44 protein-coding genes and 1 pseudogene are annotated in these 53,076 nt (G+C 72.6%); 16 read left to right on the top strand and 29 right to left on the bottom strand.

Annotation, left to right across the window (positions count from 1 at the left end):
* Both ACFUK0_RS19815 and ACFUK0_RS19810 read left to right on the top strand, forming a co-directional pair.
* A partial coding sequence (locus ACFUK0_RS19815; protein ID WP_380251890.1) for a sigma-70 family RNA polymerase sigma factor occupies positions 1-341 on the top strand: 341 nt, incomplete at its 5' end.
* 50 nt (positions 342-391) lie between these two features.
* Positions 392-1,564, top strand: coding sequence for an LCP family protein (locus ACFUK0_RS19810; protein ID WP_380251888.1), 1,173 nt, complete (start codon positions 392-394; stop codon positions 1,562-1,564).
* Positions 1,565-1,928: 364 nt separating this feature from the next.
* Here the strand turns inward: ACFUK0_RS19810 and ACFUK0_RS19805 are convergent, their stop codons facing one another.
* The 3 genes from ACFUK0_RS19805 to ACFUK0_RS19795 all read right to left on the bottom strand — a co-directional run bounded on the left by ACFUK0_RS19805 (position 1,929) and on the right by ACFUK0_RS19795 (position 9,849).
* Entirely contained in the window at positions 1,929-2,660 is a 732-nt protein-coding gene (locus ACFUK0_RS19805) for a hypothetical protein (RefSeq protein WP_380251886.1), read from the bottom strand.
* A gap of 413 nt (positions 2,661-3,073) precedes the next feature.
* Complete coding sequence (locus tag ACFUK0_RS19800; protein ID WP_380251884.1) at positions 3,074-4,447, bottom strand: MFS transporter; 1,374 nt, start codon at positions 4,445-4,447, stop codon at positions 3,074-3,076.
* Positions 4,444-9,849 (bottom strand): amino acid adenylation domain-containing protein, encoded by a 5,406-nt coding sequence (locus tag ACFUK0_RS19795; RefSeq protein ID WP_380251882.1) that lies wholly within the window; start codon positions 9,847-9,849, stop codon positions 4,444-4,446. Before ACFUK0_RS19795 ends, ACFUK0_RS19800 begins: the two co-directional genes overlap by 4 nt.
* A 350-nt stretch (positions 9,850-10,199) precedes the next feature.
* Between ACFUK0_RS19795 and ACFUK0_RS19790 the strand changes: the two genes are divergently transcribed.
* Genes ACFUK0_RS19790 through ACFUK0_RS19780 form a run of 3 tightly spaced genes read left to right on the top strand, consistent with a single transcriptional unit; the run spans position 10,200 to position 16,951 of the window.
* Positions 10,200-13,481 carry an amino acid adenylation domain-containing protein gene (locus ACFUK0_RS19790; RefSeq protein WP_380251880.1) on the top strand — a complete coding sequence of 1,094 codons (3,282 nt, stop codon included), beginning with the start codon at positions 10,200-10,202 and terminating at the stop codon, positions 13,479-13,481.
* Positions 13,478-15,700 (top strand): acyl-CoA dehydrogenase family protein, encoded by a 2,223-nt coding sequence (locus ACFUK0_RS19785; protein WP_380251878.1) that lies wholly within the window; start codon positions 13,478-13,480, stop codon positions 15,698-15,700. The genes ACFUK0_RS19790 and ACFUK0_RS19785 overlap by 4 nt, the downstream gene beginning before the upstream one ends.
* A 15-nt stretch (positions 15,701-15,715) precedes the next feature.
* Complete coding sequence (locus ACFUK0_RS19780; protein WP_380251876.1) at positions 15,716-16,951, top strand: cytochrome P450; 1,236 nt, start codon at positions 15,716-15,718, stop codon at positions 16,949-16,951.
* Here the strand turns inward: ACFUK0_RS19780 and ACFUK0_RS19775 are convergent.
* The 3 genes from ACFUK0_RS19775 to ACFUK0_RS19765 are packed head-to-tail and all read right to left on the bottom strand — an operon-like array spanning position 16,935 to position 20,591.
* Positions 16,935-18,185 (bottom strand): ATP-grasp domain-containing protein, encoded by a 1,251-nt coding sequence (locus tag ACFUK0_RS19775; protein ID WP_380251874.1) that lies wholly within the window; start codon positions 18,183-18,185, stop codon positions 16,935-16,937. The two genes, ACFUK0_RS19780 and ACFUK0_RS19775, sit on opposite strands and share 17 nt — an antisense overlap.
* A 19-nt stretch (positions 18,186-18,204) precedes the next feature.
* Complete coding sequence (locus ACFUK0_RS19770) at positions 18,205-19,710, bottom strand: argininosuccinate lyase (RefSeq protein WP_380251872.1); 1,506 nt, start codon at positions 19,708-19,710, stop codon at positions 18,205-18,207.
* Complete coding sequence (locus tag ACFUK0_RS19765; protein WP_380251870.1) at positions 19,707-20,591, bottom strand: kinase; 885 nt, start codon at positions 20,589-20,591, stop codon at positions 19,707-19,709. The genes ACFUK0_RS19770 and ACFUK0_RS19765 overlap by 4 nt, the downstream gene beginning before the upstream one ends.
* Positions 20,592-20,865: 274 nt before the next feature.
* On the opposite strand from ACFUK0_RS19765, the gene ACFUK0_RS19760 reads away from it, so the two are divergent.
* Together ACFUK0_RS19760 and ACFUK0_RS19755 are read left to right on the top strand one after the other, a co-directional pair.
* Entirely contained in the window at positions 20,866-21,918 is a 1,053-nt protein-coding gene (locus tag ACFUK0_RS19760) for a cysteine synthase family protein (protein ID WP_380251868.1), read from the top strand.
* 47 nt (positions 21,919-21,965) lie between these two features.
* Positions 21,966-22,883, top strand: coding sequence for an ornithine carbamoyltransferase (locus ACFUK0_RS19755; RefSeq protein WP_380251866.1), 918 nt, complete (start codon positions 21,966-21,968; stop codon positions 22,881-22,883).
* Positions 22,884-22,898: 15 nt separating this feature from the next.
* On the opposite strand, the gene ACFUK0_RS19750 is transcribed toward ACFUK0_RS19755, so the two are convergent.
* The 16 genes and pseudogenes from ACFUK0_RS19750 to ACFUK0_RS19675 form a co-directional block, all read right to left on the bottom strand.
* Complete coding sequence (locus ACFUK0_RS19750) at positions 22,899-23,702, bottom strand: BTAD domain-containing putative transcriptional regulator (RefSeq protein WP_380251864.1); 804 nt, start codon at positions 23,700-23,702, stop codon at positions 22,899-22,901.
* Between the two features lie 164 nt (positions 23,703-23,866).
* Complete coding sequence (locus tag ACFUK0_RS19745) at positions 23,867-24,850, bottom strand: thioesterase domain-containing protein (protein WP_380251862.1); 984 nt, start codon at positions 24,848-24,850, stop codon at positions 23,867-23,869.
* Positions 24,847-28,119: an amino acid adenylation domain-containing protein gene (locus tag ACFUK0_RS19740; RefSeq protein WP_380251860.1), complete on the bottom strand. Its 3,273-nt coding sequence runs from the start codon at positions 28,117-28,119 to the stop codon at positions 24,847-24,849. The genes ACFUK0_RS19745 and ACFUK0_RS19740 overlap by 4 nt, the downstream gene beginning before the upstream one ends.
* On the bottom strand, positions 28,112-28,297 hold the full coding sequence (locus ACFUK0_RS19735; RefSeq protein WP_380251858.1) for a hypothetical protein: 186 nt from the start codon (positions 28,295-28,297) through the stop codon (positions 28,112-28,114). Before ACFUK0_RS19735 ends, ACFUK0_RS19740 begins: the two co-directional genes overlap by 8 nt.
* 13 nt (positions 28,298-28,310) lie before the next feature.
* Positions 28,311-28,640: a hypothetical protein gene (locus tag ACFUK0_RS19730; RefSeq protein WP_380251856.1), complete on the bottom strand. Its 330-nt coding sequence runs from the start codon at positions 28,638-28,640 to the stop codon at positions 28,311-28,313.
* Positions 28,641-29,325: 685 nt separating this feature from the next.
* Positions 29,326-29,550, bottom strand: a pseudogene (locus ACFUK0_RS19725) (hypothetical protein); the annotation flags it as partial.
* Positions 29,551-29,596: 46 nt separating this feature from the next.
* Positions 29,597-30,781, bottom strand: coding sequence for a M20/M25/M40 family metallo-hydrolase (locus ACFUK0_RS19720; RefSeq protein WP_380251854.1), 1,185 nt, complete (start codon positions 30,779-30,781; stop codon positions 29,597-29,599).
* On the bottom strand, positions 30,778-31,641 hold the full coding sequence (locus tag ACFUK0_RS19715; protein WP_380251852.1) for a [LysW]-aminoadipate kinase: 864 nt from the start codon (positions 31,639-31,641) through the stop codon (positions 30,778-30,780). The genes ACFUK0_RS19720 and ACFUK0_RS19715 overlap by 4 nt, the downstream gene beginning before the upstream one ends.
* 85 nt (positions 31,642-31,726) lie before the next feature.
* Positions 31,727-32,755: an N-acetyl-gamma-glutamyl-phosphate reductase gene (gene argC / locus ACFUK0_RS19710; RefSeq protein WP_380251850.1), complete on the bottom strand. Its 1,029-nt coding sequence runs from the start codon at positions 32,753-32,755 to the stop codon at positions 31,727-31,729.
* Positions 32,752-33,612, bottom strand: coding sequence for a RimK family alpha-L-glutamate ligase (locus ACFUK0_RS19705; protein WP_380251848.1), 861 nt, complete (start codon positions 33,610-33,612; stop codon positions 32,752-32,754). Before ACFUK0_RS19705 ends, argC begins: the two co-directional genes overlap by 4 nt.
* Positions 33,609-33,773, bottom strand: a complete 165-nt coding sequence (locus ACFUK0_RS19700; protein WP_380251846.1) for a lysine biosynthesis protein LysW — start codon at positions 33,771-33,773, stop codon at positions 33,609-33,611. The genes ACFUK0_RS19705 and ACFUK0_RS19700 overlap by 4 nt, the downstream gene beginning before the upstream one ends.
* A 28-nt stretch (positions 33,774-33,801) precedes the next feature.
* Positions 33,802-34,749 (bottom strand): transketolase family protein, encoded by a 948-nt coding sequence (locus ACFUK0_RS19695; protein ID WP_380251844.1) that lies wholly within the window; start codon positions 34,747-34,749, stop codon positions 33,802-33,804.
* The gene (locus ACFUK0_RS19690; protein ID WP_380251896.1) at positions 34,746-35,666 is read right to left on the bottom strand and encodes a transketolase; all 921 of its coding nucleotides are present in this window, start codon (positions 35,664-35,666) and stop codon (positions 34,746-34,748) included. The genes ACFUK0_RS19695 and ACFUK0_RS19690 overlap by 4 nt, the downstream gene beginning before the upstream one ends.
* A 62-nt stretch (positions 35,667-35,728) precedes the next feature.
* On the bottom strand, positions 35,729-37,066 hold the full coding sequence (locus ACFUK0_RS19685; RefSeq protein WP_380251842.1) for a DegT/DnrJ/EryC1/StrS family aminotransferase: 1,338 nt from the start codon (positions 37,064-37,066) through the stop codon (positions 35,729-35,731).
* A 58-nt stretch (positions 37,067-37,124) separates the two neighbouring features.
* Complete coding sequence (locus tag ACFUK0_RS19680; protein ID WP_380251840.1) at positions 37,125-38,165, bottom strand: BtrH N-terminal domain-containing protein; 1,041 nt, start codon at positions 38,163-38,165, stop codon at positions 37,125-37,127.
* Entirely contained in the window at positions 38,162-38,794 is a 633-nt protein-coding gene (locus tag ACFUK0_RS19675) for a hypothetical protein (protein WP_380251838.1), read from the bottom strand. The genes ACFUK0_RS19680 and ACFUK0_RS19675 overlap by 4 nt, the downstream gene beginning before the upstream one ends.
* A 466-nt stretch (positions 38,795-39,260) precedes the next feature.
* Between ACFUK0_RS19675 and ACFUK0_RS19670 the strand changes: the two genes are divergently transcribed.
* Positions 39,261-39,827 (top strand): hypothetical protein, encoded by a 567-nt coding sequence (locus ACFUK0_RS19670; protein ID WP_380251836.1) that lies wholly within the window; start codon positions 39,261-39,263, stop codon positions 39,825-39,827.
* A 156-nt stretch (positions 39,828-39,983) separates the two neighbouring features.
* Here ACFUK0_RS19670 and ACFUK0_RS19665 read toward each other — a convergent pair whose 3' ends face one another.
* Both ACFUK0_RS19665 and ACFUK0_RS19660 read right to left on the bottom strand, forming a co-directional pair.
* Positions 39,984-40,319, bottom strand: coding sequence for a group II intron maturase-specific domain-containing protein (locus ACFUK0_RS19665; protein ID WP_380251894.1), 336 nt, complete (start codon positions 40,317-40,319; stop codon positions 39,984-39,986).
* Between the two features lie 319 nt (positions 40,320-40,638).
* Positions 40,639-40,800: a hypothetical protein gene (locus tag ACFUK0_RS19660; RefSeq protein ID WP_380251834.1), complete on the bottom strand. Its 162-nt coding sequence runs from the start codon at positions 40,798-40,800 to the stop codon at positions 40,639-40,641.
* 448 nt (positions 40,801-41,248) lie between these two features.
* On the opposite strand from ACFUK0_RS19660, the gene ACFUK0_RS19655 reads away from it, so the two are divergent.
* The 3 genes from ACFUK0_RS19655 to ACFUK0_RS19645 all read left to right on the top strand — a co-directional run bounded on the left by ACFUK0_RS19655 (position 41,249) and on the right by ACFUK0_RS19645 (position 43,923).
* Positions 41,249-41,920 carry a LuxR C-terminal-related transcriptional regulator gene (locus ACFUK0_RS19655; protein ID WP_380251832.1) on the top strand — a complete coding sequence of 224 codons (672 nt, stop codon included), beginning with the start codon at positions 41,249-41,251 and terminating at the stop codon, positions 41,918-41,920.
* 114 nt (positions 41,921-42,034) lie between these two features.
* Entirely contained in the window at positions 42,035-42,829 is a 795-nt protein-coding gene (locus ACFUK0_RS19650; RefSeq protein ID WP_380251830.1) for a sulfotransferase family protein, read from the top strand.
* 479 nt (positions 42,830-43,308) lie between these two features.
* Positions 43,309-43,923, top strand: a complete 615-nt coding sequence (locus ACFUK0_RS19645; RefSeq protein ID WP_380251828.1) for an SMI1/KNR4 family protein — start codon at positions 43,309-43,311, stop codon at positions 43,921-43,923.
* 95 nt (positions 43,924-44,018) lie between these two features.
* Here the strand turns inward: ACFUK0_RS19645 and ACFUK0_RS19640 are convergent, their stop codons facing one another.
* Together ACFUK0_RS19640 and ACFUK0_RS19635 are read right to left on the bottom strand one after the other, a co-directional pair.
* Positions 44,019-44,678, bottom strand: a complete 660-nt coding sequence (locus tag ACFUK0_RS19640) for a ferredoxin (RefSeq protein WP_380251826.1) — start codon at positions 44,676-44,678, stop codon at positions 44,019-44,021.
* 169 nt (positions 44,679-44,847) lie between these two features.
* Positions 44,848-45,444 carry an HD domain-containing protein gene (locus ACFUK0_RS19635; protein ID WP_380251824.1) on the bottom strand — a complete coding sequence of 199 codons (597 nt, stop codon included), beginning with the start codon at positions 45,442-45,444 and terminating at the stop codon, positions 44,848-44,850.
* A gap of 525 nt (positions 45,445-45,969) precedes the next feature.
* Between ACFUK0_RS19635 and ACFUK0_RS19630 the strand changes: the two genes are divergently transcribed.
* Positions 45,970-46,557 carry a barstar family protein gene (locus ACFUK0_RS19630; protein WP_380251822.1) on the top strand — a complete coding sequence of 196 codons (588 nt, stop codon included), beginning with the start codon at positions 45,970-45,972 and terminating at the stop codon, positions 46,555-46,557.
* A gap of 615 nt (positions 46,558-47,172) precedes the next feature.
* Positions 47,173-48,099: a hypothetical protein gene (locus ACFUK0_RS19625; protein ID WP_380251820.1), complete on the top strand. Its 927-nt coding sequence runs from the start codon at positions 47,173-47,175 to the stop codon at positions 48,097-48,099.
* Positions 48,100-48,897: 798 nt separating this feature from the next.
* Here ACFUK0_RS19625 and ACFUK0_RS19620 read toward each other — a convergent pair.
* Positions 48,898-49,029: a hypothetical protein gene (locus tag ACFUK0_RS19620; protein ID WP_380251818.1), complete on the bottom strand. Its 132-nt coding sequence runs from the start codon at positions 49,027-49,029 to the stop codon at positions 48,898-48,900.
* Entirely contained in the window at positions 49,026-49,445 is a 420-nt protein-coding gene (locus ACFUK0_RS19615; RefSeq protein WP_380251816.1) for a YciI family protein, read from the bottom strand. The genes ACFUK0_RS19620 and ACFUK0_RS19615 overlap by 4 nt, the downstream gene beginning before the upstream one ends.
* A 334-nt stretch (positions 49,446-49,779) precedes the next feature.
* Here ACFUK0_RS19615 and ACFUK0_RS19610 point away from each other — a divergent pair, with 334 nt between their 5' ends.
* Both ACFUK0_RS19610 and ACFUK0_RS19605 read left to right on the top strand, forming a co-directional pair.
* Positions 49,780-50,232 carry a DUF6069 family protein gene (locus tag ACFUK0_RS19610; RefSeq protein ID WP_380251814.1) on the top strand — a complete coding sequence of 151 codons (453 nt, stop codon included), beginning with the start codon at positions 49,780-49,782 and terminating at the stop codon, positions 50,230-50,232.
* A 65-nt stretch (positions 50,233-50,297) separates the two neighbouring features.
* Positions 50,298-50,666, top strand: coding sequence for a transposase family protein (locus ACFUK0_RS19605; protein ID WP_380251812.1), 369 nt, complete (start codon positions 50,298-50,300; stop codon positions 50,664-50,666).
* Between the two features lie 77 nt (positions 50,667-50,743).
* Here ACFUK0_RS19605 and ACFUK0_RS19600 read toward each other — a convergent pair whose 3' ends face one another.
* Complete coding sequence (locus ACFUK0_RS19600; RefSeq protein WP_380251892.1) at positions 50,744-51,391, bottom strand: TetR/AcrR family transcriptional regulator; 648 nt, start codon at positions 51,389-51,391, stop codon at positions 50,744-50,746.
* A 163-nt stretch (positions 51,392-51,554) separates the two neighbouring features.
* Between ACFUK0_RS19600 and ACFUK0_RS19595 the strand changes: the two genes are divergently transcribed.
* Positions 51,555-53,012 carry an MFS transporter gene (locus ACFUK0_RS19595; protein ID WP_380251810.1) on the top strand — a complete coding sequence of 486 codons (1,458 nt, stop codon included), beginning with the start codon at positions 51,555-51,557 and terminating at the stop codon, positions 53,010-53,012.
* Positions 53,013-53,076 lie beyond the last annotated feature (64 nt).

Below are 53,076 nucleotides of genomic sequence, written 5' to 3'. Positions count from 1 at the left end.
TCGACAACCCGGCCGGCTACGCCCGGACGGTGCTGGTCCGGGCCTACCTGACGCACCAGCGCAGGCGCAGCAATACCGAGCGGCCCAGCCGGGTGTTGCCGGAGGTGCCGGCGCCCGAGCAGGACGCGGCGCTGCGGCTGGCGTTGGTCGACGCGCTGGCGCAGCTTGCGCCGCGCGACCGGGCGGTGGTGGTGCTCCGTTACTGGGAGGACCGGAGCGTGGAGGAGACCGCGGCGATCGTGAAGGACAGCTCGGCGGCGGTGCGGACCAGGTGCACCCGGGCGCTGGCCCGGCTGCGGTCCCTCCTGGGGGCCGACCTGGCGGAGCTGGTGGCGCGGTGAGCGGGTGGGACGAGTCGGTGGATGGGGTCTTCGGTGAGTGGAGTGGCGAAGTGAGCGGTGGGGACGAAGAGTTCGAGGTCCGGTTGAGCACGGCGTTCGGACGGGCCGCCGACGGCCTCGGGGTGGCCGCGGCCGCCCGGCTGGTCGATGGCGGGTTGGAGGCCGGACGGCGGCGCCGGCGGGGACGGCGCCGGACGGTCATGCTGGCCGGCGCGTTGACCCTGGTGGTGGCTACGGGGGCGAGCGCGCTGACCCTGCCGTCCGGGCTGCCGGGGCGGGCCTCCGGTGCGCTGGCTTCCTCGGCGGGCGCGCCGGCGCCGCTCGACCGAGGGGTGACCGTCCTGCTGATCGGTCTGGACGCCAGCACCGACGCCCAGGGCCAGCCGGTGCCTGCGGAGCTGCGCCGCCAGGAGCTGCACGCCGGGGCAGACGACACGGACGTCGCGGACACCCTGGTGCTGGTGCACATCCCGGCCGGAGGAGGGACGGTACGGCAGCTGTCGATTCCCCGGGACGTGCTGGTCGACGCGGCCGGTGGCGGTGCCAAGGTGGCGATCAGGCAGGTGTACGCGCAGGCCGAGGCCGTGGAGATGACACGCCTTCAGGGGCAGGGGGTTTCTGGATCCGAACTGCGATGGCGCGCCCGGGAGGCCGGCCGCGCCGCGCTGATCCGGTCCGTGCAGGAGCTGGCAGGTGTGCCGGTGGACCACTTCGCGGAGGTCACGATGACGGGGTTCTACCGGGCCGCGCAAGCCGTTGGCACGGTGCCGGTCTGTCTGAACCATGCGGTGGACGACGAGTTCAGCGGAGTGAGCCTGCCTGCGGGCCGGTCCGAGCTCGGCCCCGCGCAGGCGCTGGCGTTCGTACGGCAGCGGCACGGCGTGGGTGACGGGTCGGACCTGCAGCGCACGCGCCGGGCGCAGGCGTTCCTCGCCGGGGTGTTGCAGAAGTTGCGTGCCGGCGGGGTGATGGCGGACGCCGGCAGGCTGGGGGCGCTGTACGACGCGCTGAAGGAGGACCTGGTGGTCGACCAGGGGTGGAGCCCGGTCGACTTCGTCCGCCAGGTGCCCGCCTTCGCGCAGGGGCGGGCGGCGACCTCGGAGCTGCCGGTGCAGCCCAACGGGGCGGCGCTGGTGGCGGAGCCGGGCAAGGCGAAGGAGATTCTGGCCGGTGAGGGGACGAGTGCGGCACCGGCTGTGGACGGGGTGCCGTGCGTCGACTGAGCGGGCACGCGGGCTGATATCCGATTCGTCGCCGCGACGACGCTCCCGGCGGATCCGAGGACCGGCGCGCTGACCGCATCTGCGAGGACTGCTGGCGGCCGCAACCACATGGTGACGGCCGCCAGAGCTCTCTCAGGGCCTCGCCAGCGTGGCGCCGGGCGGCCCCGCCCGTGGAGGGACTGTAGGGCACCGTCTGTGTCCGCCTGCCGCCCTCGCTGGTGTGCCGCAGGCCCGGCCCCGCCCGTCGGCGCGCTGGCGGGTCGCCAGGCCCCGGCCACCGCCTGCCACAGTCCCCGGCCCCCGCCCGTCGTGCGGCCGCCAGGACGGCACCCCTTTCGCGGCCGCAGGCCGCCCGCGCGCGTGGTCAGCCCTTGAGCGCCGTCGCGAGGACGGTGCCGAGCTGCTTCTCCGCAGCGATCTCCTGGTCGGCGTTGGTCGCGTCGTGGCTGCCCCGGTCCACGACCACCTCCAGGACGTAGTAGCGCAGGCCCGCCAGGAACGCCAGGTGCGGGGTACCGCCGTTGCTCTTCTTCACTGCGATGAGCGCCTGGTCGCCGATGCCGGGGACCCGCGTGGCGGTGAGGTCCGGGGAGCCTATGGAGTACGCGAACTGCACGGCCGTCAGCTCTCTGAGCGAAGCGTAGGAGAGGTGTGAACCCCAGGTGCACCCCCAGACCTCGCTGCCGTCCTGCGCCGGGTCCGGGTGGGTGCCGACGAATCGGTCACTCGTTCCGACGGCGGCGGAGACCTGGGCGGCCGTCAGCATGGTGCAGGCGTCGGCGGGTCGGGCGCCGTAGGCCGTGGGCGCCTTGGCGGTCGCCGTCGGCGTGGCGGGCGGATCCACGGTCGGGGACTGTGCGGTGGGCGACTCGGGGAGGGGCGAGGGGGCGGCCGGACTCGGGGAAGGGCTAGCGGTGGCGGTGGCGGTGGCCGTGGTGGTGGCCGTGGCGGGCGGCGGGGCCGCCGCCTTCGGCGAGCCGTCCGAGGAGCATCCGCCGACCGTCGCGGCCGCCACGGCGGCCAGCACCGTCACGGCCGCGACGGGGAGCAGGCCGCGCCGTCGGCGCAGGGTGGGAGAGGAGAACTCGGACGGCATGATCGGCCTCCTGCGCGTTCTGCCGTAGCGAACGGACTGTCGTGCGGAGCTCACGCACCGCGATGATCGGGAGCGTACCGGCCGGGCTGCCGCCGCGCGGGCCGAAGTGGGAAACCGGCGCAAGCGGAGGATCCGGTTCCTGCCGCCGAACCCGTCGTCAGCGGGCTGACCGGCAGCGCCGCGAAGACCGGCTGCCGACGGAGCAGGACGGTCACCGCCGAGCGCTTCACCTGCCGGCGCGTGCGGACGGTGCCCGCGACGGCCGCCCGGCCTCGGTCCGGCGCGAGCGGCCCGGCGGCGTGGTCGAGCCTGGAGAGCACCCGGGCGCCACCGTCTCGGACGGCCGGCGCTGACCACTTCCCCCCTGTCATCGAGGCTCGGTGCCCGCGCCGCCGCGCCGCCGCCCGCTCCGGCTACGCAGGGGCCTGTCCTCCGGCCTGAAGTGCCGAGTCGGCCTCGTGATCGGGCGCCGCGGGGTTGTCGCCGTGCTTCCGTGTGACGTCTCCGTGAGTCGGCGTGGCCTCCGTCGCGTTCGGTACCTGGTAGAGCACGTTGGGCAGGTCCCGGGCGGAACGGACGAGGTACAGGACCGGGATGCTCAGAAGCATGTACAGACCGCCGACGGTGAGCATCACCCTTGTCGAGGTCAGTCCGGCCGCGGGGCCGATGATCGCCTGGCCGACGGGGAGCAGCGCGAGGCTGCCCATCCAGTCGTAGGCGCTCACCCGGGAGATGGCCTCCAACGGCACGTGCTGCTGGATCGCGGTGCCGAACATGACGTTGAACAGCGACACCCCGACGTTGCCGAGCAGGGCCGCGATCGCGATGGTGACCGTGCCGCCGGGCAGCGCGTGCGGGAACGCCAGCAGCAGCAGCGGAAGCCCGTAGAGGCCGAGCGGGATGAACGAGGAGCGCAGGATGAACCGCGGCTTCAGCCGCAGTGTCAGCACTCCGCCCAGGACCAGCCCGAGCCCGGTGCCGACTCCGATGGTGGCCCACGCCGAGACCCCGCCGAGCTCGGCCTTGGCCGTCACCGGGCCGAGGATCTGGTACGCCGGCAGCGCCAGCAGGTGGAAGCCGGCCGCCCAGACCACCAGGGCCCACAGCCACGTCCGGGACCGGAACTCCTGCCAGCCGCCGGCGAGGTCGGCCAGGATGGTCGGCCGGGAGCCGGTCCGGGCGGCGGTGGCCGGGAGCCGGATCAGGCTGAGGGCGATCGCGCTGGCCGCGAACGTCGCCGCGTCGATCAGGATCGCCGCGCCGGGGGAGATCGCCACGATCAGCACGCCGCCGAGGGCCGGGCCGAGCGTGAACGCGATGTTGCTGCTGAGCCCGGTCAGGCCGTTGGCCTGCTGGAGCTTGCCGGCGTCGACCAGTTCGGCGACCAGCCCGGTCGCGCTCGGCTTGAAGAACGCGGCGCCGACGCCCCACAGGCCGTGCAGCACCACCATCGTGATCAGGTTGGTGTGCCCCGTCAGCAGCAGCGTGCCCTGCAGGGCCTGGGAGCCCATGCGGAGCACGTCGCACGCGATCATCAGCCGGCGCCGGTTCACCCGGTCGGCGACCACGCCGCCGAACAGCGTGAGGATCACCTGGGGGACGAAGCCGGCTGCCAGCACCAGGCCGAGCGCGGACGCCGAACCCAGCACGTCCAGCACGGCGAACGCCATCGCGATGGGCAGGAGCGCATCGCCGAACTGCGAGAGCGACTGCCCGATGTAGTAGCGCCGGAAGTTGCGTTCGCCCAGCACCTCCGGCAGAAGGCCGGACTTCGTGGTTCGCCTCACCGTTGAACTCCTCCGTTCCCGGCGGCTTGGCCGGACTCCTCGGCGAGCGCCGCCGTGACGAGGGCCGTCGTGATCTCTTCGACGGTCGGTCCGGTGAACACCGCGCCCACCGGCAGTTCCACCCCGAACGCCCGGTAGAGCTGGGCGGTGAGCCGGGCGGCCAGCAGCGAGTCGCCGCCCAGCTCGAAGAAACCGTCCCGGATGCCGACCTGTTCCCGCCCGAGCAGGGTGGCCACCAGGTGCGCGATCTCCCGCTCGACGTCGTCGCGGGGGGCGACGTAGGCGGTGTCCTCGGCGGCGTCGGCCGGCGGCGGCAGCCGGGCCTGGTCGATCTTGCCGCTGGGGGTCATCGGCCATTGGTCGACCAGCACGAACCGGGTCGGCACGAGCTGCTCCGGAAGGTGCTCGCGCAGCCAACGGCGCAGCTCGGCCGGTGCGGGGGCGGGCCCTGGGGGTGCGGTCAGGTAGGCGACCAGCCGGCGATCGCCGTCCGGCCGTCGCGGGTCGACCGGCTGTGCCATGACGACGGTGTCGGCGACGCCGGGATGGGCGCGCAGCCGGACCTCGACCTCGCCCGGCTCGATCCGGTACCCGCGGATCTTGATCTGTCGGTCGGCCCGGCCCAGGAACTCCAGCTCGCCGTCGTTCCGCCAGCGGGCCAGGTCACCGGTCCGGTACAGACGGCCGAACGGGGAGTCGAGGAAGTGCCGGGCGGTCAGCTCCGGCCGGCCCAGGTAGCCGCGGGCGACCTGGACACCGCCCAGGTACAGCTCGCCGACGGCCCCTCGGGGCACCGGTTGCCGCCGGTCGTCCAGCACGTGGGCCTCGACGTTGTCGATCGGCCGCCCGATCGCGGGTGCTCCCCGGCCGTGCTCGGTGTCGGCCACGGTTCCGGCGGTGGCGACCACGGTGCACTCGGTCGGTCCGTAGTGGTTGATCACCGGGAACGCCAGGCCGGGCGGGGGCCTGCGGCGCAGCCGGTCGCCACCGGTGAGCAGGAGGCGCAGCGGCAGCCCGCGCACCTGGTCGCTGTCCAGTACGGCCTCCGCCAGGGGGGTGGCCAGGAAGGCCACGGTGGCCCGCTGCTCGGTCAGCCAGCGCACGATCCGGTCCGGGTCGGACCGGATGGCCTCGCCGGCGATGCCGACGCCGGCGCCGGCGACGAGGTAGGGCCACAGCTCCCAGACCGAGGCGTCGAACGCCTGGGCGGCCACCAGGGTGCCGCGGTCGGCGGGGGTCAGGCCGTACGCGCGCACGTGCCAGCGGCAGAGGTTGGCCAGTGCGGCATGCTCGACCAGCACGCCCTTCGGCCGGCCCGTCGAGCCCGACGTGTAGATCACGTAGGCGAGGTCGGCCGGGCCGGCCGGTCGGGAGCCGGCGGCCGGATCGTGGCCGGCCGCGTCCGGAGCGGGCGCGTCGACGGGCACGACGGTGGCGGCGGTGCCGCCCAGGCGGCCGGCGAGCGCGCTCCGGCTCACCACGAGCGGGGCCCCGCTGTCAGCGATCAGCTCGGCCAGCCGCTCGTCCGGCAGGCTCGGGTCCAGCGGCAGATAGCCGGCACCGGCCTTGAGCACGGCGAGCAGCGCGACCACGAAGTCGGCCGAGCGTTCCAGCAGCACGGCGACGATCCGGTCGCGGCCGGCTCCCAGGGTGCGCAGCCGCCCGGCCAGCCGGTCCGCCTCGGCATCCAGCTCGGCGTAGCTCAGGACCCGCTCCGTGCTGCGCACCGCCGTGGCGTCCGGCCGCAGCCGCGCCTGCTCGGCGACCAGGTCGGGCACCAGCGGGGCCGCCGGGTGCGGCACCGGGCGGCGGCCGAGCGCGGCCGGCTCCGGCCGATCGTCCGGGCCCGTCAGGTCCGCCTCCGCGAGCGGCGCCGCCGGATTCCGTCCGGCCTCGGTGAGCAGCCGCAGGTAGCCGGCGAGCAGCCGGCGTATCGACACCTCGTCGAACAGGTCGGTCCGGTAGTCGACCTCGACGGCGATCCCGCCGTCCCGCTCTCGCATGAACACGTCCAGGTCGAAGCGGACCACTCCGGTGTCGAGGCCGACCTCCTGCGCGCTCAGGCCGCGGAATCCGATCTCGCCCGGCGGGGTGTTCAGGTAGGAGACGGCGACGCCGAACAGCGACGCCCCGCTGCCGTCCCGGGGTCCGCCGGCAGCCGCCATCATCTGGTCGAAGGGCAGGTCCTGGTGCTTGATGGCGTCCGTGGTGACGTCCCGGACCCGTCGGACCAGTTGCTCGAAGGACGGGTCGTCGGACAGGTCGACGCGCAGTACCACGGTGTTCACGAAGAACCCGGCCAGCCCGTGCAGGTCGGTGGTCCGGCGGTCCGCGGTGACGGTGCCGACCGCGATGTCCTGCCGTCCGGTCCAGCGGCTGAGCAGGGCGTGCAACCCGGCGATCAGCGCCATGAAGTCGGTGCCGCCCTGCGGCCGGGCGGCCGCTCTCAGGGCGGCCAGCACCTCCGGCGGCACCCAGATGCCGGCCCGCCGGCCGGCGAACGACTGCCGCGGCGGCCGCGGCCGGTCGGGAAGCAGGGTCACCGGTTCCAGGCCGGCCAGTTGCCGGGTCCAGTACTCGCGGTGCTCGGCCAGGGCGCCGTCCGTGAGCGACGCGTGCTGCCAGTGCGCGTAGTCGCCGTACTGGAGCGGCAGGTCGGGCAGCTCGACCGGGTGCCCGGCGGCCAGCGCCGAATAGGCCGCGGACAGCTCGGCGCCGAGCAGGCCCAGGGTCCACTCGTCGGCGGCCAGGTGGTGCACGACGAGCAGGAGCACCTGTTTGCCCGGCCCGAGGCCGAACACTTCGGCCCGCAGCAGCGGTCCCCGGGCCAGGTCGAAGGGTCGGTCGAAGGATGCGCGGAGATGGGCGGCGAGCCCACTGGGCGGAGCCACGTCGGTGATCGGCAGTTCGACCGCGTCGGCCGGCCGCACGACGAGCACCGGCTCGCCGGCCGGGTCGACCTCGATCCCGGACCGCAGCACCTGGTGGCGGCCCAGGACGACTTCGAGCGCGGTCCGCAGCGCTCCGGCGTCGAGCTCGCCGGTCAGCTCCCAGGCGACGTGCAGGTGGTACGCGGTCAGCCCGGGATGCATCCGGTGCAGGAACCACAAGCGGTGCTGCGCGAACGACAGCGGTGAGCTGGTCCGATGACGGGCCACCGGGCCGTCGGGCCGGTCGGCGGCGCCGGCCGGCGCGGGCGTCACGTGGTCGGTGATGAACCGGGTCAGCGTCGGTGCTTCCAGCACGGCACCGACGGTGACCTCGATGCCGAGCTCGGCCCGGATTCCGGCCACCAGCAGGGCGGCGCGCAGTGAGTGCCCGCCGAGTTGGACGAAGCCGGCGTTGGGTGCGGGCTCGGCCATCCCCAGCGCATCCGCCCACAGCTTCGCCACCTGACGGGGAATCGCACCGTCCGGCAGCGGGGCTCCGCCCGCCGCCGGTGGGTCCGGGCGGTCGGCCCTGAGCGCGGCCAGCGCTGCCCGGTCGGTCTTGCCGTTCGGGCTCAGTGGCAGCTCCGGCAGGGTCACGAACTCGGCGGGCACGAACGCGTCCGGCAGCCGCTCGGCCAGCCCGGCGGCGACCTCGGCCACGGTCACGGCCACGGCTCCGCCCTCGGCCCCGGCCCCGGATCCGACCTCGGTGGCCGCCAGCACGACGTAGGCGACCAGGCGTTCGTCCCCGGGCGCGTCCGGGCTCGCGTGCAGAAGCACCGCCGCGTCGGTGACCCCGGGCGTGGCCCGCAGCTGTGCCTCGATCTCGCCGAGCTCGATCCGCTGCCCGCGCAGCTTCACCTGGTCGTCGATCCGTCCGAGGTACTCCAGCACGCCGTCCGGGCGCCGTCGGACCAGGTCGCCCGTCCGGTACAGGCGCGCGTCCGGCGCGGGAGAGAACCGGTCCGGGATGAAGCGCTCGGCGGTGAGCTCCGCTCGTTCGAGGTAGCCGGCGGCCACCTGCACGCCACCGAGCAGCAGCTCGCCGGTGCACCCGACCGGCATCCGGTTGCCGTACCGGTCCACCACGTGCGTGCTGGTGTTCGCGATCGGCGTGCCGATCGGGACAGGGTCGGCGACGGCGTCGGCCGGACCGCAGGCCCAGCGGGTCACGTCGATGGCGGCCTCGGTGGGCCCGTACAGGTTGTCCAGCCGAACCGCGGGCGCTACCGGAGCGAGCTTTTCGTAGAACTGTCCGACCAGCGCAGCCGGCAGCGCTTCTCCGCTGCACACCACCTGCCGCAACGACCCGCAGCGGCTCAGGTCCGCCGCCCGCAGGAACACCCGGAGCATCGACGGGACGAAGTGCAGCACGGTGATCCGCTCGGACTCGATCGTCGCGGCCAGGTATCCGGGATCGCGGTGCCCGTCCGGCCGGGCCATCACCAGCCTCCCACCGGCCAGCAGCGGCCAGAACAGCTCCCAGACCGAGACGTCGAACCCGCACGGCGTCTTCTGCAGGACCGCGTCGGCGGGGCCGAGCCGGTACTCCTCCTGCATCCAGAGCAGCCGGTTGCGCAGGCCGGCGTGGGTGTTGACGACACCCTTGGGCCGCCCGGTCGAGCCGGATGTGTAGATCACATATGCGGGCGTGCCGCCGCTGACCGGGCTGACGGCGGTGATCGGGGCGGCAGCGGTCACCTGGGGGGAGTCCCGGTCGAGCCATGCCATGGGCAGGACTGCCGAAGGCAGGCGATCGGCCAGTTCGGACCGGCTCAGCACCAGCGCCAGCCGGGCGTCCTCGGCCATGAGCGCCAGCCGGGCGGCGGGGTAGCCGGGCTCCAGCGGCACGTAGGCGGCGCCCACCCGCCATACCGCCAGCAGGGCCACGATCAGCTCGGCCGACCGCTCCAGGCAGACCCCGACCCGGTCCCCCGGACGGATCCCGCGGCCTGCCAGGTAGCCGGCCAGCCGGGCGACCCGGTCGGCGAGTTGGCGGCCGGTCAGGGACCCGCCCTCGGCGGACACCGCGACCTCGTCCGGCTGCTGTGCGCACCGGCGGTCCACCAGCTCCGGGGTCATCGGCTGATCCCCGTGGTCGACCGCGGTGGCGTTCCACCCGTCGAGCTCGGCCTCCTCGGCCGCGGTCAGCAGCGGCAGCGCCGAGATGGGCACGTCCGGGGCGGCAACGGCCCCGTGCAGCAGGGTGGTCAGGTGCCCGTCGGCTCGCGGGCCGGCGGGCGGCTCGGTCGGGCGCCGGTCGGCCAGAAGCGCCCGGAACGTGGGGGCCGGCGCCGACTCGTCGTCGATCCGCGACCCGGCCGCACAGCGGAGGGCGACCGCGCGGGCGCCCGCGGCGAGAACGTCGGCCGGCGAGACGCCGGCGGATCGAGCGAAGCTCCGCCAACTTTCGGTCGGATCCGTGCCGTAGTCCGCCATCTCGCCGAAGCCCTCCCGGTCGCCGCCGCGCATGGCCCACGTGGAAACGGCGCTCCCGGGCCAGAGGTGACGCTAGCGGCGTCGTCGGCCGGTGACGACAGCGACGGCAGTAGCCGACCGTCTGAGTTCTGAGGACCCGGCGGCGGCGGACGGTGCAAGATTCCGGCGACCGGCCTCAACCTCCCGCTTACACCTCGCTCAGCTCGCAGCGGATGTCTTCCGGGCCCGTCGTTCCTACCGTTCCTACCGTGAGGGTACTGTCCGATCCGGGATCGTCAGGGGTCTGAAGAATGCGCACACCGACAGGCGCTGAGCAGCCCGGCGAGCATCGTGCCGCTCTGCTGGCCCGGCGCCGGCAAGCGGCTGGGACCACCGGCCCGCAGTTGACCGCGGAACCGTTCGGTGCGGGGCCGCTGCCCCTGGCACCCGCCCAGGAGACGATGTGGCTCGCCGAGCGGCTGGCGCCCGGCCACCCCACGTACAACGTCCCGGTGAGCTGGGTGCTGCGCGGCACGCTCGATGTCGACGCCCTGCGCGGCGCGCTCGCCGGGATCGTCGCCCGGCACGCGCCGTTGCGGACCCGGTTCGAGGAGCACGACGGCGAGCCGGTGCAGGCGACGGAGGCGTCGGTGTCGGTGCCGCTGTCCGTCGTCGACGTCCCGGACCTGACCGCCGCCCGCGCCGCCGCGCACGCGCTGGCCCAGCAGCCGTTCGCGCTGGACACCGCACCGCTGTGGCGGGTCGCGGTGTACCGGTCCGGTCCCACGGAGCACCTGCTCGTCGTCGTGGTCCATCACCTGGTTTGCGACGGCTGGTCGGTGGACGTGATCACCCGTGAGCTGGCAGCCGGCTATGCCGCCGGGGCCGGCCTACCGGCCGGAGAGCCGCCGCGGCTGGAGGTGCAGTACCCGGACTACGTGCGCTGGCAACGACAGCGGCTGACCGACGAGCGGATTCGCGAACTGGGCGAGTGGTGGCGGGGGAAGCTGGCCGGCGCCCCGCCGTCGGAACTGCTGACGGACCGGCCGCGCCCGTCCAGGCGGGACCCGGCCGGCGCCACCACCTGGCGGCTGCTCGCCGACCCCACCCAGGAGGACCTGCGGGCGCTGGCCACCGGGCTGTCCGGCACGCCGTACGTGGTGCTGCTGGCTGCCTTCCTGGCCACCGTCTCCTACTGGACCAGGGCGGACGACCTGACCGTGGGCTCGCCCAGCGCCGGTCGCGGCCGGATGGAGATCGAGCCGCTGGTCGGGAATTTCGTGAACATGCTGGCGGTGCGGGTCGATCTGTCCGGCGACCCGACGTTCGCCGAGGTGGTGCGGCGCGTGGGCGAGGAGGTGCGGGTCGCCGGCGAGCACGGTGAGCTGCCGTTCGACCGGGTGGTGGACGCGGTCCGGCCGCCGCGGGAGCTCTCACGGCCGCCGCTGTTCCAGCTGAGCTTCGGCTACCTGACCGAGCCGGTGCCGCTTGATCTGCCCGGCCTGAGCGTCGTGCCGGAGCCGGTGGCGCTGGACTCGGCCCGGTTCGATGCCAGTTGGCAGCTCACCCAGCGCGCCGACGGCCTGGAGGTCCGGGTCGAGTACAGCACGGCGCTGTTCGACGAGCAGTCCGTGGACCGGTTCACCGAGGGCTTCACCAGGGTGCTGGCCCAGGTGTGCGCCGCGCCTTCGCTCCGGCTGAGCGAGCTGCGGCCGGTCGCACCGGGCGAACGGGAGCGGCTGCTCGCCCTCGGGGCCGGGCCGTTGCGGCCGGTGCGGGAGACGACGATGGCCGCCGAGTTCGAGGCACGGGTCGCCGAGGCTCCGGAGGCGCCCGCGCTGGTCGTGGCCGGGCGGACGCTGTCCTACGCGGAGCTGGACCGGCGGGCCGACCGGCTGGCCCGCCACCTGGTTGCGCGCGGTGCCCGGCCGGGCACCTTCGTGGCTCTCGCGGTGCCCCGCTCGGTCGAGGCGGTGGTGGCATCGCTGGCGGTGCTGAAGTCCGGCGCGGCCTGCCTGCCGTTGGACCCGACGCATCCACCGGCCCGGCTCGGCCGGATCCTCGATGACGCCGCCGCGGTCGTGCTGGTGACCGACAGCGCCACGGCCGGCCGGCTGGGTTCGACCGTCCCCGCCGTACTGCTCGACCGTGACGACATCGGCACCGCCCCGATGCCGGACACCGCCTCTCTCCCGGACACTGCCCCGCTGCCGGGGGCGTCGCCGTCGGACGTGGCGTACGTGCTGTACACCTCGGGCAGCACAGGGCGGCCCAAGGGGGTGCAGATCGAGCACCGCAGCGTGATCAACTTCGTCGACAGCGTGCGGGACCTCTTCGAGCTGACCCCCGCCGACCGTGTGCTGGGCTTCGCCGCGATGACCTATGACGTCGCGATGTTCGAAACCTTCGCCGCCCTGCTCACCGGCGCCACGCTGTACCACGCCACCGACACCGAGCGCACCAGCATCCACGCCCTGCGGACCCTCATCGAGACCGGCGGCATCACCGTCACCGACATACCACCCACGCTCATGGAACTCATGAATCCCGAAGAGTTCCCCCGGTTGCGGATCGCCTGCGTGGGGGGCGAGAGCTCTCCGGCCGAGCTGGTCAACCGCTGGAACGCCGGCCGCACCTTCCTCAACGTCTACGGCCCCACCGAGTGCACGGTCTGGGTGACCACCCAGGAGTGTGCGGGCAGGTGGGAGGCGTCCCCGCCGATCGGGCTGCCGATGACCAACCACGTCGCCCACGTCCTGGACCCCGCCGGACACCCCGTCCCGGTCGGCGTCCCCGGAGAACTGCTCATCGGCGGCACCGGCCTGGCCCGCGGCTACCTCAACGATCCCGGCCTCACCGACGCCAGGTTCATCCCCGACCCCTTCGGCACCGCACCCGGCGGCCGCCTCTACCACACCGGCGACCTCGTCAAACGCAACCCCGACGGCACCCTCACCTTCCTCGGCCGCATCGACCACCAGATCAAGATCCGCGGACTGCGCATCGAACTCGGCGACATCGAAACCGCCGCCCGCGACCACCCCGGCCTCGCCCAGATCGCCGTCAACCCCTGGACCGACGACCACGGCGAACACCACCTCGTCGCCTACCTCGTCCCCACCGACCCCGCCACCGCACCCGACCGCACCGCACTGCGCGAACACCTCGCCACCCAACTACCCCCCTACATGATCCCGTCGCACTACGTGGTGCTGACCGGACTCCCGCTCAACGACGGAGGCAAGCTCGACCGCCGGGCCCTGCCCGCACCGGACCCGCACACCTCCGACAGCACTCCCACGGCCCCGCGCACCCCCACCGAACACACCCTCATCACCGACATCCTCAGCCCCCTGCTCCACATCCCGGCCATCAACCCCCACGACGACTTCTTCGCCCTCGGCGGCAACAGCCTCCAGGCGACACGGCTGCTGTCCAGGATCCGCGACACGTTCGGCGTGGACGTGGGTCTCGCCGACTTCTTCGCCGCGCCGACCCCCGCGAACCTCGGGGCGATCATCGACGCGGCGCTGGCGGACACGCTCACCGACGAGGATCTCCTCGCGCTGATCGAGCTGCTACCGCCGGAGGAGGCGGAGCGGCTGCTAGGCGGCGAGTCCGGCGAGTCCGGCGAGGCAGACAAGGTGGACGAGGCAGACGAGGCAGACGAGGCGGCGGCACGGTGACCGGGCCCGATCGCGAAAGTCTGGACGACCTGCGCGCCGAGGTTCGGCGGACGCTCGGAACGCCCGCCGTGCGGGCCGCGCTGGCTGCGGTGCGCGCGGGCGGCCCCGAGCCGGACGTCCGCCCGCTCTACCGCGAGCTCGCCGCGCACGGGCTTCTCGCGGTGAGCTGGCCGGTCGAGTACGGCGGCCGCGGACTCGGCCATGCCGAGGCAGCGGCGGTGGCCGAGGAGTTGGTCCGCGGCGGCGTGCCGGACATGCTGCACGTGCTGAGCATCCAGATCGTCGGCCTCTTCCTGCTGCAGGCCGGGTCGGCCGAGCAGAAGGCCCGGCTGCTGCCGGAACTCGCGGCGGCGCGCCGGTTCGCCACCGTGCTGTACACCGAGCCCGAGGTCGGCTCCGACCTGGCCGCGCTGCGCACCACCGCGGTGCGCGACCAGGACGGCTACCTCGTCTCCGGGACGAAGGTGTACGGCCTCAAGAGCGGGCAGAGCGACCTCGCCCTCTGCGCGGTGCGGACATCGACGGGTGCCACCAAGTACGACGGGATCAGCCTGATGCTGGTCGACCTGCGCACGCCCGGGGTGCACTGCGGCACGATCCCCTCGATCGCCGACGAGCGGTTCGACGAGGTGCGACTGGAGTCGGTCCGGGTGAGCCCGGCCGACCTGCTCGGCGGTGAGGGGGAGGGCTGGTCACTGCTCACCCGCTGCCTGGCGATCGAGCGCACCGGCCTGGACTACTCGCTGAAGGCCGAGCGCTGGTACACCGCCGCGATCGCCGGGCTCGACCCGGCGGCGGTGGACGCCGGCCTCCTCGCCGACGTGGGCCGGCACGGCGCCGCGGTCGCCGCCGGGCGGCTTCTGGCCTGGGACGCGATCGGCCGGCTGGACGCGGACCGGCTGGATCCCGCGGTGGCCGCGATGGCGAAGTACCACACCAGCCGGACCGCGCAGGAGGTGGCCACCTGGGCCGCCCTCGTCCACGGCCCGGGCTACGGATTGCACCGGCTGGATCCGACCGCGGCAGCCGTGCTGGAGGCCGGCTTCCGTGAGGCGCCCGGCCTGACCATCTCCGCGGGCACGTCGGAGATCATGCTGGAGATGGTGGCCAGTTCCGCGTTGGAGCAGGCTCCGGACACCGGTGAGGACCCGGTGCTGAGGCGGATCGGCCGGGCGCTCGCCGACAGCCTGGCGGCGGTGGACCCGGCCGGTCCGGACGTCGGCCCGGCCGCCCTGGCCGCACTGGCGGATCAGGACGCCGTCGCGTACGAGGCGCCGGTCGAGGCCGGCGGCTTCGATCTCGGCCTGGCCTGTGGCACGCGGATCGCCGCCGAACTGGGCCGCCGAGCGCTGCCGGACCTCTACACCGGCAGCCTGCTGGCCATCGAAGCGCTGGCCGGCCGCGAGCGGCCGGCGGTTCCCGCGGCGGACCTGGTGGCCGGCAAGGCGGCCGTGCTGCCCGCCGGATTCGACCTGCTCGCGGCCGGACGGGAGGCGGCGCCCGATGCCGTGGTCGTGGACGGCGGCGGCCTGCTCGCCGCGCACTGCGTACTGCCCGTGCCGGACGGCACAGGAGCGGTCCGGATCGCGGTAGTGCCCGCCGACGGTTGGCGGCACGCCGCCGAGCCGGCACCGGGCGGGCTGCACCGGCTCCCGGTGGGCGACCTGGAGATCGACCCGGCCGGGCTCGTCCCCGCGGCCGACCTGGCCCCACTGCTGGCGCGGGCCCGGCTTCGGCATGCCGGGTACCTCCTCGGCCTCGCCGAGGGCGCGCTGGAGCTGGCCGTGCGGTATGCCGCCGCCCGGCAGCAGTTCGGCCGTCCCGTCCTGGCGAACCAGGCGGTGGCGTTCCGGCTCGCCCGGCGGCGGATCGAGCTGTACGGGATCCACCTCGCGGTCGCGGCCGCCGCCGGCCGGCTGGACGACGACCGGCTGGAGGAAGGCCGACCGGGCGACGGCCCGGGCGCCGAGCTCGCCGCCGTGGAAACGCTAGCGGCCGCCGCGGAGGCCGCGCTGCGCACAGTGCGCGCCGCGGTGCAGGTGCACGGCGCCCGCGGCCTGAGCCACGAGCTGTCCGTGCACGCGTACCTGAGCCGGGCCCGGACCGAGGTGACCCGGTTCGGGACGCCCGCCGACCTCTGGCGCGAAGCGGGCTCCCGTCGGCTGGCCGCGCTGCGGTCCGCCGCCGGCGGCCCTGGACCGACTGATGAGAACCGATGAGAGAGGTGTCCGTCAATGACGATCGCCGCGGACCTTGCAGAGCCCAGCAGCCTGGATGACATCGACCTCTATCCGGTGGCGGTCTACCAGGACGGCGCGCCGCACCACCTGCTCCGCCGACTGAGGGCGCACGCACCGGTCTGGCGCCAGCAGGCGCCCGACGGGACCCCGTTCTGGTCGGTCACCCGCTACCGGGATGTGGTGGACGTGCTCCTGGACACCGACCGGTTCAGCTCCGAGCACAGCACGATGCTGACCGTGCTGGAGCGGGACTCCGCGGCCGGCATGGCGATCCATCTGACCGACCCGCCCCGGCACCGCTTCGTGCGGTCGGCCACGGTGCAGGCGATGTCCATGCGGGTGCTCAAGGACCACGAGGCGCAGATCCGGCAGCGGATCCACGATCTGGTCGCCGACATGTGCCGCCGTCGCGAGGTCGACTTCGCGGCGCTGACCGCGGTGCTGCCGATGCTGGTGGCCGGCAGTCTGATGGGGATCCCGGCGGACCGGTGGGAGGAGGCGTCGCGGTGGACGGTCGCCAGCATGGCCGCCGAGGACCCCGCCTACAGCGTCGGAGACGCCGCCGCGACGCTACGCGCGGCGCACGTCTACCTGTTCACGCTGTTCGTCGATCTCCTGGACGAGCGCCGGGCGAACCCCGGCGGCGACGACCTGGTCTCCCGGCTGATCCGCGCCGAGATCGACGGGCGCCCGGCCACGGACGACGAGGTGCTGGTGAACTGCTACGCGTTCATCATGGGGGCGAACCCCACCATCCCGCAGGGCGCGTCCCACTTCGTCCGGGTGATGAGCGCCGACCCCGCGCTCTGGCAGCGCGTCCGCAGCTCGCCCGAGCTGCGCCCGACGGTGCTGGAGGAGACCCTGCGCTTCAGCAGCCCGGTGAACCACCTGCTGCGCCGGACCCGGGAGCAGGTCGAGATCCACGGTGTGACGATCCCGTCGGGCGCCCTGGTGGCGGCCTGGCTGACGTCGGCGAACCGGGACGAGTCGGTGTTCGCCGAGCCGGACGTCTTCGACCCGGCGCGGCAGCCGAACCCGCACGTGGCCTTCGGCTACGGCCCGCACCGGTGCGTCGGCAACGCCGTCGCGCAGACCGGCCTGCGGCTGCTGATCGACGAGCTCGTCGACCAGGTCGAGACGATCGCGCCGGCCGGCCCGGTCCGGCATCTGCGATCCAACTTCCTCAACGGGATCACCGAGCTGCCGGTGGTGCTCACACCGGCAGGCTGAGCCCTGCCGGTGCTGTCGGCCCGTCGGCGAACACCAGGCGGATCCGCGCCAGGGCCCGGTCGGCCGCCGCCGCGGCGGCCGCCGGGTCCGGCCCGGAAGCGATCACATGGCCCTTCCGGTCCACGAAGGAGTGTTCGATCCGGACCTGCGCCCCGGGCTCCAGCCGGCACTGCGCCTCGATGACGCCGGTCAGCTCGCGGGCCTGCTCCAGGCCGGTGACGCCGGCCAGCAGGCCCTCCCGTCCGGGCAGCAGGAACCGGATCGACGCGGACCGGCCGCCGGGCGCGGGCTGCGCGGCGGGCAGGCCGGCCGCGCCGGTCACCACCTCGTCGATCAGGTCCCGCCCGGTCGCCTGCCGCACCAGCCGCGGGATCAGCCCGCCGGCGAGCCGGGGGTTGATCTCGATGATGGTGGGCACGCCGCCGTCGGGAAGCCGCAGCTCCACGTGCGCCGGGCCGACCACGTGCCCGACCGCGCGTACGGCCTCTACCGCGACGGCGGCGAGCGCGGCGGTGGTCGCGGCCGGCACGGGGGCGGGATAGTCGTGGCCGATCTCCACGAAGTAGGGCGGCGGCCCGAGGTACTTGCCGGTCACCCCGACCGGCCGGCCGTCGATGATCTCCACGGAGAACTCCGGGCCGGTCACCTCCCGCTCCACCAGCAGCTGCGGCCCGGGGGCGGGCCGGCCGGGAGCGGGTTGCCCGCCGCTCAGCACGCGGGCGGCCCACTCGAAGGCCTCGTCGGGATCGGCGCACAGGCGGACCCCCAGCGAGCCGGAGCCGTACACCGGCTTCACCACCACCGGCCCGTCCAGCTTCGCCGCCGCGTCGGCGGCGTCCGCGGCGGTGTGGCAGGCGACGAACGCCGGCACCGGGACGCCGGCGGCGGCGAGCCAACGGCGCTGCTCGGCCTTGTTGCGGCAGCGCCCGATCGCCGCCGGATCCGGCGCCGGAAGGCCGAGCCGCCCGGCGACCGCGGCGGCGGTCTGCACGAAGTACTCACTGCTGCTGGTGACGCCGACGGGGTCCAACCGCCGGCAGACCGCCTCCACCGCGGCCGGGTCGCCGGTGTCCACTTCGCGGATCGGCAGGCCCAGCTCGCCGACGTAGTCGTAGCGGCCGGGGTCCCGGGTCAGCAGGACCGGGCGCAGGCCGTGCCGCGCCGCGGCCACCGCGAAATCCCGTCCGGTGCCGGTCGTGTTGCTCTCCACCAGCGCGAACCATCGCCCGGTCACGGTCGTCCCCCCACTCCGGTCATGCCCGTTCGAGCAGTGCCTCGACCGCCTGCGTCAGCCCGTCCTCGGCGGCCCGCAGGTCCCGCGCGGCGGCGGTCAGCCTATCAACCCGCTCCCGCCACCGGTGCAGGAGCCGGGTGTGTGCGGCGGCGAACGGTGCCGGGCCCGGGCCGCCGCCGGAGCCGGTGGCGGCGGCGACCGCCGCCGGGTCCACATCGGCGGCGCTGATCCGCACCACCGTCCCGGGCGTCACCGTCCCCAGCATCGCGCTGAGCCGGTCCGACAGGACCTCGGGTGCGACCGCGGCAAAGGAGGACGCCCCGCCGGCGATCAGCTCGGTGACCAGCCGGCCGGTGACCGAGTGTGCGACCCGGAACGGGACGCCCTGCGCCACCAGGCGGTTCGCGACGGCTGTGGCCACGGTGAAGCCGCGGTGAGCGTGATCGAGCATGTGCTCCGGCCGGGGCCGGGCCCCGGCGACCACCGCGATGGACAGCTGCGCCATGTCGTGCAACTGGTCCAGCGCCGGCCAGACCGGCGCCACGCCCTCGGTGGTGACCTCGACCGAGTTGCCGAACGGCGTGCTCGTCATGCAGCCGACGGCCGTGGTCCAGGCCCCGGCCAGCGCACTCGCGCCGCCCTTGAGATGCTCCAGCAGGAACGGGTTGCGCTTCTGCGGCATGGCCGAACTGGAGCCGACCAGACTGTCCGGGAAGTCGACCATGTCCAGTTCCGGCATGCTCCACAGCTGAAGATCGGTGGCCAGCCGGGAGAGTGTGAGCCCGGCCAGCACCGCGGCGGACAGCGTCCGCAGCAGGGTGTCCCGGGACGCGATCGCGTATCCGGCGTGTTCCACCGGCTCGGCGAACCCGAGCAGCCGCGCGGTCAGTGCCGGATCGATCGGCACGTCGGTGCCCGCGCCGCCGGCCGCGCCGAGCGGGCACTCGCCCAGCCCGGACCCGGCCTCCACCAGGCCGGCGATGTCCCGGTCGAGCGATTCGGCGACGCCCAGCAGGTACCAGCCGTAGCTGGCCGGCACCGAGGGCTGGAACTGGCTGTAGACGGGCATCACCGTCTCCCGGTACGCCCTGGCCCGGCCGAGGAGCAGCGCCTGCAGGCGGACCAGCCCGCGCAGGGTCTCGTCCAGGGCGGCCCGCATCCGCAGCTTGTGCATGGTCGCCTTCAGGTCGTTGCGCGACCTGCCGGTGTGCAGCACCCCGCCGACGTCGGCGCCCAGCCGGTCGATCAGGTAGCTCTCGTAGAGGAGGTAGACCCCGCGCGGCGCGGCCCGGCCCCGCAACGCGGCGAAGCCGTCGGCCCGCAGCGCCCGGATCTCTCCGAGCAGGCCGGCCGCTGCTTTCGTGCTGATCAGCCGCTGCTCGTCGAGCATGACGATGTGGGCCTGGTCGATCGTGGTGATGTAGGGCAGCTCGGCATCGATCGCGGCGTCGGCGTCGGTGCCGAACACCACTCGCGCCGCCCTGGGGGAGAGCGTGCCGGCCAGCCGGCCGGTGCCGGCGCTCACGGGCGGGCCCCCCGGTATCGCCTCGGGGCCGGTACGGACAGCGTGTGGTCGACGGACACCGTGCCGGCCAGCTCCGTTCCGGCGGCGACCGCGTCGGCGAGCTTGCCGTCGTACCCGGCGTCCGCGCCGGAGATGAGAAGGCCGACCATGGTGCCGCTGTGTGCCACGGCGACCCCGAGCGCGCCGATGTCACGGCGGATCTCCAGCATCCGGTCGAGGTGGCGCTTGTGGCACCGGGCTTGGTTGAGCTCCGCGCTGCGCGTGCTGATCCGGCCGACGGCGGCCAGGTCGCCCCCGGCCAGCGCAGTGGCGAGGCCGTCCAGGAGCACGCCGTACTCGCCCCGCTCGGCCGCCGGGACCACCGGCCGGGACGCGTTGAAGTCCACCGTGTCCACCTGCCCGCCCTCGTCGACCCCGACGATGGTCATCGGCGGCACCGGACCGAGCGTCCGGCACAGTCTGACCTTCCGGTGGTGGAAGGCGACGACCTCGCTGTACATCAGTCCGTCGGTCGGCTCGATGCCGCGCAGGTAGGTCTCGATCTCCTGCGGGGGCAGTGTGATCCCCAACGCGTCGGCGACCGCCCGGACCGTGGCCACCAGATCGGCGGACGAGCTGGACATGCCCTTGCCCTCGGGCAGGTCGCCGCTGAGCACCAGCGTGCCGCCGTCGCCGTCGCCGTCGCCGTGGCGGGCGAGGACGGATCGTGCCACCCGCAGCGCTTTCAGCTTGCCGGCCGGTTCGACCCGCAGCCCATCGGCTCCCGGGGTCAGCGTGACCTGCGCGGTGGACCAGCGGGCGATCGGCAGGGTCACCAGGAAGTCCTCGTCCGGGCCGGCCAGCGCGCCCTGCAGCAGCTCGCCGAACGTCCCGAACGACACCCCCAGCCCGGTGCGCGCACCTGTGGCAGCATCGGCCCGCACGGTGGCGGGCGTCGTCGGCGACCCGGCCGTCACCGCGTGCCGGATTTCACGTGAAAGAGGTCTCGGATGAACACGGAGTAAATGCTTCACAGATCGGTATCGGTCCGTCAATACCTGTCCCGAGAAACCTTTGATCGAGCTTCGATAGTCCGATGATAGGCCACCGGACTATCGTCGGACAGGTCGGGTCGACCGGCGCCGAAAGGGCGTTCAGGAAAAAAGGAAGTGGCCGGTGGAATTAACCGCATTCGCAGATGTGGTGGAGGCTCAGCGCATTCCGACGCTGGTCCGGCTCAGCGACAACCTGTACGCAGTGGTCTTCCGGCTGATGAAGCTGGTGCCGGCCCGGCACATCCTGCGCCAGGCCGAGAGCAGCGGGCTGCTGACCGCGGACACGACCGTGGTGGAGACCACCTCCGGCACGTTCGGACTCGCCCTGGCGATGCAGTGCGCGCTCAGCGGCCACCGGCTGGTCCTGGTCAGTGACCCGGTGATCGACGCTCGGCTGCACCGGCAGCTCACACATCTCGGCGCGACGGTCGACATCGTCCGGCATCCGGCGGAGCACGGCGGCTTCCAGGCCTCCCGGCTGGCCCGGGTCGAGGAGATCCGGGCCGGGCTGCCGGCCTCCTTCTGTCCCGAGCAGTACTCCAATCCCGAGCAGCCCATGTCCTATGCGCTGGTCGCCGACCTGCTGTGGGAGCGGCTCGGCCAGGTGGACTGCCTGATCGGCCCCGTCGGGTCGGGCGGGTCGATGTGCGGTACCGCCAGACACCTGCGCCAGGCCTGCCCGGACCTGACCGCCGTGGGCGTCGACGCCCACCTCAGCGTCCTGTTCGGACAGCCCGACGGACACCGCGTGCTGCGCGGCCTCGGCAACAGCATGATGCCCGCCAACCTCGACCACACCGAGTTCGACGAGGTGCACTGGCTGGACACTGCCACGGCCTTCGCCGCGACGCGCGACCTCTACCGCTCGCGTGCGCTCTTCATGGGGCCGACCAGCGGCGCGTCCTACTTCGTCGGCTCGTGGTGGGCCGCCCGGCACCCCGACGCCGTGACCGTGGTGATGCTCCCGGACGAGGGCCACCGCTACGTCGACACCGTCTACGACGACGTCTGGCTGGCCGCCAACGGGCTGGGCGACCCGGTCGCGCAGCGCGAACCGACGGTGGTGACCGACCCCCGGCCGGCCGGGGCCGGGTGGAGCCGGATGGGCTGGGCACGCCGAACGCTGGCCGAGGCGACCGGCTCCGGCGACCCGCTCCCCGCCGGTGCCCTGTGAGCAGTCCGAGACATCCCCACGCCCCCCGCCGGTGAAACGGAGCCGCCATGCCGAGCCTGCTGTCGCTACCGGAGATCTCCGGTGCCGAACTGTCACGTCTGGTCGACCGCGCCGTCCATCTGGCCGGCGCCAAGTCCTTCCCGCCGTCGCTGGCCGGCCGTGCCGTCGGCATCTACTTCCGCAAGTCCTCCACCCGGACCAGGACGTCGTTCTGGCGTGCCGCCACCGCCCTGGGCGCGGACGCCATCACCTTCGGCCCGGACGACCTGCAACTGATCACCGGTGAGTCGCCGGCGGACACCGCCCGCGTCCTCGGCGGCTACCTGGACCTGCTCGTCGTGCGGACCAACGGAGACATCGCCGAGCTGCGCGCGCTGAGCGAGGCCGGCCGCCTCCCGGTGGTCAACGCACTGACCGAGCACGAGCACCCCACTCAGGTGATCGCCGATCTCACCACCGTGCAGGAGGAGTTCGGCGAGCTCGCCGGCCGGCACGTGCTCTACGTCGGGGAGGGGAACAGCACCGCGCGGTCCCTCGCGCACGCCGTCGCGATGACCCCGGGCCTGCGACTGACCCTGCTGACCCCGCCCGGGTACGGGCTGCCCGAGGACGTCCTGGCGGCCGTGGAGGATCTGGGCGGTGCGGGGCGGATCGACCAGCGGCACACCCTCGACGAGGCGCCCACCGGTGCCGACGTCGTCTACACCAGCCGCTGGCAGACGATGGGCGTGCAGAAGCCGGACCCGGACTGGCGGTCGCTGTTCGATCCCTTCCAGGTGACCGAGGCCCTGGTGGAGCGGTTCGGACACCCGGGCACGATCTTCCTGCACGACCTGCCGGCGATCCGCGGCCAGGAGGTCACCGACGAGGTGCTCGACGGACCCCGCAGCCGGGCGTGGCGGCAGGCTTACCACAAGATGACCAGCGCGATGGCGGTCCTCGAGTGGTGCGCCGGGGTGGCCTGACCGGGCCGGCCCCGGTCAGGCGAAGCCGCCGATCGCCACGTACCGGCCGGCCGGGTTGTCGGCCCCGGCGACCGACCCCGTCGGGGCCAGGTGCTCGGCGGCGCCGGACAGGATGTCCTGCTGCAACCGCCGCAGCTCCAGGCCGGGCCGCAGGCTCAGTTCCCGGGCGAAGAGGTCGTGCAGGTCCCGGTACTCGGCCAGCGCGTCCACCTGCCGGCCGGCCCGGTACAGCGAGATCATCAGCTGGGCGCGCAGGCGCTCGCGGAACGGGTACTCCACCACGAGCCCGGTCAGGTCCCGCAGGATCGAGGTGGCCTGGCCGAGGGTGATCCGCAGGTCGAAGTACTCCTCGGCCACGCTGGCGCGCCAGTCCCAGATGTGCCCGGCCATCGACTGGACCCAGTCGTGGTCGCCGCTGACGGGAGCCGGCTCCCGCCACAGCCGCAACGCCGCGGCGAGGCATTCCGCCGCCGCGGCGAGATCGCCGCGCGCCACCAGCGCCCGGCCGTCGGCCACCAGCCGGTCGAACCGGTGGAGATCGAGTTCGTCGCCGTCGACCAGGGCCCGGTACCCCAGCGGCTGGGTGTCGATCAGCGTGAACACCCCGGCCCTGGCCAGCCGCTTGCGCAGGTTCGACACGCAGATGTGGATCTGGCTGCGGGCGGTCGCCGGCGGGTTCTCGCCCCAGACCGCGTCGATCAGCATCTCGACCGGAACGGTGCGGTTCGATTTCAGGAGCAGAGCGGTGAGCACGATGCGCTGCCGAGGCGCGGTAATGCCGGCCGGGCCCCGGGGGCCGATGATTTCCAAAGGCCCCATGATGGACAATTTCATTGTTGCTTCCCCTCGGTGTCACGGATGCCCGGCCATTGCCGGGCGACGGGGCATCTGCTCGTTCCACAAGAGACTTTTCCGGCGGGAGCGTGCAGAACTCACGGCCTTCCGGACCGGCCGGCACCGTCCCGCCGCCCGACGCTCCCGGCCTACGTCGGCACGGTGCGCGCCGGGGCCGACGACCCGCTCGAACCCGGCGTCGTGGCGGCGAGCTGACGGGTGATCGCGGCGACCACCGTCGGCAGGTTGTCCGGGGCGAAGACCCTGTAGTGGTCGCCGGCCAACACGTCGTGGCGGAAGTCGCCGGCCGCCGCCGAGCGCCAGCCGGCCGCCATCTCCGGATCGGTGGCGGCGGCGCTGAGCACGTGCACGGGCCCGGGATAGCCGGTGGCGGGCCGGTAGCGGTGCAGGCCGGAGGCCGCCGCGTAGAAGGTCTGGTAGTGCTCGGTCAGCTCGGCCGGCGTGAGGTCGTCCGTGATACCGGCGGCGCGGGCCAGCTCGACCAGGTCCGGCACCGGGCCGTCGTCGGCCGCCGGCGCGTCGTGCGACCCGTCGGCGCCGTAGGCGATGGCCCGCAGCGGCCGCAGCCGCTCCTCACCGACCCCGTGCAGCCGGGCCAGGTCGTAGACGAATTGCCGGCGGAACTCGGTCTCGCCGGGGATCCGTATCGCCAAGTCCTCGACGAACGGCGAGTCCAGCAGCACCACCGGTGGGCGGGCCACGCCGGACAGCGCCAGCTGCCGGGCCGTTTCGAAGGCCACCGAGCCGCCGTAGGACCAGCCGGCCAGCACGCAGCCCGACAGCTCGGCCCGCTGCAGCTCGGCCGCGATCCGGGCGGCCACCGCGACCACCCGCTGCTCCAGCGGGGCTGCCCGGTCGCCCGGCACGGCGGGGAAGCCGACCACCGCCGGGCCGGCCGGCAGGGCCCGGATCAGCGGTATGTAGCAGAACAGGGCGCCGCCGCTGGGATGGATCAGCACCACCCGCCCCTCGCCGCCCGGCCGCATCAGCACCCCCCGGGTGGCGGCCCGGTCGGCGTCGCGGCGGCTGCGCAGTGCGGCCAGCAGCTGCCGCCGCTGCGGGGACAGCTGAGCCAGCCGGAGCTGGGACTCGCGTTCCGCGCTGTCGCTCACCGGTGGCCTCCGGGCGCCTCACCGTGCTCCAGGTGGGCCGCCACCTCCTGGTCGGACATGGATTCCAGCTCCGCGAAGAGGTCGTCGTCGGCCGTCGTGCGGGCCTGCTCGACGTCGATGATCGCGCCGAGGTGCGCGGGAGTCGGCGAGAGGAAGAAGTCGGCCAGCGCGATCTGCACGCCGAACCGTCGGCTGATCATCGAGATCAGCCGGCTCGCCTGGAGGCTGTTGCCGCCGAGGGCGAAGAAGTCGTCCTGGGGGCTGATGGCGGTGGTGTGGAGCAGCGGGGTGATGATGTCGTCGATGAGGGCGTGCTCGGTGGGGGTGCGGGCGGCTGCCGGGGCGGTGTCCGAGGTGTGCGGGTCCGGTGCGGGCAGGGCTCGGCGGTTGAGCTTGCCGCTGGTGGTGAGGGGGAGTCCGGGGATGGTGACGAAGAAGCTGGGGACCATGTAGGGGGGTAGTTGGGTGGCGAGGTGTTCGCGCAGTGCGGTGCGGTCGGGTGCGGTGGCGGGGTCGGTGGGGACGAGGTAGGCGACGAGGTGGTGTTCGCCGTGGTCGTCGGTCCAGGGGTTGACGGCGATCTGGGCGAGGCCGGGGTGGTCGCGGGCGGCGGTTTCGATGTCGCCGAGTTCGATGCGCAGTCCGCGGATCTTGATCTGGTGGTCGATGCGGCCGAGGAAGGTGAGGGTGCCGTCGGGGTTGCGTTTGACGAGGTCGCCGGTGTGGTAGAGGCGGCCGCCGGGTGCGGTGCCGAAGGGGTCGGGGATGAATCTGGCGTCGGTGAGGCCGGGGTCGTTGAGGTAGCCGCGGGCCAGGCCGGTGCCGCCGATGAGCAGTTCTCCGGGGACGCCGACCGGGACGGGGTGTCCGGCGGGGTCCAGGACGTGGGCGACGTGGTTGGTCATCGGCAGCCCGATCGGCGGGGACGCCTCCCACCTGCCCGCACACTCCTGGACGATCATCGTCACGGTGCACTCGGTCGGGCCGTAGCCGTTGAACAGTCGTCGGCCGGGATTCCACCGGTTGACCAGATCCGCGGTGAACTCCTCGCCGCCGACGAAGGCGATCCGCAGCTGCGGGAACCGTTCCGGTTCGAGCAGTGGCATGACGGCCGGCGGCAGGTCGGTGACGGTGATGCCGCCGGTCTCGATGAGGGTCTGCAGGGCGTGGATGTCGGTGCGTTCGGTGTCGGTGGCGTGGTACAGCGTGGCGCCGGTGAGCAGGGCGGAGAAGGTCTCGAACACCGAGACGTCGAAGGTCATCGCGGCGAAGCCCAGCACGTGGTCGGCGGGGGTCAGTTCGAAGAGGTCCCGTACGTTGTCGACGAAGTTGATCACGCTGCGGTGCTCGATCTGCACCCCCTTGGGCTGCCCGGTACTGCCCGAGGTGTACAGCACGTACGCCACGTCCGACGGCGACGCCGCCGGCAACGGGGCAGTGACCGGGGGACCGGTCGGCAGCCCGGCCAGGACCGCCTCGGTGAGCACCGTGACGGCCCCCGAGTCCGCGATGATCTGGTCGACCCGCGCCTGCGGGTGCTCCGGGTCCAGCGGCAGGTAGGCGGCGCCGGATTTCAGCACCCCGAGCACCGAGACCACCAGGTCGACGCCCCGGGCCAGGGACAGGCCGACCACGGCGCCCGGGCGGGCGCCCAGGCCCACCAGGTGGTGTGCCACCCGGTCGGCCCGCTGGTTCAGCTCCGCGTAGGACAGCGTCTGCCCGGACACCACCAGCGCGGGCGCCTCCGGAGCCTCGGCGACCCGCGCCTCGAACTCGGCGGCCACCGTCGTCTCCCGCACCGGCCGCGACGGCCCGACCGCCCACACCGCCGACTGCTCGCGCTCGGCATCGGAGACCACCACCAGGTCGTCCACCTGGGTCTGCGGGTTGGCCGCCAACTGCCGGAGCGCGCGGCCGAAGGCCTCGGCGAACCGGCCGATGGAGGGTTCGTCGAACAGTGCGGTGCGGTACTCGACGACCACGTCGGCACCGGCGTCGGTGCGCCGGACATCCCAGGCCATGTCGAACCGGGACGTCCCGGTCGGCACCTCCAGCTCGGCGATCGTGGTGCCTTCCAGCTGCAGCGGGCTGGTGGCCTCCTGCAGCGCGAACGCCACCTGGAACAGCGGCTGCCGGGACCGGTCCCGGCGCGGGCGCACCGCGTCCACCAGCGTGCCGAACGGCAGTTCACCGTGCACGGCGGCCTCGCGCAGGACGGTCCGCACCCGCTCCACCAGGTCGGCGAACGTCGGGTTCCCGGTCAGGTCGGTGCACAGCACCAGCTGGTTGATGAAGAAGCCGACCACCGGTTCCAGGCTGCTGTGCGTGCGGTTGGCGTTCGGTGAGCCGACCACCAGCTCGTCCTGCCGGGTCCAGTGCCGGAGCACGGCGAGGAAGGCCGCGAGCTGAACGGCGAACGGGGTCACCCCGACCTGCTGCGCGTAGCCGTCGGCGGCACGGACGGCGTCGGGCGGCAACGTGTACTGGGCGACCGTGCCGTCGAAGGTCAGCTGAGCAGGACGCGGCCGGTCGGTCGGGAACTCCAGGACGGGAGCCGCCGCCAGCCGCTCCCGCCACCAGCCGCCCAGCTCCTCCTTGCGGTCCCCGGACAGCGACTCCCGCTGCCAGGACGCGAAGTCCGGGTACTGGAGGGCGAGCTGGGGCAGGTCGGCCGGCCCGGTGCCCAGCACCTCGGCCCGGTAGCAGGCACCCAGGTCGGCGGCCAGCACGCTCTGCGACCAGCCGTCGAAGACCGCGTGGTGGACGTTGAACAGGAACACGTGGTCGTCGGCGGCGACCCGGTACAGCGTCGCACGCCACAGCGGCGGCTCGCCGAGCCGCAACGGCACCCGGACCGCCTGGCCGACCAGCTCGACGGCCACGTCCACGTCGGGCACGTCGACGACCGGCAGCCGCACCTGGATCTCGTCCAGGACGACCTGGACCGGGCCGTCACCCCGGTCCACGAGTGTGGTCCGCAGGGCGGCATGCCTGGCCACCACCGTGGTCAGCGCGCGGGCCAGGGCCGCCGCGTCGAGCGGGCCGGCGATCCGGTAGCAGAACGGCATGTTGTAGGTGGGCGCATCCGGCTCCAGCTGCGCGTAGGACCACATCGGCTCCTGGTTGTACGACAGCGGTGCCGGGCCGGCCTGCGATCGAGGCCGCGGGCCGCGGCCCGCCGGCCCGCCAGCCTCGGCCCTCAGCCGCGCGAGGAGCTGCGCCCGGCGGTCCTCCGGCAGCCGGGCCAGCCGCTTGAGCATGTCACTCATAGTTCGCCTCTCCTGTCCTCGATGCGCTGTTGGGGGCTCCGGTGCGGCGGACGTCGTTCAGCTCGGGCAGGGCCCGGCTCAACACGGCGATGCTGCGGAGACAGGCGGCCGGCACGATGTGCTCGTCGTCGGCGTGGTCGAGCCGGCTGTCGCCGGGGCCGTACGTCGCCGTCGGCACCCCGGTCCGGGGCTCATGCGGACGCCGCTTGCCACACGAACCCGGCATCGGGCACGGTCGCGCTCGACCTCGCTGTGACGCCGGGGCCGGGGTCGGCGGGTATGCCGGTCAGCAGCACCGGTCGGGGGGCTCCGACGGCCACGGCGATCGCGGCTGCGGCGCGGTCGCCGCCGGTGTTCACCGGCCGGCCGGCTCGCGGCCGGACGTGGTGCGGGTGATGCATCACCGGAGTGACCGTCAGAGGTCGCTCGCCGGAGACGGCCGGGACCCGCGCCCGAAAGTCCGACACCCGCAGGACCTCGCCGGCGAAGCGCATCGCGAGCATGAAGTCGGTTCCGGTCACCACACCTCCTCGACAGGCGGTGATCCCGTTGGTCGACCTCGACCGTACGGCGGATCCGGCGGCAGCCGCGTCCGCAAACCGGGGAGCGCGGGCGACAACCTTTGGTGGACGGAAGCTGCTCGATCTGCTGAGCGGACGACGACCGGATGGTGAGGATCGAGCGATCGCGGGTCAGCCCAGTGATTACCGTGTCGTTGTCGCGGAGGCGATGCGGGTTCGGGAACGGGTTCGGGTTCGGGTTCGGCAGTGAGTCAGCACTCTGGGCCGAAGGCCCGGATCGGTCGTCCCGGTCAGGGGGCAGCGCGGGGGCGGCCAGGTCGACGTCGTCCCGGGTGCCGTGGGCCGTCAGGCAACAGGCGTCCGCTCATGCCGATGCCCGGGTCGTGTCGGGTGGTGCGTGCTGGTGCCGGTCGGCCGGGGTGGCGCTGTGAAGCCCCCGGCATCGATCTCGTCCCCGCCCCGGGACACCGTCTCCACGCCCGCCCCTGCGGAGCCGGCCACCGGCCGGATCCCGCCATGGCCCAGCAGCCTCGGTCTCAGCCCCGGCAACAGCCGACGCTGCCGCTCGTTCAAATGCGGGAGAACGAAGGCGAACTTCGCCGCAAGAGCCTGCTCGACCCCCTCGGGTACATGCTTGCCCTGAACGACGACGACCCGGGCAGAGGGTTACCTTCCACCGGGGAGATCAGACACCACAGGTGAACCTCTGCGGGCCTTGACCTCCACGCCGCGCGGGACGAGCGCGTCGTCGGTCCACCGACGACTTCTTCGGCCGCAGGACGCCGAACTCGTCCCCCTCCGGATCGGCCGGCAGCGCCCAGCTCACGTCAGGCCCCTGACCCACGTCGATCCGGTGCGCGGCGAGGGACAGGAGGCGCGTCACCTCGGCCTCGAAGTCGTCCGGGGCAAGGTGCGCCGGCCCTCGGGGAGCTCGGCGAGGCGCTGGAGAATGCCGGTCAGCGGAGCTTCCCCTGCAGTGCGGCCGGGTCGAGCCCGCCCAGTTCGGTGAGGGCCGCGGTGAGCACCGCGATCCCGCGGATGTAGTCGGTGATCAGGATGTGCTCGTCGTCGGAGTGGTCCAGGGTGCTGTCCCCGGGGCCGTAGGTCCCCATCGGCAGGTCCCAGACCTCGGCCAGGGTGTTCATGTCCGAGGTCGCGGTCTTGAGCTTGGCCGTGGGCCGGCCCTCCTGGGCGCGGATGCCCGCGGACAGCGCCCGCACCACCGGGTCGGCGCGGCCGGTGCGGCAGGCGGCGACGGTGTTCAGGACGGTGACCTCGCCGCCGGCCCAGGCCTCGTCGAGCGCGGCGAGCAGGCCAGGGACGTCGAAGCCGACCGGGGTCCGGACGCTGACGTCCATCTCGGCGGAGACGATGTCGCCGGTGAACGACACCAGGGTGGCAGCGGGCTGGTCGAAGGAGGCGTGCGAGGCTTGCGGGCCGAGCAGCTCCAGCAGCGCGGCCCACGCCGCGGCGACGCGCTCGGTGGCCTTGGGCGCCGGGTTGCTGGGGTGGGTGGATGGGCAGTCGACGCGCAGCCGCAGGTCGAGCTTGCCCTTGTAGCCGAGCACGACGTTGGACCAGCCGCTGGGCTCGCCGATGATCAGCGCGTTCGGCACGGGATACGTGCGGCGGATCGCCATGGCGCCGCGCGAGCCCGGCGTCTCCTCCTCGACCGCGCCGATGACGACGATCTTCCCCCGGAAGTCGACGGCCGCCGCGGCGGCGCAGATCATCGCCGCGAGCGGGCCCTTGGCGTCCACGGCGCCGCGACCGTACAGCTTGCCGTCGGCGCTGCGGGTCGGCATGGTCTCCGGGATCGTGTCCATGTGGCCCAGCAGCATCACCGTGGGCCCGGCGCCGCGGGTGATCTCGCCGACGGCGTTGCCGGTGCCGTCGACGTAGGCGGTGAACCCGAGCTCGCGCATGGAGCGGACGAGTTCGCGGCCCAGCGCCGTCTCGTTGTACGACGGCGACGGGATCTCCAGCATCCGGGCCAGCAGGCCGACCGCGTAGATCTCGGTGATCCGGCCGGCGCCGGCGGCGCGGGCCGGGGCCGCGCTGTCGCGGACGGGGACGGGGACGGCCTGGTACGGCACGGAGGCCTTCTCGGGTGGCCCCGGGGTCTCGCCGTTCGTGGTCACGAAGCCACTCCCGCGCTCTCGGGCAGCACCTGGGCCGCCACGGTGATCGAGGTCCCCGCGCCGGACAGCGCGTCGGACAGCGGCCGGGCGCCCCGGCCGTCGGCGATCCGGACCCTGCCGACGCCGCCGCGCACTGCCTCGCGCGCGGCGACCAGCTTGAGGGCCATCCCGCCGCCGGCGAAGTCCGGCAGGCCTTCGGCCGGGACCGCGTACTCCGCCAGCACCGACGCCGGATCGCCCGGGTCGGCCAGCAGCCCCGGCGCGCCGGTCAGCAGCACCAGCTCCTCGGCGCCGAGCGCCGAGGCGATCGCGGCCGCGGCCCGGTCGGCGTCCACGTTGACCGGACGGCCGTCCTCGTCGACGGCCGGCGGCGAGACCACCGGGACGATCCCGGCGTCCAGCAAGGTGTGCAGCAGCGCGGTGTCGACCTGCCGGACGGTGCCGGTGTGGTTGTCCCGCACCAGCACGACCCGCCCGTCCACCACCGCGCGCTGCGCCGGGCGTCGCCGGGCCCGCAGCAGGCCGCCGTCCAGGCCGGTGAGCCCGACCGCGCGAACGCCGTGCCGGCCCAGGGCCGCCACCAGCCTCGGCTTGACCGCCCCGGCCAGCGCCAGCAGCACCACCTCCAGCGTGTCGGAGTCGGTGTACCGGGTGCTGACGCCGTCCGGCGCGGTGAGCCGGCGGCCCGGGACGCCCATGCGCGCGGCGATCCGGTCGATGTCGGCCGACCCGCCGTGCACGAGCACGACGGACCGCCCGGAGCCGTGGACGGCCGCCACGTCGGCGCACACCGCCGCGGCGTCCACGGCGGCGTTGCCGCCGCACTTCACGACCGCGATCCCGGCGGTCTTCGCATTCATCCTCGTCAGCTCCTGAAGGAGGGCCATGGACACGGCGGCCCGGCGGGGTTGCCCGCACCAGCGTGTGCGTACGTGTGCCGGCGCACTAGCAGGGATGCAGCCCCGGGAACTCCAGGCCGGTGGTCTCCGGCCAGCCGTACCGGATGTTGAGGCACTGCACCCCGTTGCCCGCGCTGCCCTTGACCAGGTTGTCCAGCGCGCCGACGAGCAGCGCGCGGCCGTCGTCGCCGACCGCGAACCCCACGTCGCAGAAGTTCGAGCCGCTCAGGATCTTCGGCTCCGGAAGCCGGTACGCGCCGCGCTTGGCCGCCACGATCCGGACGAACGGCTCGGCGGCGTAGGCCCGTCGGTAGGCCCGGCGCAGCGCCGACTCGTCCACCCCGTCGGCCAGGCGCACCTTGCACAGCGTCTGCACGCCGCGCACCGCCTCCACGCCGGTCGCGGTCATCCGCGCCGGACGTCCGATCGCCTGCGCGATCTCGGCCTCGTGCCGGTGCCCGGTCGGGGCGAACACCCGCATCACCCCGCTGCGCTGCGCGTGCAGGTTCTCCGGCCCGGCCGAGGCTCCCGACCCGCTGGAGCCGGTGCGGCCGTCGACGTCCACCGGCTCGCCCTCGGCCAGCAGGCCGGCTTCGGCCACCGGCCGCAGCGCGAGGACGGCGGCCGCGGCCATGCAGCCCGGCACGCTGATCAGATCGGCCGTGCGCAGCTCCTCCCGGTGGAACTCCGGGAACCCGGGCACGAACGCGTCCAGCAGGTCCGGGGCCTGATGCTCCAGGCCGTAGTACCGCTGGTACACGCCGGTGTCGCGCAGCCGGAAGTCCGCCGACAGGTCGATGACCTGCTTGGTCTTCCCCAGCAGACCGGGCACCAGGGCCATGGTCTGTTTGTGCGGCGTGGCCAGGAACACCGCGTCGCACTCGGGGACGGCGTCCGGCTCGACGAACGTCAGGTCGGTCAGCCCGCGCAGGTTCGGGTGCGTCCCGTCCACGCGTCTGCCGGCCCGCCGGCTCGACGTCGCGCCGACGAGCTCGGTCTCCGGGTGGCCCAGCAGCAGGCGCAGCGCCTCGCCGCCGACGTACCCGGAGGCGCCCAGCACCGACACCCGGATCACCGCTCCGCCCTCGCGAGCAGGTGGTCCACGATCCGCGCGGCCACGTCGACCCTATCGCCGGCGGCACGCTGGAAGCCGGAGAACTCCACGCCGTGGTTGACCTCCAGCACCAGCAGGCGTCCGGCGGGGTCCTCGATCAGGTCCACCCCGGCCACGTCGGCGTCCACGCAGGCCGCCGCCTGCACCGCGAGCTTGGCCAGTTCCTCCGTGGCGTCGCAGAACACGGTCGTCGCCCCGCGGGCCACGTTGGAGCGCCAGTCGTCGCCGCTGCGGTACACCGCGCCGACCAGCTCGCCGCCGACCACGATCGCGCGGATGTCGCGCCCGGGGTTCGGGATCCACTCCTGCGCGTAGACCACGTGCGACTGCGGCCCGGGCAGGGCCTCGACGTGCTCCAGCACCATCTGCGCCGTCCCGGGGTCGCCGACCCGCGACACCAGCCGGCCCCAGGAGCCGACCAGCGGCTTGATCACCGCCGGGTAGCCCAGGCCGTCCAGCATCTCCGCGGCGGCGTCGGTGGTCAGTGCGAGCCCGGTGCGCGGGGTCGGCAGCCCGGCCTCGCGCAGTGCGAGCGACGTCCGCCACTTGTCCCCGCACACCTCGATCGCGGTGGCGCCGTTGACCGTCACCGTGCCGAGCGACTCCAGGGTGCGCGCGGCGTAGACCGCGCGCACCTGGCCGATCTCGCGCACCAGCACCGCAGCCCACGGCGGGCGCGGCGAGTCCAGGTAGGAGGTCAGGGTCCTGGTGTCGACCACGTCGTACCCGATCGACCGGCGGTCCAGTTCGGCCAGGATCCGCTTCTCGTCGGCGCGGATCCGGGAGGCCAGGACCGCGACGCGCTGGTCGGCGCTCACTCGCCCCAGTCCTCTTCGATCTCCGGCGCCAGGCCCAGCAGGGCCGGTTCGAGGGAGAGGATCTCCAGCTCGACCCGGCACTCGCCGCATTCGACGATCTCGTTGACCCGCGCGTTGTCCGCGAGCTTCACCGCGCCTTCGCACTCCGGGCAGCTCAGCATGATGTCGGTCTTCCTTCCGCTCTTCTCATCAGGTGGTGGGTCGGCATGCGGCACGGATCCGGCCGGCCACGGCCGGCCCGGTGACGCCGTGCGCGTCGAGGATGGCCTCCTGGCCGCCCACGACGGACATGAAGCTGTCCGGCAGCCCGACGCGCAGCATGCGCTTGGGCCCGCCTTCGGCGAGTGCCTCGGCGGTGGCCGAGCCCAGGCCGCCGGTCAGCCAGTGTTCTTCGACGGTCGCCACCAGGCGCACCGGCTCGGCCGCCGCCAGCAGGGTCCGGGCGTCGAAGGGCTTGAGGGTCTGGTAGACGAGCACGCCGGCCGAGATGCCGTCGGCGGCCAGCAGGTCCGCCGCCTCCAGGGCGGCCAGGCAGGGCAGCGGCCCGCAGGCCGCGATCAGCACGTCGGTGCCCTCACGCAGGTGCTGCGCGCGGCCGACGACCGGCGCGCCGATCCGGTCCGACAGGTCCGGCGTGGGCTTGCGGCCCAGACGCAGGTAGACCGGGCCGGGCAGCTCCGCGCTCTGGCCGAACAGCGCCTCGGTCGCCGAGGCGTCGGCGGGGACGAGCACCGTCATGTTCGGCAGCGCGCGCATCACCGCCAGGTCCTCCAGCGCATGGTGCGTCGGGCCCAGGGGGCCGGCCGACACGCCGCTGTGCGTGGCGACGATGCGGACCGGCAGCGCGTTGTACGCGATGTCGACCTTCACCGCCTCGATCGCCCGGGAGCCGGCGAACGCGGCCATCGTGGTCACGTACGGCCGCCAGCCGTCGGCGGCCAGCGCCGCGGCCACGCCCATCATCGTGTGCTCGGCGATGCCGACGTTCAGGTAGCGGTCCTTGGCCGCGCCGAAGTCGACCGCGTCGAACAGGCCGGTGTCGGAGTCCAGGCACACCGTCGCCGGGTCGGCGACCATGAGCGCGGTCAGCAGGTCGCGGTAGACGGTGCGGGTGGCGACGGCGCCCTCGGCTCTCATGACGCGTCTCCTCCCGGGGCTTCCACTGCTGCTTCCGTCGGCGCCTTCGTGGACGGATCGTCCGACCGGTCGTCCGACGATTCGCCCGACACCGCCGGAGCCTTCTCCAGAGCGGACTCCAGCGAGCGCATCACCCTGACGTGCAGGCGGGGGCTGAGCGTCGCGTAGTGGCTCGACACCCGGCCGGCCATCATCGGGACGCCCTGCCCCTTGACCGTGCGCGCGATCACGACGCTGGGCCGGCCGGCCTCCCACGGCGCGCTCGACAGCGCCTCGTGCAGAGCGGCGTGGTCGTGCCCGTCCACCTCGCGCACCGCCCAGCCGAACGCCCGCCAGCGGTCGGCCAGCGGCTCCAGCGAGGCGATGTCCTCCGTGCTGCCGCCGAGCTGGAAGCCGTTGCGGTCGACGATCGCCACCAGGCGGTCGGCGCGCTGGGCCGAGGCGGTCGAGGCCGCCTCCCAGTTCGAGCCCTCCTGCAGCTCGCCGTCGCCGAGCACGACGAAGGCGCGCCGGTCGTGTCCGGCCAGCCGGCCCGACAGTGCGAAGCCCAGCGCCAGCGGCAGGCCGTGGCCCAGCGAGCCGGTGGGCATCTCGACGCCGGGCACGGCGCGCACCGGGTGGGACATCAGCCGGCCACCGATCCGCGCGTACGTCGCTAGCTCCTCCACCGGCAGGTAGCCGCGCTCGGCCAGCGTCGCGTACAGCGCGATCGCGGCGTGGCCCTTGCTGAGCACGAACCTGTCGCGGTCCGGGTCGGACGGCGCCCGCGGGTCCACCCGGAGGACCGAGAAGTACAGCACCGCGAGGATGTCGGCGCAGGACATCGAACCGCCGATGTGGCCGCCCTCGGGGTTCGCGCACATGTCGACGATGTGCCGCCGGATCGCGGCGGCGCGCGCCGTCGTCCCGGCGAGCACGCCGGCCGGAGCCGGGCGCTCGGAGATCGCGGCGTTCGCGGCCGTCACGGCGGTCACGGCGGTCACTTGGCCGCCTTGGCCAGGGCGGCCACCGTGTCCAGGTGGCGCCAGACCTTCTCGAAGCCGTCGGCGTAGCGCTGGAGCGCCTCGCCCGACTCAGGGTTCAGATGCCGCTTCTGCAGGGTGAGCGAGTCGGCGATGACCGCGGCGGCCACCGGGTGCTCGGTCCTGGGCTCGGTGGCCGCCGCGGTCCACGGGTAGCCCTTGCCGAACCCCTCGCGGGCGTGGAACACCTTCTGCTCCGGCAGCGGCATCAGCTGGTACCGGGACACCGGCACGCCCTCGGCGCGCAGCAGCCGGTGCAGCGCGGCGCGCATGCCAGGGGCCGTGACTCCGTCCAGGCCGGCCGCCGCCGGGTCGAAGCGGAAGCGCAGGATGTGCCAGGCGTGCGACATCTCCGGCGCCACCGTCGGCACCACCAGGCCGGGCAGCCCGGCCAGGCGCTCCAGGAACGCCGCGACGTTGCGCTGGCGCGCGGCGTCGTAGCCGTCGAAGCGGTCCAGCTGGGACAGTGTGAAGCCGGCCTGCACCGCGTTGAGCTTGTGGTTCCAGCCCAGCTGGTAGGAGATGTAGTCGCGGTCCTTGCCGGCCTCGATGACCTCCCCGAACTGCCGGCCCATCCGGATCTTGCGGACCAGCTCGTCGTCGTCGGTGGTGATCAGGCCGCCCTCGCCGCAGGTCGGCAGGTTCTTGGTGACCTGAAGGCTGAACGCCCCGGCGTTGCCCAGTGAGCCGACCGGGCGGCCGCGGTGGGTGGCGCCGTGTGCCTGCGCGGCGTCCTCGAGCACGGCCAGGCCGTGCTTGGCGGCCAGTGCGCCCAGGGCGTCCATGTCGGCCGGGTGGCCGTGCAGGTGGACCGGCAGGATCGCCGCGGTGCGCGGGGTGATCGCGGCGGCCACCGCCGCCGGGTCCAGGCAGAACGTCACCGGGTCGATGTCGGCGAACACCGGGACGGCCATCTGGTGCAGCGGCGCCAGGCCGCTGGCGATGAAGCTGAGCGAGGGCACGATCACCTCGTCGCCGGGGCCGATCCCGAGGGCGGCCAGGGCGAGCGAGAGCGCCGTGGTCCCGTTGGACACCCCGACGCAGTGCGCCACGCCGCAGCGCCGGGCCCACTCCTGTTCGAGGTCGCTGACGGCGGTGGCGCCGTCGGTGTCCGAGACGAGGCGGCCGCTGTCCAGGACGTGCAGCACCGCCGCCCGGTCCTCGTCGGTCACCACCGGCCACGGCTGGCTGCGCAGGTCGCGGGGCACGGCGGGGTCGCCGCCGAGCGCCGCGAGCCGGCCGCCGCGGTTGGCGGCGGTTCCGTCGGCCTTCCGGCCGACGCTGGCCTGGGTCACGCTGGCTCCTCATCAATGGGCGGCGGCGCCGCCGGGTCGTGCCCGGGACGCCGGCCGGTCACAGCTGCCCCCGGGCGTGGTGGAGGCAGTCGACCGCGATCTCATAGCTCTGACGCAGGTCCATGGCGTGCCGCGCCAGATCGGCGGCCACCGCGGCCGGGGTGTCGCGGCCGTGCGCCGAGGTGACCCGCACCCCGGTCCAGGCGTGTGCCACCGCCTCGACCCGCCGCGCGGCCTCGCGCAGGGCCGGGACGTCGTGCTCGGCGCCCCAGCCCCGCAGGAACTCCCCGTGCAGCGCGGCCTGGGCCTGCATGCCCCAGCCGAACGGGTAGGCGTCGCGCAGCACCGAGGCGTCGCCGGCCGCCGCGCCGTCCACCAGGCCCTCGGTGAACGCCCGCACCCCGGCCAGGCCGCCCAGCCCCGCAGGGTCGTGCTCGGCGGCGAACAGGCGCAGGTTGTCGTCGATCGCCGCCGCGAGGAACTCCGCGTCCGGTTTGGGGAAGTCGTCGCCCAGGCGCACCGCGAGCAGCCGGCGGTCGATCACCGAGTCGCTGAAGAAGGCGTCCTGGACGTCGTGCGGGTTGGCCGAGCTCCAGGCGTTCAGGAACGCGGAGATCTCGATCGTCCCGGCGAACGCCGGCGGCTGGGCGTCGGAGACACGGATCAGCCCGCGCTCCTCGTCCAGGCCGGTGACCACGATCAGGTGCGCGGCGTGCACGTCGCCGAACGCGGGACGGAAGGGCAGATGGAAGTTGTCGACGGCGGCGATGACCGGGCGCCCGGCGGCGAGCTCGTCGCGGATCTCGGCGAACGGGTCGTCGGCCGCGGCCGGACGCAGCCAGCGCGACGTCAGCGGATGCGCCGGCGCGATGCTGTGCGCCGGGTCGCCCTCGTGGCGGCAGGGGAAGTAGAACTCCTCCGAGCGGATCGTGCCCGGCTGGAAGAGGAACTCCCAGTGCGCGCCCAGCACCGGCAGCGGATCGTGCCCGGCGTTCAGCAGGACCGTCGCCAGCGTGCTCTGCAGGCAGCTGACCACGTCCCGGTACCACAGCTCGATCGGGCCGCCGAGCATCAACGGCCCGCTGTCCGACACCGTCACGACCCTCCCCCCGTCGACGAGACCTGCAAGCTGACCGCGAACACGTGCACCGCGAGGTTGCGCGGGAAGCCGAGGCCGACCATCGGCGTGCGGCGGGTGACCGGCACCCGCTGCGCCCACATCAGGGCCGACACCTTCGCCTGCACGTGGTGCGGGTAGTGCATGACGGGCGTGCTGAACGCCGGCACGTCGCCGAAGACCGGGTGCGCGCCGGACCAGAAGTCCGAGATCCGCAGTGGCTCGAAGTCCACCGAGCCGTCGGCGAAGTGCACGGCCACGTGGTCCTCGGCGCGACGCTCGGCGGCGGCCAGCAGGTGGATCCAGTCGTAGCGCCCGGCCGGCACCGGCACGAACTGGCCGGCGCAGCGCAGGTTGTCGCCGTCGGCCCCGGGCGGGGCGAAGGCGAAGGGCACGCCGTCGACCTCGACCGTCGAGCCGGGCTCGGGCAGGTGCTCGGCCGGGAAGGAGTTCCCCCAGACGTTGAAGCGTCCGGCGCCGGTCTGCGAGGCCGGTGAGATCGCCCGGCTGTCCAGCTGCGCCTCGATGTCAACCACGGTGAAAGCCAGTGGATGGCGGGCCCGCGCCGCCGCCTGGACGCCGCCGGGAACCGTCGCGTAAAGGATGCTCAATCTGTCCTCCGGCAGGGGTCCGTCCGTCGGCTCCGACGCTAACCGGCAGGCCCCGGCGGGCACGTCCGCGCGACACGTGAAGTCGGCACGCATCACGTTGAGTTGCTGCACGCCGGGGTAATTCCAGCGCTTACCGGAGCGTCGGTACCCCACCTGGCATCATCGGCCCCATGGTGCAATCCTGTGGTTCCGGAGGCATCCCGGACGGCACAATGGGGGCGATCGTCACCTCCAATGTCCTGATCTCACACCCGCGGACCCGAGTCGGACACTCACCCGCAGTGCCGGTGGCATCGGTGATGCCCGGCACCACCGGAACCTCGCGTCCACGGGGGAACGCAGCCCGGGCCGTGCGGCTTTGGACCGAGGTCACCAAGGGCACCAGGGTCATCGAGGGCACCGGGTCCCGCGGTGCCGGGCCGGCGACGGTGTTCGAGCCGGTCGAGTCCGCCCAGGCGGTGGCAGCGTGAAAGGGGCCGCACCCGCCGACCGCGCGGGAAAGTACGCACTGGTGGAGCGGGAACGGCGATTCCTGCTGGCAGTTGCCCCGGAGATGTCGCAGGCACGGGAAGTACGGCGGATCACCGACCGCTACCTGACGGGGACCCGGATGCGTCTGCGTCGGGTGGACCGGCCTGCCCCTGTCCACCCGGAGTTCAAGCTCACCCAGAAGGTGCCCGCCGACCGGCCGGGCCCCGTGCAGGGCACGATCACGAACACCTACCTCTCCGAGGCCGAGTACGCCGTGTTCGCCGTACTGCCCGCCGCCGTGCTGACCAAGACGCGCCTGAGCATCCCGCCCCTGGGCATCGACGTCTTCAACGCACCCCTGCACGGCCTGGTCCTGGCCGAGGCCGAGTTCACCACGGACGAGGACATGTACGCCTTCGAGCCGCCCGGGGACATCGTCGCCGAGGTGACTGACGACCCGCGCTTCACCGGTGGACGACTCGTCCGGGCGCACCGTGCCGACCTGATCTCCTGGCTGGACGACTACGGCATCAAGATCGACCCAGGCCACCGAGAACCGTGATCACAACAGGGCATCCACAGGTCGTGACCACTGCTCCAGCAATCGCGGCAGGACGGCGTGCGCCGCACCACCCGTCCGACATGACGGATGCGGAATGGGCCCCGCCCAGGGACTCGATACCGGCCGTTGCACGGCCCCGGCCGCTCCGATCTCAGATCAATAGGGTTCCCTGCGTGGGTACCACTTCGCGATCTCCCGCAGCTTTGCCAGCGCCTTCCGCTTACCCGCGAGCCGTCTGTGCTTCGTACGGATCATGCGCACCAGGTGGGCATTGATGCGCATGAGGAAGGAGTGTAGTTCCCACGGCCGGAACCGGCCGTAGTATTTGAGCCAACCAGCCACCACCGGATTGATCCGTCGGGCAAGCTCGCTGAGGGAAAAGCCGCACCGCCGGTGCAGGCTCCAGGAGCGCATCTCCTGCCCGATCCCGGTCAGGGCCTCCCTGCTGATCGCCGGATCGAACGGCGGGAACAATTTCCCGTGCCGGCGCATAGGCACGATGACGCACCTTCTCCACCTTCTTCACCTCCTTTACCGTCTTCACCTTGTTCACCTTGTTCAACCGCGCCGCGTCCCGCCCCAGCGTCCGGGTCAGCTCCCGCACCGTCAGCGGTCCTGACGCGGCCGGCACCGTCTCGAAGACCTGCCGGTAGGCCCCGCACAGCGGATCGGTCCCCAGCCCCGACTGTCAGGGCGGCGGCCGTGGATCGTAGCCCTCCCGCAGCGCCGGGCCTGTCGGCACCGCCCCGGCCACCCCGGCCACGCGAGGGTGACGCTTCGTCATCTACCAGCCTGCAGAAGGCCCTTCGGTTCACATGAGAGCCACCGCCACGCGGGCGATCCGCGCATGCTCCAGCCGGTGCCGGTGCCGGTGCCGGTGCCGGGCCGCCTCCGCCTGCGCCTCGGCCTTCCGCAGCATCTCCGGCCAGGACTCCAGGACCTCCCGGGCCCGCGCCTCCCGGACCTCCGACAACGCGATCGCCGGCGGCCCCCGTACCTCCGCAACCAGACGAACCCTCCGCTGCCCGCCCGCAGCCGGCCACCCCGACACCGCAACCACCCGAAAGGCGCTGATCATCGAGCTGCAGACCGGTTCACCAGCACGGTCTAAATGTCATGAGAGATCGAATCCAACGAAAACTGATCGAATTCATGAAAGGTCAAGGCTAGTCAAGGGCAGACTGATCGGCAATGATGTGGGCACCAGCGCGGCTCCTGAGACGATCCTTCGGCTTAAGTACCTGAAGATCATCAGAAGCCGCGCTCTCTTGCCACCTCGAGCCGAACCCGACCGAAAGCATCCAGCGCCAAACGGGGCACACCACTCAAATTATCAAACGCCGAGGCCCTGACCCGTCGACTGCTCAAGCGAACACGGACGACGTCTGCCGCCACCGAAACCCACGACCCGGAGTGCCAGCATGCCTTTACGAGTCCTGGTCTGCAACGAAACACCGATCATCCAGGACGGCCTGCAAGCGATCCTCGAGGCCGAGCCCGACCTGTCGGTCGTGGGCACTACGGACAGTGGCATCCATGCGATGGTGCTGGAGCGCCGGCTCCGTCCCGACGTCATCCTGACCGGCCCGCATCTCCAGGGCTTATCCGGTCTCGAACTCATACGCCGCCTCGGCACCGAGGCGCTCGAGCCCCAGCCCCGGTTCGTCGTCCTCATCCCGGACGATGAGGACGAACTGCTCGACAACGTCCTGCGCACCGGAGTCAGCGGCCTGTTGTTTCAGTCGGCGGCGCGCGAGGACCTGGTGGCAGCGGTCCGCGCGGCCGGCCGCGACCAGATCACCCTGGCGCCCCCCGTCACGCGGTGGCTCGTCGACTGGTTCCGCCGCCAGGAGCCGGTGGCCGACCGGCTGCTCCAGCCGGCGGTGGAGGAGCTGACCCCGCGCGAGCGTGAGGTGCTGCTGCTCATCGCCCTGGGCATGTCGGCCGAGGAGGTCGCGGCCCACCTGGCCATCGGCATCGCCACGGCCCGCACCCACCTGTACCGGCTGCGCTGCAAGCTCGAAGTACGCGACCGCGCGCAACTCGTCTCCTTCGCCTACCGGTCCGGACTGGTCCAACTGCAACGCGCCTGACCGCCGGCCGACCCGTTCCACCACCGGCCGACCCGTTCCACCACAGCCGAACAGCACCGCCCATACCCGCCATGCACCCGCCGCCCACTCGCCCGACCCGAGGATGGACCTCTGATGGCCACCGAGACCGACCGCCCCGGCCCCCGGATCCTGGCGCTCTGGGGCGCGCCGCGCAGTCGCTCCACCGCGTTCGCCCGCATGATGGCCGAGCGCGGCGACCACACCACTGTCCACGAGCCCTTCTCACACCTGCTCGACTTCGGCGAGGCCGAGGTCGGCGACCGCAAGGTGCACAGCGAGGCCGAGCTCATCGCGGCGCTGCGCGAGCTGGCACAGGACGGACCGGTGTTCTTCAAGGACACGACCGACTTCCACTACCCTGGGCTGCTCGCCGACGAGTCCTTCCTGCGCGAGGCCGCCCACACCTTCATCATCCGCCACCCGGCCGAGGCCATCACCTCGCACCTCGCCCTCAACCCGAACCTGACCCGGGACGAGGTCGGCTTCTCCCGCCTGACCGAGATCTTCGACGCGGTCCGCGCGGCGGTCGGCGCCACCCCGCCGGTCATCGACTCCGACGACCTGCTGGCCCACCCGGAGGAGACCGTCCGCGTCTATTGCGGGCTGGTCGGGATCCCGTTCCTGCCCGAGGCGCTGCACTGGGAGTCCGGCATGCGGGAGGAGTGGCAGCGCACGGCACGCTGGCACGCCTCGACCAGCCAGACCACGGGCTTCGTGTCCCGCGCTTCGGACGAGGCCGCGGCGCCGGAGCCGGGGCGGAGTGGCGGCGGCTCTCCGAAGGCGACGGCCGGTTCGCAGGATCCGAGGGTTGCCGGGTTCGTCGAGTTCCACCTGCCTCACTACCAGCGGCTGCTCGCCGAGCGGATGGTCCTCACATCGCCTGAGTAGGGTCGGGGGCCGGCGCGGTGGCGTGTGACGCTCCGTTTGCAGCCTCCCGCCGTTTCAAGCGAAGTAGGCCGCCCGCGAGGTGACCGTGGTTCGAGGTTCGAGTCCTATTCCGGGAGGCACCCGGCACATCGAGGATTCGAGCAGTGGCGCTTCCTATCGTGGCTGTGCATGGTCCCGCCTGGCGGATGAAAGGCACGTCGGCCGGTCCGCCGCGGAGCTGCGATGCTGTCTCCCGTTTCTCCGGCGGAGGGCTATGTTCGTTCGCGGTGGAAAGCCGCTGGCGTCCATGTCCTCCGCCGTGCGGTGCCGGTGCGGCTGCAGCGCGGATACACAGCTCAGATCACGCTGACCAACGGCCTCCGCTGGCGTGTGACGGGCCCCGAGCCTTGCCGTTTGACGTCCACTCAAGATCCGAGTGAGCCGATGGGTATTCTTCGTCTCGGCTAGGTTGTCGCCGGAACGAGACGAAGGGCAACGTTGTGCACCTTGGCATCGAGCGACTCAGCCAGATCTTGTCGCCGGAGAACGGTGCCGACGAGCGCGTGGACTGGGCGGCTGCCCGGGTGAGCTGGGGTGCTGACTTCCCTGAGGACTATCGGGCCTTCATGGCGGTATTCGGCAGCGGCTCGGTCAGCGACGAGATGGACATCCTTGCCCCCGCGCCGGTTGGTAGCTCCCTGGTCGCGTCGATGGCGGAGGTCACGGCAGACGCGCGCCACGCGTGGGCGATGGAGGGTCGCCTGAGCGACCTGGATGTCGACCCGGACCACATCCTGCCGTGGGGGGTGACGTCCGGTCCCGACCTGTTGTGCTGGCTGACAACAGCTGAGGATCCCGACTGTTGGCCGGTGCTGGTCATCGGCCGTCACACCCGACCGATGTTCATGGTCTATCCGTTCGGCATGACCGAGTTCCTCTCTCGACTACTGGGTGAGGATTCGACGGCCTGGGAGCGATGGCCGCTCAGTATCGGGCGCCCGCTATGGGTGAACCCAGCGGCGAGCTTCGTTCACTGGCAGGTGCAGGAGAGCCGGTGGCAGGCCGGCCTCGACCCGGCCACGGGACAGCCGAGCACGTACCCCGAAGGCTTCTGACCGTCTGGCTACCTCAGGCTTCGTCACCCGTATGACGATCCCCGTGTGGAGGGACGGCCGCCGCGTGGTCCCTGGCCCAGCGGAAGCGATCGCCGCTACGCCTCCTCCAGGACGGGGAGTTCCTCACTGAACGCGGGCTCCCGCCTTTCGGTCAACCAGAAGAGGTAGCCGCGCAGGTAGCATGCAAGTGCGCCGCCGTCCAGGTCCGCCAGGTACTGGCGCAGCGTGTCCTCGTCGTTGTAGCTGTCCTTCCGGTCGGCGATCTCGGCCAGGATCCACTCCCGTACCCCGTCCCGCTCCCGCCACCAGGCCCGCACGAGCTCGGGCGTCCAGTGCTCGTCGCCGTTCCATGCGTAGCCGGCCAGCGGTTCCCCGTACGGGGCCTCAAGGAAGTCGTCGACCTCCCTCGGGCTGCGGGGCTGGCGGTACACGAACTCGCTGTGGTCCTCACTGAAGAGGATGTGCGCGGGAACTGATGCACCGACGCCACAGTCGGTCTCTCCTGCGAAGAACGGCCCGGGCACATTGAGGCGGCTGCGCTGATTCCAGGTCGCCACACCGATGTCGGCGATGAGGTCGCGGGCGGTGGGCAGCGGATTCCAGTAAGCCAGATCGTCCCACGGCCCGTTCTCGGGGAAGGGCTGCCGCAACGGCCCCGTCCACTCCGAGGAGCCCTCGTACGCCTCCTCGACACCGAGCCACCGGCCGAACGCCTCGCAAGACCGGTCCACCACACCGTTCAGCCATCTCCACATGAACGCCGACCCTACCCCCGGACCTGCCGGCGCCAGTGCCCACCGAACGTCAGGCCAGGAGCAACAGGCTGGGACGGTACCTGCGGGCAGTGCTCGCCGGCGCGTGCTGGAGTTCGTCGCGGGTCATGGTGGAGCGTCTCGGGCCGTCCCTGGGTGGACCGTCCGAAGTTCAGCCATGCAACGGGTATGACGCCTGAAAGGCCAGTCGTTCGTCGGCGCCGTCACCGATGCGCCCGAGCAGGTCGTCGAGCACCATGAACTCCTCCCAGGCCGATCGGCCGCTCGCCACGGCAAGCTGTGTCACCACGAGATCTTCCAGCTCTTGGACACGCTTGTTCTTCCAGATCTTGTCGGCCAGGCTCACCAGGAGGTCTTCGACTGTGATGTCGGGTGCGGTCCACGACGCGTGGGTGCCGGCGAAGCGGGCGAGCCGCAGACTGACGCCGCGGGCCAAAAGGAGCGCGCGCCCGGCTTCCTCGTGTGCCGAGCCAGCCGCAGACAGTTCGGTGGGGTACACGGTCTTGCCCACGTCATGCGTGGCTGCCCCGAAGAGTACTGCCTCACGGTCGATGTCCAGCGCCGGGTGGTGTTGACCTGCCCAGTCCACGAGTTGGCGCGCGACGTCGTGCACGGCTCGCAGGTGGGCCGCGAGGCGTGGCGGGGCGTCCAGGCTTTCCAGGAGCTCCGCTGCTCGGACCGGTAGCGGGCAGAGAGGTGGGTCAACGGTGTCGTGGAGGGCTCGCCGAAGGACGTGAGAGGTCGTCACGGCGCCACAGTACTGAACGTGAGCCGGGAGACATCGGTGTGAATGGTCCCGTAATTCCCCAGGACACGGCAGAATCAGGTCAATTCGAACGGTTCGTCACTCCACCTGAACCAAGTGCGACCGTCACTGAAGTGCAGCAGGAGATCCGCGACCGGACCTGATGCGGCCACCAGCGACAAGGTGCTCGCGATCCGGTCGTTAGGAGTCGTCGAACCTCTCCTACTCCTCGGCGTCAAGCAGAGCCACGCAGGGCTCGGGCAGTGGCAGGGGTCAGCGGGCCGACCAGACCGGGCAGTGAGCCCGGTGCACGGTCAGGACGTCGAGGTCTCTGCTTTCGAAGGTCCGGCGGGTGCGTGGCGCCGCGCAGCAATCGGTGTTCGGCATCGCGACCGTGTCCAGCTGTCCGTTCTCATTGAAGATGGTCGTCGGTGGCCTGCTGACCTGGGCGGACGATGTTCGTTGAGAGCGATCTGCCCTCCGTAAATCACTCGGGCTCTGAGCAAGTGCCGTGCAAGGATCTCGCCCATGATGACGAAGCCCACTCTGACTGAACGCCGCTCTCCATGGGTCGTGTTCACCTCCCCGGTCGATCCGTGGCTGGCGTCGGAAACGGCTGCGCTTGTGCAACGGAACGGTCTGGTCCTGCGGCTGGACGGTCGGGAAATGCGGGATCCGGCGTCCGTCTTCCGCACCTTCGCCCGGGAGCTGGCGTTCCTCGGCTACTTCGGCCACAACTGGGACGCGCTCGTGGACTGCCTCCACGACTGGCACGGTCCCGGCCACGGGAACCAGGACCTCGCCATTCTGATCGAGCACGCGGACGACCTGCTGAACTCGGACTTCCTGGGGCTGTTCGTATCGGTTCTCGCCCAGGCGGCCTGGAACTCCAACCTCCGCCTGGATGGCGACGGCGAGCTCGATGCGTGGCGCCGGCGTACAGCCCAGCACTTCGTCTTCCTCCTGGACCACACTGCACCCGTTGCCTTCACGGAGGCGGCAGCCCGCGGCACGGACGTGGCGGTGGAGCTCTCGGACGGCCGCCTGCTCGCCACTCTGACCGACGTTGACTGGCCCGGTGGGGATCCAACGTCAGTGCCTGAAGCCGCCGGATGAGTTCGACGATGTCGTTGCCGGTCGTCCGGCGCGGGTCGCCGTCCAGCTCGGCGCACGGCCTGCGGTGGCCCTGACGCTCCATGAGGGAGAGGTCGCAGCGGTGGGCGGACCAACCAGCTCTTGATCTTGGAAACCGTTCATGTCGCCAGCGTGCCAGGAGGCGTTCCGGCTGCTTCCGCCCGGGCTGCGTTATCACGGTCGCCGTTCGCGTTGGTGGTCTTTGTTGTTTCCCTGCGGGGTGAACCCGGGCGGTTGACCATGTCAGTGCCCGCAGTCTCAGGGGTTCTCCGTGCAAGGAAGGCGCAACGGCCATGAACTGGCTCGACCAGCTTCTCGAGATCATCAAGACCGTCGCTCCGGTCGTCGTGCCGATCCTCGGTGCCTAGTCCGCACTGAACCTGATCAAGTGCCTGGACCAGCTGACTTGGTAGCTCGTTCCGGCCGTGTCCGGCCCGGTACCTCCGTGCCGCGCCTGGCCAGCCCCATTTCCCGCCCCCGCCCCCGTCCCGCTCCCGGCACCCGTCGACGACTTCGTGACCGTGCTGACCTGTGTCACTGAAGTCGGGAAGCACGGCTCGGCTGACGGGGACCGCTCTCTCGTCTAGCCTTCGGGTCATGAGTTTGGACACGGAGTTGTTGGAGCTGGCCGCCCAGGAGGATGTTTCGCAGGTTCTTCTGAGCCGCCTGATCCGGCATTCGGGTGCCCGCCGTCACGTTGCCCTGTTCCGGCGGGATCTGACGCCGGAGTTGATCGAGGAGATCATCGGCCTCGGTTCGGCCCGCACGCTCGCCGCGAACTCGTCCTTGCCGGCCGTGACGAGGGCGTATCTGGCGGGGCATCCTCAGACGGAGGTCAGGGCGGCGCTGGCCGCCAACGCCTCCGACGACCCTCCGGGCATCCTTCTGCGGCTGTCGCGGGATCCCGAGCCCTCCGTGCGTTCGTTCCTGGCGATGAACGACCGGCTGGATCCCGTGATCCGCGCCGGGCTGGCCACTGATCCGGACCCTGGCGTTCGCGGCTCTCTGGTCCAGCACTGGGGTGACGCGCCAGAGCCGGTGCGGCGGACGTTGCTCACCGACCCGGATCCGGAGGTCCGAGGGGCAGCTGTCCATGCCTACGTGCCCCCGTCGGATCTACTGCCGTCACTACTGGCCGACAGTGCCACCCGCGCCGGCGCGATACGGTTCGCGGAGCCGACGCCAGACATGGCCGCAGACCCGGATGCAGGCGTCCGCCAGGCCCTGGCTGGCATCCCGCTCTGCCGACGACCTTGCGCGACCTGCTGGCTGCGGACGCGGACGTGCTCGTCCGTAGCACCGTTGCCGCCCGCCCCGACACTCCGCCTGTCCTGCGGGAAGCCCTGGAAGCCACGCTTCGGAGCGATGACCCCGCCGAGCAGTGGCTTCTCGGCTTCGGCCGTCACCACTGCCCGCCCGCCGCCGAGCGGCCTGCTCCGGCAGCGCGCTCGAGCGAGCAGGCGGAAGACCTCCTGGCCCGGGCCGGCCTGTAGGCATCACCAGTGGCCCCTTCGCCCGCGATGACCACCGCCCGACCGAGGAGTCGGGTGACGCGGTCGCCGGCGGCTACCGACCTCCACTGCCGCCCGGTCACCTCTTGATCCTGGCCCTCCTGTCGACAGGCCCGCTCGCGGGACGTGGACCAGCAGCTCGGCCTGCGCCGAGAGGTACTCCCGAACGCCCGTCGCGGGACCCTCGGGCGCCACGGACTTCGGGTCCACCACGGGGACGGCGGCAGTACTTCTTCGCAAGGTCCGCGAGCAGACGCACGGCAAGAGCCCGCGTCCGACGGCACGCCTCCACGCTCTCCGGACTGGTCCGGTAACCGGTTCGGTGCACGGCTCCACGATGGGTTCCCGCGTTCATCCGCAGGTGATGCGGGCCTGACGGGTCTGCACGGCTCCGGGAGAGATGCGCGCGCGCACGCGTTCGAGAGCGGCCCACACGGACCGGCCAGGTGTCGAAATCGTAGGTATCGGGCGAATCGAGCGTGACGAGAAGGTCTCGCCGTGGAACGAGGACCGTAGCCGTTGTGACATCGCTTCAATTCCTCGGCACAGGCGTCAAGCCGCGCCGGCCGGTCCGGTGCGGGGGAGGAGCGGCCCTGCCGGGATGCCCTTGCGGAAAGGATGTCAGAGGGCCGTGCGGTCGGGTTGGCGCTGCGTGGACACCTTCTTGGCGTTGTGTCCACCGGTCCGCCACCTCCGTGCCAGGTGCGGGCCGCGTCCGATCACCGTGCATCCCTGCCCGGGGGTGCACGGTGATGCTAGGGGAGAACGTCGACGTCTTCGATGCCGCGCGGGGTTGCGCCGGCCGGCAGTGTCACCCCAGGGCGGCGGCTTTGCGCAGCAGTACGGCATGTTCGCGGGAGTTGCGGCACAGGCGGGTGGAGAGTTCCAGTTCGGTCCGTGCCTCGTCGGGGCCGGGCGGACCGTCGACGGCCGCGGCTGTCACCGCCGGCCGGTCCGCTCGCGCCAGGCCCGCTCCTTGACGATCCACTCGTTGTCCTGCGGGAACTCCTCGATCCCGGGGACGCGTCGGACCTCGCACTTCGAGCCGGCGATCGCCGGGGCGCGCTTGGCCCACTCCACGGCCTCCTCCTTCGAGGCGACGTCGATCAGGTAGAAGCCGCCGAACAGCTCCTTCGTCTCGCCGTAGGGGCCGTCGGTGACGACCGGTGCCTCACCGCCGAAATCGACGACCACGCTCTGGGACGGGTCGTCCAGACCCTCCGCGGCCACGAGCACGCCCGCCCGGATCATCTCCTCGTTGAACCGGCCCACCGTCTCCAGCATCTCCTCGAACGGCGTCGACATCATCTTCGCCATCGACTCGTCCGAACCCCGCATGATCAACATGTACTTCGCCATCACTTGCCTCCTGAGCTATTGCGCCGGCCGTGCGCCGGCCCTTCCGCCTCAAGGTCGAACGAGCCGGCCGCGGATCGACAGCCGCTCGGACGAATCTTCCGTCCTCGTCGGACTCTCTGCCCGGCGCGGACGCCCTGGCACGTCCTGGGACGTCCCGCGATCGTGCAGGGGACGGGATCCCTTGACGCACGAGACCCCGTGGGACCGCCCCCGGGCCTCGTTGCCTGATCGTGATCCGGGATCGCGGGCCGCGTGTCGATTCCGCCGGCCGCCGTTCGGCCTTGGAGAGAACGCACCGATAGCGGTGCCGAACCCCGAGCCCATGGAGCCTGAGATGACCACCGCAACCTCAACCGCAACCGCCCCCGCCGCGCGCGTACCGTTCCTCGCGTTGCTGCGCACCAACCTGCTCGCCCTGATCCTTGCCGCCGCGGCGACCGAGTCGTTCGCCGCGCTCGTCCGGGCCGCGGGCGTGCACCTGGCGGTGGGCGACCCCGGTGGCGAGCCCTCCAGCGTCGTTCCGCTCCACCCCGGAGCGTTCGCCATCTCCCTCGCGATGGTCACCGTCCTCGGCGTCGGCCTCACCGCGGTGATCAACCGCTGCTCGTCCCGCCCGGTTCGCGTCTACACCGTTGTGACGAGCGTGCTCGTGCTGGCGTCCCTGGCCGCTCCGCTGACGGCCGCGGCCACCTCCACGGCGACCAAGGTGACACTCGTCGTCGCTCACCTCGTCGCGGCCGCCGTCATCGTCCCGCTGGTCGGCCGCCGCCTTGGGGACGCCCGCTAGTGTGCCGATGATTCCGCCACCGGTACCGCTTGGCCGGGGTCTGTCGCAAGCGGTGTGCCGCAGCGGTGCGCTCACGCTGCGGTCAGGTGTCGGCCCGGGTACACGGACGGTACGTGCGGCGGCCGGCCGGTGCCGCGATCGGCGGAGCGCGGGTGGCGATCGAGTTGACGGCGCGTCGGTTCCGATGGGAGAACCAGACCTGCCCCGCGGTCACGTTCGTGGAGCAGGCGGACGGGTTGACGACGCCACATGCCCGTCGCACCCCGCTGCTGCGGCGGATGCCGACCTCGATCGCACTGTCGGTGGCGGCCAGGCCCGGAGTCCGCCCTGCTGCCGTACTGGGAATCGACGTCGCGAAGGACACCCCTGCTCCGCCTCGCGCGCGCTCCGCCCGAGGCCGCCGCACCCCGTGTGCGGGGGCTCGGCGTGGGTGACTTCGCACTGCTCGAGGGACACCGACTTCGGTCCGGTCCGGCTGCCGCCGCCGTGAGGAGAGCGGACGGCGCCGGAATCAGGCTTCTGCCTGGAGCCGCAGTCCTGCCAGGGTCAGCTCCAGCGCGGCGAGGAACTGCTCCCTGTCGTCATGCCCGTCGAACTCGTCGACGATGTCGTGCACGAACGGGAACTCCTCGGCGTCGAGGGCACGCCACGTCTCGGCGTAGCGGCCGAGGAAGGTGTCGCGGTCCACGGTGCCGTCGATCACCTCCTGGGGTGGCTCCTGCCCCATGTCGGCGGTGTTGCCGACCACGACGCTCACGATCGCCGACACGGCGTGGAACCGCTGTCGTGGTGTGAGGTCGAGCCGGAGCGTCTGCTGCCCTAGCTCCTCGTAGAGGCGCAGCGTGTTGCCCTGGATGTCGATGTTGCGCATGAACTGCGCGCCCAGCCACGGCCGGTCCACGACGGCGTCGAAGAGCGCGACGGCCATCACGCGCAGGTCGTCGATCGGGTCGATGCCGCCCGTCTGCCCCTCGACGGTGGCCAGCACTCCCGCGAGCACGTGGTCGACGGCCCGGTCGATCAGGTCGTCCTTGCCCGAGACGTACCAGTAGATGCTGCCGACGCCGGTGCCGAGCCGGGTCGCCAGGGCGCGGAGGGTCAGTGCCGGTGCGCCCGCCTCGTCGAGCAGGGCCACGGCCGCGGTGAGGACGGCCTCCAGGGAGTGCGAAGCGCGTCGGCGTTCCCGGGTGGGACGGTCGGCGGGCCGTGGTCGCGGGCGTGTCATGGGTCCCATCAAATCACAGAGCTTGCCCCGTTATCGAACCTCGTTCTATAGTAGAACGTCGTTCGATAGTCGGCGACGTACCGAGAGGAGGAACGCCATGACCGTGAGCACCGCCGCGCCCACCGCATCGCGCACCTACCCGTCCCTGCGCGCGGCCTGGATCCCCATGGCCGCCCTCTGCCTGGCCTTCTTCGTCGAGATGGTCGACAACACGCTGCTGTCGATCGCGCTGCCCACGATCGGGCGGGACCTCGGCAGTGGCACGACCGCGCTGCAGTGGGTCACCGGCGCGTACTCGCTGACGTTCGGCGGCCTGCTGCTGACGGCGGGATCGATGGCCGACCGGCTCGGGCGCCGGCGCGTCCTGCTGGTCGGCCTCGCCGCGTTCGGCCTGCTGAGCCTCGGCGTCGTCGCGGTCAGCACCGCAGGGGGGCTCATCACCCTGCGGGCCGGCCTCGGCATCGCTGCCGCGGCGATGGCGCCCATCACCAACTCGCTGGTCTTCCGGCTGTTCGACGACCAGGCACTGCGCATGCGCGCGATGACCTTGATGATCGTCGTCGGCATGTCCGGCTTCGTCCTCGGCCCGCTGCTGGGCGGCACCGCGCTCGCCCACGTGCAGTGGCAGTGGCTCCTGATCGTCAACGCCCCGATCGCCCTGATCGCGGCCATCGGCGTCCGTCTCGGCGTCCCTGCCGACCGGCCGGAGGACCTGACCCGCGACAAGCTCGACCTGCCGGGCGCCGTGCTCAGCGTCGCCACCATCGGCCTCGCCTGCTACTCGCTGACCAGCGGCGTCGAGCACGGCTGGCTTTCCGCGATCACCCTCGCCTCCGTCGCCGGCGCCGTTGCCGCGGGCTTCGCGTTCATACGCCACGAGCGCCGCAGCGCATCGCCCATGCTGGACCTTCGCCTCTTCTCCAACGGCACCGTCCGAGGCGCCGCCGTCGCGCAGATCGGGACGTCCATCGCGATGGCCGCCGTGATGTTCGGGCTGATCCTGCACTTCCAGTACGCCTACGGGTGGAGCCCGGTGCGGGCCGGCCTCGCGAACCTCCCGATCATCGTGACCATGATCGCCGCAACCCCCCTGTCCGAGTGGCTCGCGAAGACCTTCGGCCACCGCATCGCCTGCCTGGTCGGCGCGGCCTGCCTGGCGGGCTCGCTGGCCGGCCTCGCCTGGGGCGTCGACCACGGGTACGCCGCCATCGCCGTCTGCATGGTCGTGATGACCATCGGGCTGCGCACCGTCATGACGATCTGCGCGATCGCGCTCGTCGAGGCGATGCCGGGCAACCGCACCTCGATCGGCACGGCACTCAACGACACCGCCCAGGAGGTCGGAAGCAGCGTCGGTACCGCCGTGGTCGGCACCCTGATCGCCGCGCTGGTCACCACCCAGCTGCCGGTCGGCACCTGGAGCGGCGAACTCGTGGCGTCGTTCTTCCACGGCGAGCGCATCACCTACGCCGTGTTGGCCCTGGTCGTCGGCCTGGTCACAGCGGGCGGCGCCCTCTCGCTCACCGACTCCCACGCCACCGAGGAGGCGGCCTGAGCGGATCCGACCGGACGTCGTCGCCGCTGCACCGGACCACCGTGATCCGCACGGGGTCCGGTGC

The sequence above is a fragment of the Kitasatospora sp. NPDC057223 genome (genome assembly GCF_042669755.1).
Lineage (GTDB): Bacteria > Actinomycetota > Actinomycetes > Streptomycetales > Streptomycetaceae > Kitasatospora.
Note: the sequence above shows the minus strand (reverse complement) of the source record. Positions and strands in the feature narration are given on the sequence as shown.

What these genes read in the sequence shown, in the direction of transcription:
- ACFUK0_RS19805 (WP_380251886.1), bottom strand. Translation starts at nt 2,660, where the DNA reads ATGCCGTCCGAGTTCTCCTCTCCCACCCTGCGCCGACGGCGCGGCCTG.
- ACFUK0_RS19755 (WP_380251866.1), top strand. Translation starts at nt 21,966, where the DNA reads ATGCCGAGCCTGCTGTCGCTACCGGAGATCTCCGGTGCCGAACTGTCA.
- ACFUK0_RS19640 (WP_380251826.1), bottom strand. Translation starts at nt 44,678, where the DNA reads ATGTGGAGATGGCTGAACGGTGTGGTGGACCGGTCTTGCGAGGCGTTC.
- ACFUK0_RS19700 (WP_380251846.1), bottom strand. Translation starts at nt 33,773, where the DNA reads ATGCTGAGCTGCCCGGAGTGCGAAGGCGCGGTGAAGCTCGCGGACAAC.
- ACFUK0_RS19650 (WP_380251830.1), top strand. Translation starts at nt 42,035, where the DNA reads ATGGCCACCGAGACCGACCGCCCCGGCCCCCGGATCCTGGCGCTCTGG.
- ACFUK0_RS19780 (WP_380251876.1), top strand. Translation starts at nt 15,716, where the DNA reads ATGACGATCGCCGCGGACCTTGCAGAGCCCAGCAGCCTGGATGACATC.
- ACFUK0_RS19615 (WP_380251816.1), bottom strand. Translation starts at nt 49,445, where the DNA reads ATGGCGAAGTACATGTTGATCATGCGGGGTTCGGACGAGTCGATGGCG.
- ACFUK0_RS19715 (WP_380251852.1), bottom strand. Translation starts at nt 31,641, where the DNA reads ATGAATGCGAAGACCGCCGGGATCGCGGTCGTGAAGTGCGGCGGCAAC.
- ACFUK0_RS19795 (WP_380251882.1), bottom strand. Translation starts at nt 9,849, where the DNA reads ATGCGCGGCGGCGACCGGGAGGGCTTCGGCGAGATGGCGGACTACGGC.
- ACFUK0_RS19665 (WP_380251894.1), bottom strand. Translation starts at nt 40,319, where the DNA reads ATGCGCCGGCACGGGAAATTGTTCCCGCCGTTCGATCCGGCGATCAGC.
- ACFUK0_RS19630 (WP_380251822.1), top strand. Translation starts at nt 45,970, where the DNA reads ATGATGACGAAGCCCACTCTGACTGAACGCCGCTCTCCATGGGTCGTG.
- ACFUK0_RS19740 (WP_380251860.1), bottom strand. Translation starts at nt 28,119, where the DNA reads ATGAGTGACATGCTCAAGCGGCTGGCCCGGCTGCCGGAGGACCGCCGG.
- ACFUK0_RS19610 (WP_380251814.1), top strand. Translation starts at nt 49,780, where the DNA reads ATGACCACCGCAACCTCAACCGCAACCGCCCCCGCCGCGCGCGTACCG.
- ACFUK0_RS19695 (WP_380251844.1), bottom strand. Translation starts at nt 34,749, where the DNA reads ATGAGAGCCGAGGGCGCCGTCGCCACCCGCACCGTCTACCGCGACCTG.
- ACFUK0_RS19595 (WP_380251810.1), top strand. Translation starts at nt 51,555, where the DNA reads ATGACCGTGAGCACCGCCGCGCCCACCGCATCGCGCACCTACCCGTCC.
- ACFUK0_RS19655 (WP_380251832.1), top strand. Translation starts at nt 41,249, where the DNA reads ATGCCTTTACGAGTCCTGGTCTGCAACGAAACACCGATCATCCAGGAC.
- ACFUK0_RS19625 (WP_380251820.1), top strand. Translation starts at nt 47,173, where the DNA reads ATGAGTTTGGACACGGAGTTGTTGGAGCTGGCCGCCCAGGAGGATGTT.
- ACFUK0_RS19750 (WP_380251864.1), bottom strand. Translation starts at nt 23,702, where the DNA reads ATGGGGCCTTTGGAAATCATCGGCCCCCGGGGCCCGGCCGGCATTACC.